The organism is Amycolatopsis sp. WAC 01375 (assembly GCF_003947325.1).
Taxonomy (GTDB): Bacteria; Actinomycetota; Actinomycetes; order Mycobacteriales; family Pseudonocardiaceae; genus Amycolatopsis.
Genome location: NZ_QHHW01000027.1, coordinates 112,536 through 168,229, shown reverse-complemented (window position 1 = coordinate 168,229; position 55,694 = coordinate 112,536). Strand labels below are relative to the sequence as shown.

55 protein-coding genes and 1 tRNA gene (2 of these 56 cut by a window edge) are annotated in these 55,694 nt (G+C 69.6%); 24 read left to right on the top strand and 32 right to left on the bottom strand.

The window, feature by feature from the left end; all coding sequences use genetic code 11:
- The 3 genes in view from dapF to DL991_RS17445 are tightly spaced (at most 10 nt apart) and all read right to left on the bottom strand, a layout consistent with a single transcriptional unit that may run on beyond the window.
- On the bottom strand, positions 1-696 hold the 5' portion of the coding sequence (gene dapF / locus DL991_RS17455; protein ID WP_125785371.1) for a diaminopimelate epimerase. Its footprint begins 129 nt before the window's first position; the window shows 696 of its 825 coding nt (coding positions 1-696); the start codon lies at positions 694-696; the stop codon falls past the left edge of the window.
- 10 nt (positions 697-706) lie between these two features.
- Complete coding sequence (gene miaA / locus DL991_RS17450; RefSeq protein ID WP_199753988.1) at positions 707-1,609, bottom strand: tRNA (adenosine(37)-N6)-dimethylallyltransferase MiaA; 903 nt, start codon at positions 1,607-1,609, stop codon at positions 707-709.
- Positions 1,606-2,295, bottom strand: coding sequence for a class III extradiol dioxygenase subunit B-like domain-containing protein (locus DL991_RS17445; protein WP_125785370.1), 690 nt, complete (start codon positions 2,293-2,295; stop codon positions 1,606-1,608). Before DL991_RS17445 ends, miaA begins: the two co-directional genes overlap by 4 nt.
- A gap of 235 nt (positions 2,296-2,530) precedes the next feature.
- Between DL991_RS17445 and DL991_RS17440 the strand changes: the two genes are divergently transcribed.
- Positions 2,531-3,844 (top strand): DUF349 domain-containing protein, encoded by a 1,314-nt coding sequence (locus DL991_RS17440; protein ID WP_125785369.1) that lies wholly within the window; start codon positions 2,531-2,533, stop codon positions 3,842-3,844.
- 217 nt (positions 3,845-4,061) lie between these two features.
- On the top strand, positions 4,062-4,517 hold the full coding sequence (locus tag DL991_RS17435) for a hypothetical protein (RefSeq protein ID WP_125785368.1): 456 nt from the start codon (positions 4,062-4,064) through the stop codon (positions 4,515-4,517).
- Here the strand turns inward: DL991_RS17435 and DL991_RS17430 are convergent.
- Together DL991_RS17430 and miaB are read right to left on the bottom strand one after the other, a co-directional pair.
- Positions 4,514-4,975, bottom strand: a complete 462-nt coding sequence (locus DL991_RS17430; RefSeq protein WP_125785367.1) for a hypothetical protein — start codon at positions 4,973-4,975, stop codon at positions 4,514-4,516. The genes DL991_RS17435 and DL991_RS17430 overlap by 4 nt on opposite strands.
- Positions 4,972-6,486 carry a tRNA (N6-isopentenyl adenosine(37)-C2)-methylthiotransferase MiaB gene (gene miaB, locus DL991_RS17425; protein WP_199753992.1) on the bottom strand — a complete coding sequence of 505 codons (1,515 nt, stop codon included), beginning with the start codon at positions 6,484-6,486 and terminating at the stop codon, positions 4,972-4,974. Before miaB ends, DL991_RS17430 begins: the two co-directional genes overlap by 4 nt.
- Before the next feature lie 16 nt (positions 6,487-6,502).
- On the opposite strand from miaB, the gene DL991_RS17420 reads away from it, so the two are divergent.
- On the top strand, positions 6,503-7,414 hold the full coding sequence (locus DL991_RS17420; RefSeq protein ID WP_125785365.1) for a TAXI family TRAP transporter solute-binding subunit: 912 nt from the start codon (positions 6,503-6,505) through the stop codon (positions 7,412-7,414).
- On the opposite strand, the gene DL991_RS17415 is transcribed toward DL991_RS17420, so the two are convergent.
- Positions 7,404-8,813, bottom strand: a complete 1,410-nt coding sequence (locus DL991_RS17415) for a HAMP domain-containing sensor histidine kinase (RefSeq protein WP_125785364.1) — start codon at positions 8,811-8,813, stop codon at positions 7,404-7,406. The genes DL991_RS17420 and DL991_RS17415 overlap by 11 nt on opposite strands.
- 4 nt (positions 8,814-8,817) lie before the next feature.
- Positions 8,818-9,507, bottom strand: a complete 690-nt coding sequence (locus DL991_RS17410) for a response regulator transcription factor (protein WP_125785363.1) — start codon at positions 9,505-9,507, stop codon at positions 8,818-8,820.
- A 395-nt stretch (positions 9,508-9,902) separates the two neighbouring features.
- Here DL991_RS17410 and DL991_RS17405 point away from each other — a divergent pair, with 395 nt between their 5' ends.
- The 5 genes from DL991_RS17405 to DL991_RS17385 all read left to right on the top strand — a co-directional run bounded on the left by DL991_RS17405 (position 9,903) and on the right by DL991_RS17385 (position 13,794).
- Complete coding sequence (locus tag DL991_RS17405; protein WP_199746565.1) at positions 9,903-10,631, top strand: amino acid ABC transporter ATP-binding protein; 729 nt, start codon at positions 9,903-9,905, stop codon at positions 10,629-10,631.
- Between the two features lie 56 nt (positions 10,632-10,687).
- Complete coding sequence (locus tag DL991_RS17400; RefSeq protein WP_199746546.1) at positions 10,688-11,545, top strand: glutamate ABC transporter substrate-binding protein; 858 nt, start codon at positions 10,688-10,690, stop codon at positions 11,543-11,545.
- 84 nt (positions 11,546-11,629) lie between these two features.
- Positions 11,630-12,325 carry an amino acid ABC transporter permease gene (locus DL991_RS17395; protein ID WP_233598882.1) on the top strand — a complete coding sequence of 232 codons (696 nt, stop codon included), beginning with the start codon at positions 11,630-11,632 and terminating at the stop codon, positions 12,323-12,325.
- Positions 12,322-13,227 (top strand): amino acid ABC transporter permease, encoded by a 906-nt coding sequence (locus DL991_RS17390; RefSeq protein ID WP_125785361.1) that lies wholly within the window; start codon positions 12,322-12,324, stop codon positions 13,225-13,227. Before DL991_RS17395 ends, DL991_RS17390 begins: the two co-directional genes overlap by 4 nt.
- Before the next feature lie 123 nt (positions 13,228-13,350).
- Entirely contained in the window at positions 13,351-13,794 is a 444-nt protein-coding gene (locus tag DL991_RS17385; RefSeq protein WP_125785360.1) for a class I SAM-dependent methyltransferase, read from the top strand.
- Between the two features lie 147 nt (positions 13,795-13,941).
- On the opposite strand, the gene DL991_RS17380 is transcribed toward DL991_RS17385, so the two are convergent.
- From DL991_RS17380 to DL991_RS17360, 5 genes are all read right to left on the bottom strand, one after another.
- Positions 13,942-14,013: transfer RNA gene (locus tag DL991_RS17380), tRNA-Glu, on the bottom strand.
- Positions 14,014-14,326: 313 nt separating this feature from the next.
- Positions 14,327-15,079 (bottom strand): succinate dehydrogenase/fumarate reductase iron-sulfur subunit, encoded by a 753-nt coding sequence (locus tag DL991_RS17375; protein ID WP_125785359.1) that lies wholly within the window; start codon positions 15,077-15,079, stop codon positions 14,327-14,329.
- Complete coding sequence (locus tag DL991_RS17370) at positions 15,076-16,992, bottom strand: fumarate reductase/succinate dehydrogenase flavoprotein subunit (protein ID WP_125785358.1); 1,917 nt, start codon at positions 16,990-16,992, stop codon at positions 15,076-15,078. Before DL991_RS17370 ends, DL991_RS17375 begins: the two co-directional genes overlap by 4 nt.
- A gap of 51 nt (positions 16,993-17,043) precedes the next feature.
- Positions 17,044-17,874: a hypothetical protein gene (locus DL991_RS17365; protein ID WP_125785357.1), complete on the bottom strand. Its 831-nt coding sequence runs from the start codon at positions 17,872-17,874 to the stop codon at positions 17,044-17,046.
- Positions 17,871-18,158 (bottom strand): hypothetical protein, encoded by a 288-nt coding sequence (locus tag DL991_RS17360; protein ID WP_016332714.1) that lies wholly within the window; start codon positions 18,156-18,158, stop codon positions 17,871-17,873. Before DL991_RS17360 ends, DL991_RS17365 begins: the two co-directional genes overlap by 4 nt.
- Positions 18,159-18,421: 263 nt before the next feature.
- On the opposite strand from DL991_RS17360, the gene edd reads away from it, so the two are divergent.
- Both edd and eda read left to right on the top strand, forming a co-directional pair.
- The gene (gene edd / locus DL991_RS17355; protein ID WP_125785356.1) at positions 18,422-20,311 is read left to right on the top strand and encodes a phosphogluconate dehydratase; all 1,890 of its coding nucleotides are present in this window, start codon (positions 18,422-18,424) and stop codon (positions 20,309-20,311) included.
- On the top strand, positions 20,308-20,928 hold the full coding sequence (eda, locus tag DL991_RS17350; protein WP_125785355.1) for a bifunctional 4-hydroxy-2-oxoglutarate aldolase/2-dehydro-3-deoxy-phosphogluconate aldolase: 621 nt from the start codon (positions 20,308-20,310) through the stop codon (positions 20,926-20,928). The genes edd and eda overlap by 4 nt, the downstream gene beginning before the upstream one ends.
- Positions 20,929-20,973: 45 nt before the next feature.
- Here the strand turns inward: eda and DL991_RS17345 are convergent, their stop codons facing one another.
- From DL991_RS17345 to DL991_RS17315, 7 genes are all read right to left on the bottom strand, one after another.
- Positions 20,974-21,411: a GNAT family N-acetyltransferase gene (locus DL991_RS17345; RefSeq protein WP_125785354.1), complete on the bottom strand. Its 438-nt coding sequence runs from the start codon at positions 21,409-21,411 to the stop codon at positions 20,974-20,976.
- A gap of 155 nt (positions 21,412-21,566) precedes the next feature.
- Entirely contained in the window at positions 21,567-22,019 is a 453-nt protein-coding gene (locus tag DL991_RS17340) for an iron chaperone (RefSeq protein WP_125785353.1), read from the bottom strand.
- A 50-nt stretch (positions 22,020-22,069) separates the two neighbouring features.
- Positions 22,070-22,693: a glyoxalase gene (locus tag DL991_RS17335; protein ID WP_125785352.1), complete on the bottom strand. Its 624-nt coding sequence runs from the start codon at positions 22,691-22,693 to the stop codon at positions 22,070-22,072.
- A gap of 355 nt (positions 22,694-23,048) precedes the next feature.
- Entirely contained in the window at positions 23,049-23,576 is a 528-nt protein-coding gene (locus DL991_RS17330) for a regulatory protein RecX (protein WP_199753991.1), read from the bottom strand.
- A gap of 119 nt (positions 23,577-23,695) precedes the next feature.
- Entirely contained in the window at positions 23,696-24,736 is a 1,041-nt protein-coding gene (gene recA / locus DL991_RS17325) for a recombinase RecA (RefSeq protein ID WP_101606377.1), read from the bottom strand.
- Positions 24,737-24,942: 206 nt separating this feature from the next.
- The gene (locus DL991_RS17320; protein WP_125785350.1) at positions 24,943-25,137 is read right to left on the bottom strand and encodes a DUF3046 domain-containing protein; all 195 of its coding nucleotides are present in this window, start codon (positions 25,135-25,137) and stop codon (positions 24,943-24,945) included.
- Positions 25,138-25,302: 165 nt separating this feature from the next.
- A complete protein-coding gene (locus DL991_RS17315; RefSeq protein ID WP_125785349.1) occupies positions 25,303-27,207 on the bottom strand; it encodes an Hsp70 family protein in 1,905 nt (634 codons plus the stop codon).
- 172 nt (positions 27,208-27,379) lie between these two features.
- On the opposite strand from DL991_RS17315, the gene DL991_RS17310 reads away from it, so the two are divergent.
- On the top strand, positions 27,380-32,002 hold the full coding sequence (locus tag DL991_RS17310; protein ID WP_199753990.1) for an ATP-dependent helicase: 4,623 nt from the start codon (positions 27,380-27,382) through the stop codon (positions 32,000-32,002).
- Positions 32,003-32,039: 37 nt separating this feature from the next.
- Positions 32,040-32,543 carry a peptide deformylase gene (gene def / locus DL991_RS17305; protein ID WP_125785347.1) on the top strand — a complete coding sequence of 168 codons (504 nt, stop codon included), beginning with the start codon at positions 32,040-32,042 and terminating at the stop codon, positions 32,541-32,543.
- Between the two features lie 37 nt (positions 32,544-32,580).
- Here the strand turns inward: def and DL991_RS17300 are convergent, their stop codons facing one another.
- From DL991_RS17300 to DL991_RS17285, 4 genes are all read right to left on the bottom strand, one after another.
- The gene (locus DL991_RS17300; RefSeq protein WP_125785346.1) at positions 32,581-33,666 is read right to left on the bottom strand and encodes a GNAT family N-acetyltransferase; all 1,086 of its coding nucleotides are present in this window, start codon (positions 33,664-33,666) and stop codon (positions 32,581-32,583) included.
- Between the two features lie 95 nt (positions 33,667-33,761).
- Positions 33,762-34,445: a VOC family protein gene (locus DL991_RS17295; protein ID WP_125785345.1), complete on the bottom strand. Its 684-nt coding sequence runs from the start codon at positions 34,443-34,445 to the stop codon at positions 33,762-33,764.
- Between the two features lie 262 nt (positions 34,446-34,707).
- Positions 34,708-35,472, bottom strand: a complete 765-nt coding sequence (locus tag DL991_RS17290) for a maleylpyruvate isomerase family mycothiol-dependent enzyme (RefSeq protein ID WP_125785344.1) — start codon at positions 35,470-35,472, stop codon at positions 34,708-34,710.
- A 24-nt stretch (positions 35,473-35,496) separates the two neighbouring features.
- The gene (locus DL991_RS17285) at positions 35,497-35,979 is read right to left on the bottom strand and encodes an SAV_6107 family HEPN domain-containing protein (protein WP_007029300.1); all 483 of its coding nucleotides are present in this window, start codon (positions 35,977-35,979) and stop codon (positions 35,497-35,499) included.
- Positions 35,980-36,200: 221 nt separating this feature from the next.
- Here DL991_RS17285 and DL991_RS17280 point away from each other — a divergent pair, with 221 nt between their 5' ends.
- Positions 36,201-36,731, top strand: a complete 531-nt coding sequence (locus DL991_RS17280) for a YbaK/EbsC family protein (RefSeq protein ID WP_125785343.1) — start codon at positions 36,201-36,203, stop codon at positions 36,729-36,731.
- On the top strand, positions 36,728-37,291 hold the full coding sequence (locus DL991_RS17275; protein WP_125785342.1) for an N-acetyltransferase: 564 nt from the start codon (positions 36,728-36,730) through the stop codon (positions 37,289-37,291). Before DL991_RS17280 ends, DL991_RS17275 begins: the two co-directional genes overlap by 4 nt.
- Here the strand turns inward: DL991_RS17275 and DL991_RS17270 are convergent.
- The 3 genes from DL991_RS17270 to DL991_RS17260 form a co-directional block, all read right to left on the bottom strand.
- On the bottom strand, positions 37,288-38,169 hold the full coding sequence (locus DL991_RS17270) for a DMT family transporter (protein WP_125785341.1): 882 nt from the start codon (positions 38,167-38,169) through the stop codon (positions 37,288-37,290). The two genes, DL991_RS17275 and DL991_RS17270, sit on opposite strands and share 4 nt — an antisense overlap.
- 452 nt (positions 38,170-38,621) lie before the next feature.
- Entirely contained in the window at positions 38,622-40,307 is a 1,686-nt protein-coding gene (locus DL991_RS17265; protein WP_199753987.1) for a DUF885 domain-containing protein, read from the bottom strand.
- 42 nt (positions 40,308-40,349) lie between these two features.
- Positions 40,350-41,234 carry a methylenetetrahydrofolate reductase gene (locus tag DL991_RS17260; RefSeq protein WP_125785339.1) on the bottom strand — a complete coding sequence of 295 codons (885 nt, stop codon included), beginning with the start codon at positions 41,232-41,234 and terminating at the stop codon, positions 40,350-40,352.
- Positions 41,235-41,369: 135 nt separating this feature from the next.
- Between DL991_RS17260 and merB the strand changes: the two genes are divergently transcribed.
- On the top strand, positions 41,370-42,047 hold the full coding sequence (gene merB, locus DL991_RS17255) for an organomercurial lyase (protein WP_125785338.1): 678 nt from the start codon (positions 41,370-41,372) through the stop codon (positions 42,045-42,047).
- Here merB and DL991_RS17250 read toward each other — a convergent pair.
- Together DL991_RS17250 and DL991_RS17245 are read right to left on the bottom strand one after the other, a co-directional pair.
- Positions 42,044-42,349, bottom strand: coding sequence for an AzlD domain-containing protein (locus DL991_RS17250; RefSeq protein WP_125785337.1), 306 nt, complete (start codon positions 42,347-42,349; stop codon positions 42,044-42,046). The genes merB and DL991_RS17250 overlap by 4 nt on opposite strands.
- Positions 42,346-43,023 carry an AzlC family ABC transporter permease gene (locus tag DL991_RS17245; RefSeq protein WP_233598881.1) on the bottom strand — a complete coding sequence of 226 codons (678 nt, stop codon included), beginning with the start codon at positions 43,021-43,023 and terminating at the stop codon, positions 42,346-42,348. The genes DL991_RS17250 and DL991_RS17245 overlap by 4 nt, the downstream gene beginning before the upstream one ends.
- 47 nt (positions 43,024-43,070) lie before the next feature.
- Between DL991_RS17245 and DL991_RS17240 the strand changes: the two genes are divergently transcribed.
- From DL991_RS17240 to DL991_RS17220, 5 genes are all read left to right on the top strand, one after another.
- Positions 43,071-43,619, top strand: coding sequence for a CGNR zinc finger domain-containing protein (locus DL991_RS17240; RefSeq protein WP_125785336.1), 549 nt, complete (start codon positions 43,071-43,073; stop codon positions 43,617-43,619).
- 134 nt (positions 43,620-43,753) lie between these two features.
- Entirely contained in the window at positions 43,754-44,845 is a 1,092-nt protein-coding gene (locus DL991_RS17235; protein WP_125785335.1) for a polyprenyl synthetase family protein, read from the top strand.
- The gene (gene crtI / locus DL991_RS17230; protein WP_125785334.1) at positions 44,845-46,320 is read left to right on the top strand and encodes a phytoene desaturase family protein; all 1,476 of its coding nucleotides are present in this window, start codon (positions 44,845-44,847) and stop codon (positions 46,318-46,320) included. Before DL991_RS17235 ends, crtI begins: the two co-directional genes overlap by 1 nt.
- Positions 46,317-47,246 carry a phytoene/squalene synthase family protein gene (locus DL991_RS17225; protein WP_125785333.1) on the top strand — a complete coding sequence of 310 codons (930 nt, stop codon included), beginning with the start codon at positions 46,317-46,319 and terminating at the stop codon, positions 47,244-47,246. Before crtI ends, DL991_RS17225 begins: the two co-directional genes overlap by 4 nt.
- Positions 47,243-48,028 (top strand): LLM class F420-dependent oxidoreductase, encoded by a 786-nt coding sequence (locus DL991_RS17220; protein ID WP_125785332.1) that lies wholly within the window; start codon positions 47,243-47,245, stop codon positions 48,026-48,028. The genes DL991_RS17225 and DL991_RS17220 overlap by 4 nt, the downstream gene beginning before the upstream one ends.
- Before the next feature lie 62 nt (positions 48,029-48,090).
- Here DL991_RS17220 and DL991_RS17215 read toward each other — a convergent pair whose 3' ends face one another.
- Entirely contained in the window at positions 48,091-48,651 is a 561-nt protein-coding gene (locus DL991_RS17215) for a CGNR zinc finger domain-containing protein (protein ID WP_125785331.1), read from the bottom strand.
- A gap of 22 nt (positions 48,652-48,673) precedes the next feature.
- On the opposite strand from DL991_RS17215, the gene DL991_RS17210 reads away from it, so the two are divergent.
- Positions 48,674-49,840 carry an MFS transporter gene (locus tag DL991_RS17210; protein ID WP_125785330.1) on the top strand — a complete coding sequence of 389 codons (1,167 nt, stop codon included), beginning with the start codon at positions 48,674-48,676 and terminating at the stop codon, positions 49,838-49,840.
- Here DL991_RS17210 and DL991_RS17205 read toward each other — a convergent pair.
- The gene (locus DL991_RS17205) at positions 49,809-50,177 is read right to left on the bottom strand and encodes an Rv2175c family DNA-binding protein (protein WP_125785329.1); all 369 of its coding nucleotides are present in this window, start codon (positions 50,175-50,177) and stop codon (positions 49,809-49,811) included. The two genes, DL991_RS17210 and DL991_RS17205, sit on opposite strands and share 32 nt — an antisense overlap.
- A 184-nt stretch (positions 50,178-50,361) precedes the next feature.
- Here DL991_RS17205 and pknB point away from each other — a divergent pair, with 184 nt between their 5' ends.
- Positions 50,362-52,425 carry a Stk1 family PASTA domain-containing Ser/Thr kinase gene (gene pknB, locus DL991_RS17200; RefSeq protein ID WP_125785328.1) on the top strand — a complete coding sequence of 688 codons (2,064 nt, stop codon included), beginning with the start codon at positions 50,362-50,364 and terminating at the stop codon, positions 52,423-52,425.
- 130 nt (positions 52,426-52,555) lie between these two features.
- On the top strand, positions 52,556-53,347 hold the full coding sequence (locus tag DL991_RS17195) for a hypothetical protein (RefSeq protein WP_125785327.1): 792 nt from the start codon (positions 52,556-52,558) through the stop codon (positions 53,345-53,347).
- Between the two features lie 138 nt (positions 53,348-53,485).
- Here DL991_RS17195 and DL991_RS17190 read toward each other — a convergent pair whose 3' ends face one another.
- Positions 53,486-54,319 carry an NAD(P)H-binding protein gene (locus DL991_RS17190; RefSeq protein WP_125785326.1) on the bottom strand — a complete coding sequence of 278 codons (834 nt, stop codon included), beginning with the start codon at positions 54,317-54,319 and terminating at the stop codon, positions 53,486-53,488.
- A gap of 95 nt (positions 54,320-54,414) precedes the next feature.
- Here DL991_RS17190 and DL991_RS17185 point away from each other — a divergent pair, with 95 nt between their 5' ends.
- Entirely contained in the window at positions 54,415-55,164 is a 750-nt protein-coding gene (locus tag DL991_RS17185) for a TetR/AcrR family transcriptional regulator (RefSeq protein WP_125785325.1), read from the top strand.
- Between the two features lie 71 nt (positions 55,165-55,235).
- On the opposite strand, the gene DL991_RS17180 is transcribed toward DL991_RS17185, so the two are convergent.
- Positions 55,236-55,694, bottom strand: partial view of a cell division protein FtsQ/DivIB gene (locus DL991_RS17180; protein WP_125785324.1) — the 3' portion only. 351 nt of this gene lie beyond the right edge of the window; 459 of the gene's 810 nt are visible here — the last part of the coding sequence; the start codon falls outside the window, past its right edge; the stop codon is at positions 55,236-55,238.

Here is a 55,694-nt window from a genome sequence, read left to right as displayed (position 1 = left end):
TTCGCCGGTGTCGGTGCCCGCGAGGTGCAGGGCGGCGGCGACCGCGGCGACCGTGCCGGTGCCGCAGGACCGTGTCTCGCCGACGCCGCGTTCGTGGACGCGCATCTTCAGCGCGTCCTCGCCCAGCAGGTTGATGAACTCGAGGTTCACGCCTTCCGGGAACACGTCGGAGTCGAAGTCGGGCTGGTCGCGCAGGTCGAGCAGGTCGACGTCGTCCTCGACGACCGACACCAGATGCGGGTTGCCGACGTTCACCGCGACACCGGAGAACGGCTTCCCGGCGACCACGGTGACCGAGGTGCCGGTGATGGTCGCCGGCCCCATCTGCACGGTCACCGAACCGTCCGCGTGCATCCGGACCGGCCTGTCGCCGGCGCGGGTGCCGATGACGAAGTCGCGCTCGGTCACCAGCCCGGAGTCGACCAGGTGGCGCACGAAGACCCGGACGCCGTTGCCGCACATCTCCGCGATGGAACCGTCGGCGTTGTGGTAGTCCATGAACCATTCGCCGCCGGACTCGACATCCAGTGCGGACGAACGCACGATCCGGAGCACACCGTCGGCCCCGAGACCGCGCTGACGGTCGCACAGCGCAGCCACTCGCGCTTCGGTCAGCTCGAGGCGGCCGTCGGGGTCGGGAAGCAGCACGAAATCGTTCTGTGTGCCGTGTCCCTTAAGGAATTCGATGCCGCCCATGGCCCCAAGGCTACTGGGCCGTCACCTCGAGGACGCGTTCGGCCAGCCGCTCCGAACCGCCGTCGAACCACTGGATGCGCTTGTCCCGCCGGAACCAGGACCGTTGCCTGCGCACGAACCTCCGGGTGGCCTGCGCGGTGGCCTCGGCGGCGGCCTGGAAGTCGCCGTCGCCGTCGATCGCGGCGATCACCTGCTGGTAGCCCAACGCCCTCGAAGCGGTGAGCCCGTCACGGAGTCCTTGGCCCAGCAACGTCCGGACCTCGTCGACGAGCCCGGTTTCGAACATGATCTCCACGCGGCGGTCGACGCGGGCGTCGAGTTCGGCGGGTTCGCGGTCGATGCCGATCAGGACCGTGTCGTAGCGGGCGGGCCCGGGTTTCGGCAGGTTCGCCGAGAACGGTTCCCCGGTGATCTCGATGACCTCCAGCGCGCGCACGATCCGGCGGGTGTTGGTCGGCAGGATGGCCGTGGCGGCGACGGGATCGAGTCCGCTGAGCCGGGCGTGCATCGCGGCGACGCCGATTCCGTCGGCTTCGGCGGTCAGCCGGGCACGCACGTCCGGATCGGTGCCCGGGAACTTGAGGTCGTCGAGCACGGCTTGGACGTAGAGACCGGACCCGCCGGTGAGGATCGGCACGCGTCCGGCGTCGAGCAGTTCTTCGGCGCGGGCGCGCGCGTCGCGCTGGTACGCGGCGACGGACGCCGTCTCGGTGACGTCGAGGACGTCCAGCAGATGGTGCGGCACACCTCGACGCTCCTCGATGGTCGCCTTGGCGGTCCCGATGTCCATCCCGCGATACAGCTGCAGCGCGTCCGCGTTGACCACCTCACCCCCGAGGGTGAGGGCCAGTTCGACCGCCAGCGCGGTCTTCCCGGTCGCCGTTGGCCCGACGACCGCGACCGGCCGGATCACGCGTGCTCCCAGACCGCGACGTGGTAGGCGACGCCGAACGGCGCGGCCGAATAGAGGACCTCGGCGGTCCAATCGTCGTCCGCCGCGAGACCGGCGAGGACCTGCCACGGCGCGCGGCCGCCCGCCCCGAGTTCCGCGGCGAAGTCCGGATCGAGCCCGGCCAGCGACTCGGCATCGGCCTTGGCCAGCGCGTCGCGGATGCCTGCGTCGAAGCCTTCCGCCCGCTCGTCCTCGCCACCGGGGGAACGCGGGCCGTGCCTGCTCGAACCGTCGCCGAGGACGAGCACCGCGGCGTGCTCCCGCAGCTCACGGCCCAGCTGTTCGCACTGGCCGGACGGGGCGGCGGGATCGACGAGATGGACCCGGACGGACGACGCGCCGCCCTGCTCGCGCAGCCAGCCGGCCACGAGCGCGGGCAACGGCAACTCGGTTTCGGGCGCTGTCACCCGGCTGAGTGACACTCCGACGTCGACGCCGAATCCGCGGAAGGAGCCACTCGCGTGTTCCGGCACTTCGGACGCGCCCGAGGCCGCACCGATGACGACCCAGTCCGGCGAAGCGCTGGTCAGCCGCCTCGCGGCCTCAAGACAGGCTTCGCGCAGCTCGGCGCATTCGTCCGCCGCTCCGGCGGCCAGTTCGGGAATGAGCAGTGGGGGTTGCGGGAGCACGGCGACACGGCGGATCACGGCCGCCGACGTTACCTTCCCCGCCTTCGGGGACCGGCAACCGACCGACACGGAGGGTCCACCGGAAGTAGGATCACTGCCCTCTGGTGGTTCATCCGGTTCCACGGTGGCCGCTGAACTGCTTGAATGCCGCAAGGGGTTGATGCCCCCGAAGCAAGACGGCAACGCATTACCCGGCCCCGTCGCTAGACGGGGCGCCCGCGCCAGCGGGCGTACAGGCGATAAGGAGCCTGCGATGGCCCAGGAGAACACGTCCACCGGTACCCCGGCACCGCACCCGGTACCGCACGCGCTCGGTGGCGGGCACCCCGCACCCCCCGTGCCGCCCGCCGAGCCCAGCCCGTCCGCTTGGGGCAGGGTCGACGACGAAGGAACGGTGTACGTCAACACGCCCGACGGCGAACGCGCGGTCGGGGTCTGGCAGGCCGGGAGCCCGGACGAGGGTCTGCTCCACTACGCGCGCCGCTTCGACGACCTGCGCACCGAGGTCGAGCTGCTGGAGACGCGACTGGAGTCCGGCGCGGGCGATCCGAAGCACGCGCTGGCCACGGCCACGCAGCTGCGCGACGGTCTCGCCGAAGCCGCCGTCGTCGGCGACATCGCCGCGCTGGGCGGCCGCATCGAGCAGGTCATCGCGCACGCCGAAAAAGCACTGGCCGCGGCCAAGCAGGAGCGTGAAGAGGCCCGCGCGGCCGCCGTCCTGCGCAAGCAGGCCCTCGCCGACGAAGCCGAGAAACTCGCCGCGGAGTCGACCCAGTGGAAGGCCGCCGGCGACCGGCTGCGCGCCATCCTGGACGAGTGGAAGACCGTCAAGGGCGTCGACCGCAAGACCGACGACGAGCTGTGGAAGCGGTTCTCCAAGGCCCGTGAGGCGTTCAACCGCCGCCGTGGCTCGCACTTCGCCGAGCTCGACAAGCAGCGCGCGGGCGCCAAGAACCGCAAGGAAGAGCTGATCGCGGAGGCCGAGGCGCTCTCGGAATCCTCGGACTGGGGCGAGACCGCGGGCCGCTACAAGGACCTGATGACCGAGTGGAAGGCCGCCGGCCGCGCGCCCAAGGACAGCGACGAGGCGCTCTGGCAGCGTTTCCGCGCGGCGCAGGACAAGTTCTTCGCACGGCGGTCCTCGGTGTTCTCCGAGCGGGACGCCGAGTTCGCGACCAACGCGCAGCAGAAGGAACAGCTGCTCGTCGAGGCCGAGAAGATCGACCCCGCGGCGAACCTCGAAGCGGCGAAGCAGCACATGCGGCGCATCCAGGACCAGTGGGACGAGATCGGCAAGGTCCCGCGCGAGCGGATCCGCGAGCTGGACGGCCGCCTGAAGGCCGTGCAAGACGCGATCAAGTCGGCCGAGGACAGCAAGTGGCGGCGGACCGACCCCGAGGCGCAGGCCAGGGCGGCGCAGTTCCGCGAACGGGTCGAGCAGTTCGAGTCGCAGGCGGCGAAGGCCCGTGCGGCCGGCGACGAGCGTCGCGCGAAGAAGGCGGACGAGCAGGCCTCGCAATGGCGTGAGTGGCTCGAAGCGGCGGAAGCGGCTATCGCGGACCGGTAGGCAGGTCCCGCTAGGGAGCCTTCGCCGACCCCCACCGCACACGCGTGCAATGAAGGGGCCTTTCATAGCAAAATTTGCTATGAAAGGCCCCTTCATTGCACTGGATGTCCCGAGCGCGTCGCAGGGGCCTTCGCGCGTCACTCCACTGTGGAGGGACATATCGCTCGTTAGTGCGTATTCGGGCGCTCTCCGCGCCCAGCCGTGGTCGACTTCGATCATGAACCAGACACTGATTCCCCCAGTACGCCGGGCGTTCGCCGCCCTGGCGATCAGTTGTGCTCTGGTGGCCGGGCTCGCCCCGGCCGCATCGGCGATCGGCTCTCCCGCACCGGTCCCCGCCTCTTCCGAAGCAGGCAAGAAGAAGGTCAAGCTCGACGCCTCGCTCAGCAAGAAGCAGGTCAAGGTCAACGAAAAGGTCACCCTCAAGGGAAAGCTGCAGGTCGACGGTGCCCGTACGGACGGGACCGACAGCCTCGAGGCGATCATCGTGCAGCAGCTTCAAGGAAGTGTCTGGGTGAACATCGGCGACACGACCTGCCGTCCCAACTCGACGTTCTCCCTGAAGCTGAGCTTCTCTTTCAGCGCGGTGATCACCCTGCGGGCCTATCACCCCGAAACGACGCTTTACGCGAGCGCGTACACGTCCAGCAACCTCACCTTGCGCGTCGGCTAGCTCCGCGAGAAGGCGGCACGCATCCAGTAGACGGCCAGCGCGACGGTGGCGAACCAGGCGAGGATCATCCCGAAGCCCGGGCCGCCACCGGCCGCGCCGGTCGCGTGCGAGGACTGCTGGGACCAGATCGCGAGCATCCCGTCGACGGAGGCGAACCAGCCGCCCGCGGCGCAGACCCAGGCCAGCCACCAGCGCCGGGTCACCAGCGTGACGGCGGAGGCGAACACGCCGATCCCGGTGGAGGTCGCGGCGAACAGCTGCGGGATCCCGCCGCCCTTGCCGAGCAGCACCTCCCAGCCGGCGTGCTCGCCGACCCAGGGCAGCAGCTGGGCGACCAGCAGCACGAACGCGAGCACGGCGATGGAGAATCCGCGCCTGCCCAGCTCGATCGTCTTGGCGGCCCGCTCGCCGACCTCGTCGATTTCGGCCGCGAGTTCGTCGATCTTCGGTTCGGTCACAGCGCACACCCGCTCACCGGTTCCGGCGTGACGACCGGGGCGCCGAAACCCGGCAGGCCCAGCGTCACGCCGTTGGTCTTCGGCCGGAGCCCGGCCTCGGAGTTGTCGCCCGCCTTGGTGCGGCGGTGCGACAGCAGATCGCCGTCGGCGACGAGGTGGTGCGGAGCGCCATAGGTCACCACGGTCTCGACGACGTCGCCGGGACGCACGGAGCGGTCCACCAGCGGTCCCGTCGGCGCGAAGTGGACGAGCCTGCCGTCACGGGCACGGCCGCTCATCCGGTGCGTTTCGGAGTCCTTGCGTCCCTCACCGGAGGCGACCAGCAACTCGACGCGGCGGCCGACGATCTTCTTGTTCTCTTCCCAGGAGATGTCGTTCTGCAGCTTCACGAGCCGTTCGTAGCGCTCCTGCACGACCTCCTTCGGCAGCTGCCCGTCCATCTCGGCGGCGGGCGTGCCCGGCCGGATCGAGTACTGGAAGGTGAACGCGCTGGAGAACCGCGCCTGCGCGACGACGTCGAGCGTGGCCTGGAAGTCTTCCTCGGTCTCGCCGGGGAAACCGACGATGATGTCGGTGGTGATCGCGGCGTCGGGCATCGACTCGCGCACGCGGTCGAGGATCTTGAGGTAGCGCGCCGAACGGTAGGACCGCTTCATTTCGCGCAGCACCTTGTCCGAACCGGACTGGAGCGGCATGTGCAGCTGGTGGCACACGTTCGGCGTCTCGGCCATCGCGTCGATGACGTCCTCGGTGAACGCCGCCGGATGCGGCGAAGTGAAGCGGACGCGCTCCAGGCCCTCCACCGAACCGCAGGCGCGCAACAGCTTCCCGAACGCGAGCCGGTCGCCGAATTCGACGCCGTAGGAGTTCACGTTCTGGCCGAGCAAGGTCACTTCGAGCACGCCTTCGGCGACGAGCGCCTCGACCTCGGCCAGGATCTCGCCGGGACGGCGGTCGCGTTCCTTGCCGCGCAGCGCCGGGACGATGCAGAAGGTGCAGGTGTTGTTGCAGCCGACCGAAATCGACACCCAGCCCGCGTACGCCGAGTCGCGCTTCGCCGGGAGCGTCGAAGGGAAGGTCTCGAGCGATTCGAGGATCTCGACCTCGGCCTCGGCGTTGTGCCGCGCGCGCTCCAGCAGCGTCGGCAGCGCACCGATGTTGTGCGTGCCGAACACGACGTCGACCCAGGGCGCGCGTTTGACGATCTCGCCGCGGTCCTTCTGCGCGAGGCAGCCGCCGACGGCGATCTGCATGCCCGGCTTCGCGGTCTTCTGCGGCCGGATATGCCCCAGGGTGCCGTACAGCTTGTTGTCCGCGTTCTCCCGCACCGCGCAGGTGTTGAACACGATCAGGTCGGGTGTGGCTTCGCCGTCACCCGGAACGTAGCCGGCGTCCTCGAGCTGCCCGGCAAGACGTTCGGAGTCATGCACGTTCATCTGGCAGCCGAAGGTGCGGATCTGGTAAGTGCGCGCGCTCATCTCGCCTTCGAGGGTACGCGGGCGGGGTTCCATGGCACGATCGACCCTCATGAGGAGACCAGGGGTGCTGGCGGCGGTGATCGCCGTGGTCTGCGCCCTGGTCGCCGGGTGCGGACCGGATCTGTCCGGAACGCGGGTGCGGATCGCCGCGGGGCTCAACGGCGGCGTGTACGACAAGCTCGCCGAGGCGCTGGCCGACGCGTGGGCCGCTCAGCTGGACACCGAACGGCCCGAGATCCTGGAGACCGAGGGGTCCCCGGACAACATCGGCCGGATCCGCGCGGGGAAGGCCGACGTCGCGTTCGTGGCCGCCGACGTCGCCACCGAGAACACGGCCGGGCTGGCCGCGCTGGCCCGCGTGCACGACGACTACCTGCACGTCATCGTCCGCGCCGACTCGTCGGTCAAGTCGTTCGCCCAGCTGCGCGGGCGCAAGGTCGCGATCGGTTCGCCGGACTCCGGTGTCGAGTTCCTGTCGAAGCAGTTGCTGAAGGCCTCGGGCCTGACCGGCGCGATCGACCAGCGCAACCTCGGCATCAACGAGGCGCTGCCCGCCCTGGAGACCGGTCAGATCGACGCCGTCATCTGGTCCGGCGGGGTGCCGACACCGTCGATCACGGAGCGGGTGCGGACGGTCGGCCTGCGGCTGCTCGACATCACCGACCTCGCGGACGCCCTGCGGGCCACCAGTCCCGTGTACCGCACGGCGACCATCCCGGTGACGGCTTACAACCTGTCGGAGCCGGTGACCACGCTGGTGCTGCCGAACTTCCTCGTGGTGCCCGCTTCGATGTCCGACGACGTCGCCGAGGCGCTGGTGCGTGGGCTGTTCGACGCACGGGATCAGCTGGTCAAGGCGGCCGGTGCGGCGCTGTCGATCGACGTCCATCCCGCCATCGAGACCTCTCCCCTGCCGCTGCACCCCGGCGCGCTGCGTTATTTCAGAGCACTCAAGGATTAGCGACCGGCAGGGTCACGGTCACTTCGAGACCGCCGCCGTCGGGTGAGCCCAGCCGCAGCGAGCCGTCCGAGCGGGCCATGATCTCGGTGACGATCGCCAGGCCGAGACCGGAGCCGGGCACGTTCTGATGCGCGGTGCTGCGCCAGAACCGGTCCGCCGCGCGTTCCAGTTCGTCGTCGCGCAGGCCGGGCCCGTGGTCGCGGACGGCGATGTCGACCTTCCCGTCCGTGACGGTGACGGTGACGCGGACCTCCGTACCCGGCTCGGTGAACTTGAGCGCGTTGTCCAGCAGCGCGTCCAGCACCACTTCGAGCCCCCGCGCGGGGGTGAGCACCCGCAAGCCGCCGCCCAGCCCGGAGGCTGCCAGCGACACGTCCCGCGTCGCGCCGACCACGGCCCAGTCGGCGACCCGGGCCCCCACGACCTCGTCGAGGCCGACCGGCACCAGTTCGCCGCCCGAAGCCTCGGCACGGGCCAGCGAAAGGAGTTCGTCGAGGATCTGGTTGAGCCGCCGCGCGTCCACGACGGCGGCTTCGAGGTCCGCCGCGGCCAGGTCGTCGTCGACGTGGCCGTCGAGGTTGCCGAGCCTGATCTTCAACGCCGTCAACGGGTTCCGCAGCTGGTGGGAGGCGTCGGCGACGAACGCGCGCTGCGCCGTGAGCGCCTCGTCGACGCTGGCGGCCATCCGGTCGAAGGACCGTTCGAGCTGGCGCAGTTCCGGCGGCCCTCCCGACTCCCCCACCCGCTCGACCTCGCGGCCGCTGACCACCGCGGCGACCAGCGCGCCGGTGGCATCGTCGAGCCGCCGCACCGGGCGCAGGATCCAGCGCACCACCGGTACCGCGACCAGCAGCGCGAGCCCGAACGCCAGCACCGCGCCCGCCGCGATGAGCAGCCACCACCACACCAGTTCGGTCCGCGCCTTCTCGGTCGAGGACAGGGTGATCACCGCACCCCGCACCTCGCCGTCGATCAGGATCGGCTCGGCCAGCACCAGCGGTTCGGTGTTCCACGGCATCAGCAGCGCCCCTGGCTCGGAACGCCGCCCCGCCAGCGCCTGCTGCAGATGCGAGGCGATCACGGGATCCCTGAGGTCGATCCGGGCGGCCTGCCCGGGGGCGCCGAGCGCGCTGGCCACGGACTCGCCGTCCTGATCGGCGATAACCACCGGCACCTCGTAGACCTCGGTGTAGCGGCGGAGTTCGTCCTCGATCAGGTCCGGCCGGTTCTCCACCAGCGGACGCTGGGCCAGCGACGCGAACCGGGAGGTGTCGGTGAGCCGGTCGAGGAAGAGGTCGAGCTGCACACTGGCCGCCACGCTGAGCGCGAGCGGGATGCCGAGGCCGAACACGAGTGCCGCGACCAGCGTCAGCACGATCGCCTGGAGCCGGACGCGCACCGGCTCAGGCCTCTTCGGCCGGGCCGTAGGCGCCGCCGAGGCGGTACCCGACGCCGCGCACGGTCTCGATCAGCGCGGGCCTGCCCAGTTTGGTCCGCAGCGTGGCGACGTGGACGTCGAGCGAGCGGCTCTCCGCCGGGCCTCGATGGCCCCAGACCTCGGTCAGCACGTGCTCGCGCGAGCACACCGCGCCACGAGCGGAGACGACCAGCGCTAGTACCTGGAACTCCTTGCGGGACAAGGAAACCGGCTGCCCGTCGACCTGCACCTCATGGCGCCCGATATCCACCGAGACATCACCCGCCCGGATGACGCCGGGCGGTTCGGCCGCGGCAGGCCGTTCACCGCGGCGACGGCGCACGGCCTCGACACGGGCGACCAGTTCGTCGACGTCGTAGGGCTTCACCAGATAGTCGTCCGCGCCGGACCGCAGACCCTGGATCCGGTCGTCGACCTCACCCCGCGCCGAAACCACGATCACCGCCACGTCGCTGACCGCGCGGATCCGGCGGCACAGGACGATCCCGTCGACGTCGGGGAGCCCGAGGTCGAGCAGCACGACGTCGACCTCGTGCACCAGATCGAGCACCCCGGCGCCGGAGGCCAGGCGTTTGATCGTCAGGCCGCGCCGGGTCAGCGCGGGCGTCAAGGCACCCGCGACCCGGTCGTCGTCCTCCACCAGCAGTACCCGCACCCGTGTTTCCCTTTCACGCCGTCACCGCCACCGCGACGACTGAAGAACGACTCTATGGGGTGAGTCACGTTCCGCGCTGCCCGTGTCACTGCGCCGTCCGGCCCAGTGAGCACACCGACGCGGGCGGTAATGGTCACGATGCGTCACAGATCTGTTGTGACCCCGGTTACGAGCCATCCCTGCCTTGTCTAGGCTGATCAGGGCCGGACGGCGGCGGACCGGGGCCGTCCGGTGGCTTGGGAACGATACGGACTTGAAACCCTAAGTATTGGTCAAGCCGCCTTTACAAGCGGTCCGACGGGAGTAGGTTTCCGCCATCGCGTGGTGCCTGACCCCGCAGTCCCCTGCAAACGAACGCTCCTGGAGGCCAGATGACCGCGGAGGTGGCGGCGCCGATGATCAAGGCGGCCGCCGTTAACAAGTACTTCGGCGACCTGCACGTGCTCAAGGAGATCAACCTCGAGGTGCCGCGTGGGCAGGTCGTGGTCGTGCTCGGGCCGTCCGGGTCTGGCAAGTCGACACTGTGCCGGGCGATCAACCGGCTGGAACCCATCAACTCCGGCGAGATCGCGGTGGACGGCGTTCCGCTGCCCGCCGAAGGAAAGGCGCTGGCCGCACTGCGCGCCGACGTCGGCATGGTGTTCCAGTCGTTCAACCTGTTCGCGCACAAGACGATCGTCGAGAACGTCATGCTCGCGCCGATGAAGGTCCGCAAGGTCAACTCGGCGGAGGCCCGCAAGACCGCGATGGAACTGCTCGAACGCGTCGGCATCGCGAACCAGGCCGACAAGTACCCGGCGCAGCTTTCCGGCGGGCAGCAGCAGCGGGTGGCGATCGCCCGCGCGCTGGCCATGCGCCCCAAGGTGATGCTGTTCGACGAGCCGACCTCGGCGCTGGACCCGGAGATGGTCCAGGAGGTCCTCGACGTGATGACCACGCTCGCGAAGGACGGGATGACGATGCTCGTCGTCACCCACGAGATGGGCTTCGCGCGGCGTGCCGCGAACAGGGTGGTGTTCATGTCCGACGGCGAGATCGTCGAAGACTCCACCCCGGACGAGTTCTTCACCAAGCCCAAGACCGACCGGGCGAAGGACTTCCTCGGCAAGATCCTTACCCACTAAGGACTTCCCCGCCGGCCGGTATCGGCTGGACAAGATTCGGAAGGAAACTGAGAACAATGCGGTTGAACCGAGTTCTGCGAATGAGCGCGGCCGTCGTGGCGGCCGGTCTCGCCCTCTCCGCCTGTGGCGGCGGTGGGTCGGACGCCGGCAGCGGCTCCAGCGGCGCCAAGAACGTGGTGGCGAAGGCCAAGAGCGACAAGAAGCTGACCATCGGCATCAAGTTCGACCAGCCCGGCCTCGGCCAGAAGCAGGGCGACGGCACCTACGCCGGATTCGACGTCGACGTGGCGAAGTACATCGCCAAGGAGCTCGGCGTCGAAGAGTCGGGGATCACCTGGAAGGAAGCGCAGTCCGCGCAGCGCGAGGACCTGATCAAGAAGGGTGAGGTCGACTTCATCGTCGCCACCTACTCGATCACCGACAAGCGCAAGAACGAGGTCTCCTTCGCGGGCCCGTACTTCATCGCCCACCAGGACTTGCTGGTCCGGGCGGACAACACCGACATCACCGGCCCGGAGTCGCTGACCGGCAACAAGAAGCTCTGCTCGGTCAAGGGTTCGACCCCGGCGCAGAACGTCAAGGAGAAGTACGCCAAGGAAGTTCAGCTCGAAGAGCGCGGAAAGTACACCGACTGCGTGACCTCGCTGCTCAACAAGACCGTCGACGCGATGACCACCGACGACGTCATCCTCGGCGGCTACGCCGCGCAGCAGCCCGGCAAGCTGAAGCTGGTCGGCAAGGGCTTCACCGACGAGAAGTACGGCGTCGGCCTGAAGAAGGACGACGCCGAGAGCATCACCGCGATCAACAACGCGATCAAGAAGATGCAGCAGGACGGCGCGTGGAAGGCCGCTCTGGAGAAGAACGTCGGCCCGTCGGGCTACAAGATCCCCGAGCCCCCGGCCATCTCCTGACACCCGGCTCGCTGAGCCGCTGAACCAAAGGAATCGAACGGTGCGCCGTGTACCGCGGCGCACCGTTCCCATACCGAGGCTGGGTTGAGCACCTTGTTCGATTTCCTCGACAATCCCAATTACGACTTGCTCGGCGCCTTCTGGATGACGATCAAGCTCACCTTCTTCTCCGCGATCGGTTCCCTGATCTGGGGCACCATCCTGGTGGGGATGCGGGTGAGCCCCGTTCCGATCATGCGGGCGTTCGGCACCGCCTACGTCAACATCTTCCGGAACACCCCGCTGACGGTGATCATCGTCTTCACATCGCTGGGACTGTCCTCCACCCTGGGACTCAACCTGGCCTCGTCGGAGTCGACGACGTCGTTGGAGGACAACGCCTTCCGGCTCGCGATCCTCGGCTTCGTCGCCTACACCGCCACGTTCGTCTGTGAATCGCTGCGGTCCGGCATCAACACCGTTCCGGTCGGCCAGGCGGAAGCGGCCCGTGCGCTGGGGCTCGGCTTCGTCCAGGTGCTGACACTGATCGTGCTGCCACAGGCATTCCGGTCGGTGATCGCGCCGCTGGCGAACGTCATGATCGCACTGCTGAAGAACACCACGGTCGCGGCGATCATCGGTGTCGCCGAGGCGTCGCTGCTGATGTCGGACATGATCGAGAACGAGTCCGACTCGCTGCTCCTGGTCTTCCTGGTCTTCGCCGTCGGTTTCGTCGTCCTGGTCCTCCCCCTCGGCCTGCTGCTGGGCTGGGTCGCCAAGAAGGTCGAGGTCAAGCGATGAGCACGCAGACCGTTCTCTATGACATCCCCGGACCGAAGGCGCGGGCACGGAACTGGCTCTACAGCGTCCTTTTCGTCCTCGTCCTGGCGTTGGTCCTCTATTACATCTACGTAGGCTTCGACGAGAAGAACCAGTGGGCCGGCGCGCTGTGGGAGCCCTTCGTCAAGGGCTCGACCTGGACCGAATTCATCCTGCCCGGTCTGCTCAACACCCTGAAGGCCGCGGCGCTGTCGATTGTGATCGCGCTGCCGATCGGTGCGCTGCTGGGCATCGGCCGGCTGTCGGAGCACAAGTGGATCCGGGTCCCGGTCGGCGCGGTCGTCGAGTTCTTCCGGGCGATCCCGGTGCTGCTGCTGATGGTCTTCGCCGCGGCGTTCTATGCTTTCTACACCGACATCGACGCCGAGATCCGCCCTCTCTTCGCCGCGGTGACCGGTCTGGTGCTCTACAACGGCTCAGTCATGGCCGAGGTGTTCCGTGCGGGCATTCTTTCGCTGCCCAAGGGCCAAGGTGAGGCCGCATCCGCGCTGGGCATGCGCAAGACCCAGATCATGATGACCGTCCTGCTGCCGCAGGCGGTCACCCTGATGCTGCCCGCGCTGGTGAGTCAGCTGGTGGTCATCCTCAAGGACACCGCGCTGGCCGGTCAGCTGACCATCGGCTTCAACGAGCTGATCCGGAGTACCGGGCCGCTCACCGGTCTCTACGGCAACACGATCCCGACGCTGATCATCGTCGCGATCATCTTCATCGTGCTGAACCTGGTCTTGAGCTGGTTCGCGTCGTGGCTGGAGAACAAGCTGGCGCGGCGGAAGAAGGCTCCCAAGGGAGCCAAGCCGGTGCACGACGCACCCGCGTCCGTCGTGGACGCCACCGACTTCAACACCGGTCGGTCGTTGTAGCTCCAGAGAAGTACACGAAGGCCCCCTTCCTTGCGCCCAGGTACAGGAAGGGGGCCTTCGTGTACTCCGGGATAGGCCTCTTGGTCCTGTCGGGACAGCGGTCGCTCGGCTAGCGTCGGCCGTATGGCGGACCAGGCCGCGACGCTGCTCGAAGCGCTGCCGGACCTGGCGGGCAGGTCGGTCCTGGTCGTCGGGTGCGGTGATGGCCGCTATCCCCGCTTGCTCCGGAGCAAGGGCGCTCGCCGCGTCGTCGGCGTCGACGCGGATCAGACGCTGATCGCGGCCGCGCAACGCGAAGAGGAACGCGACCCCGTCGGGATCTCGTACGAGGTCCACCAGTTCGCCCGGTTGCCGGTGATGGGCGTCTTCGACATCGTCCTGGCTTTCCTGGACTCTTCCGACCCTCTCGGCCGCGTCGCCGCGAGCCTGGTGGCGGGCGGACTGCTCGTGGCCGTCGCCACGAACGGCGTCGGCCTGGAGGAAGCGTTGCGGGACAACGGTTTCCAGGACATCGTCCTGCGCCGCCACGAAAGCGGCGACGTGCACAGCGCCCGCAAGATGGGCTGAGTCGCGCACCCTGGTGTCGAGCCAGGCTGGCCGGGGCTATGAATCCCGGCCGGTCGCCGGACCGTGCGCGTCTGGCGGTATGGGACACACGGACCCCACACCGCCGCACCGGTACGACGGAACAGGTTTCCCCGCCGTGCCGGGGCGTAGCGCGTGTGGGAGTCGAACCCACGTCACCGGGGTGAAAACCCGGTATCCATTCCGCTGGACCAACGCGCCTTGGCCTGGAACACAGTCCGGCACGCACGCGCACCGGACTGCTTCGTTCCAGAAATCAGGGTTCACCGAAAGAAAAGCCGCCCGGTTCGGTTTCCCGAAGGGCGGCTCCGCAGCTGCGACGTCCTGCTAGGACGACGGCGGGGAGCCGTGTTTCTCTTCCATACCAAGGGCCATGGCGTAACAACGTCGCGTCATGCGTCCTCCTTGGTGGTGTGCGGTAAGTGTGCGACAAGCGGGTGAGTGGGGGCAAACGAATTAAGGCTCGTGAGTGGTAAGGAGGGTTAGCACCCTCCTTACCACTCACGAAAGGTGTCTACTTGTCCCGCCGGAACAGCTTGTTCCCCAGCCATACGATGGGGTCGTACTTCCGGTCCGCGACGCGTTCCTTCATCGGGATCAGCGCGTTGTCGGTGATGTGGATGCCCTCCGGGCACACGTCCGAGCAGCACTTGGTGATGTTGCAGTAGCCGAGCCCGTGTTCCTCCTGCGCCTCGTCACGCCGGTCGGCGACGTCGAGAGGGTGCATCTCGAGTTCGGCGATCCGCATCAGGTACCGAGGCCCGGCGAAGGACTCCTTGTTCTCCTCGTGGTCACGCACCACGTGGCAGGTGTTCTGGCACAGGAAGCACTCGATGCACTTGCGGAACTCCTGCGAGCGCTCGACGTCCACCTGCTGCATCCGGTACTCCCCCGGCTTCAGCTCCGGCGGCGGAGTGAACGAGGGGATCTCGCGGGCTTTGGTGTAGTTGAACGACACGTCGGTCACCAGGTCGCGGATCACCGGGAACGTCCGCATCGGCGTCACGGTGATGACCTCGTCCTCGGTGAAGGTCGACATCCGGGTCATGCACAGCAGCCGCGGCTTGCCGTTGATCTCCGCCGAGCACGAACCGCATTTGCCGGCCTTGCAGTTCCACCGCACCGCCAGATCCGAGGCCTGGGTGGCCTGCAACCGGTGGATGATGTCGAGGACGACCTCGCCCTCGTTGACTTCGACGCTGTAGTCCTTCAGCTCACCGGAGTCGGCGTCGCCGCGCCACACCCGGAAACTCGCCTTGTAGCTCATGCCGGGCTCCCGGGGTGCGAGGCCAGTTCTTCGTCGGTGTAGTACTTCCCCAGCTCGGAGAGTTCGAACAGTTCCAGCAGATCCTGACGCAGCGAAATCTGTTCCTTGACCTCGATGCCGACTTCCGGCACCACCGGGTTGTCGCCCGGCGTGGCCGAACAGACCAGGAGTTTGTTGCGCCACTGGGCGTCCATGCCCGGGTGGTCGTCGCGGGTGTGCCCGCCCCGGCTCTCGGTCCGCAGCAGCGCGGCACGGGCGACGCATTCGCTGACCATCAGCATGTTGCGCAGGTCGACGGCGAGATGCCAGCCGGGGTTGAACTGCCGGTGCCCTTCGACGGTGACCCGCTTGATCCGCTCGCGCAGTTCCCCGAGCTTCTCCAGCGCCCGCTCGATCTCCTCCGACTTCCGGATGATGCCGACGAGGTCGTTCATCGACTGCTGCAGTTCGGTGTGCAGGCTGTACGGGTTTTCCTCGACGCCGTCACCCGGCGGGTCGAACGGCGCGAGCGCCATCGCCGCGGCGGCGTCCACATCGGACTGGCTGACCTTGGGGCGATCCTTCAGCTCCGACACGTAGGACGCGGCACCGAGTCCCGCGCGGCGGCCGAAGACGAGCAGATCCGAGAGCGAGTTGCCGCCGAGCCGGTTCGAACCGTGCATCCCGCCCGAGCACTCGCCCGCGGCGAACAGCCCCGGCACGCTCGACGACGCGGTGTCCGGATCGACCTCGATCCCGCCCATCACGTAGTGACAGGTAGGGCCGACCTCCATCGGTTCCTTCGTGATGTCGACGTCGGCGAGTTCCTTGAACTGGTGGTACATCGACGGCAGCCGTTTGCGGATCTCCTCCGCGGGCAGCCTGCTGGCGATGTCGAGGAAGACCCCGCCGTGCGGCGACCCCCGGCCCTCCTTGACCTCGGTGTTGATCGCGCGCGCGACCTCGTCCCGCGGCAGCAGGTCCGGGGTGCGGCGGTTCTTCTCCTGGTCGGTGTACCAGCGGTCGGCTTCTTCCTCGCTGTCCGCGTACTGCCCCTTGAACACGTCGGGGACGTAGGAGAACATGAACCGCTTGTCCTCGGTGTTCTTGAGAACCCCGCCGTCACCGCGGACGCCTTCGGTGACCAGGATCCCCTTCACACTCGGCGGCCAGACCATGCCCGTCGGGTGGAACTGGACGAACTCCATGTTGATGAGCGTCGCCCCGGCCCGCAGTGCCAGCGCGTGCCCGTCACCGGTGTACTCCCACGAGTTCGAGGTGACCTTGAACGACTTCCCGATACCGCCGGTGGCCAGCACCACCGCCGGCGACTCGAACAGGATGAACCGGCCGCTCTCGCGCCAGTACCCGAAGGCACCCGAGATCCGGCCGTCGTCGGTCAGCAGCTCGGTGATCGTGCATTCGGCGAAGACCTTGATCCTCGCTTCGTAGTCGCCGGTCTCCTTGAAGTCCTCTTGTTGCAGCGAAACGATTTTCTGCTGCATCGTGCGGATCAGTTCGAGTCCGGTGCGGTCGCCGACGTGCGCCAGCCGCGGGTACGTGTGCCCGCCGAAGTTGCGCTGACTGATCCGGCCGTCGGCGGTGCGGTCGAACAACGCGCCGTAGGTCTCCAGTTCCCAGACCCGGTCCGGCGCCTCCTTCGCGTGGAGCTCGGCCATCCGCCAGTTGTTGAGGAACTTCCCGCCGCGCATGGTGTCGCGGAAGTGCACCTGCCAGTTGTCGTTCGAGTTCGCGTTGCCCATCGACGCCGCGCAGCCGCCTTCGGCCATCACCGTATGCGCCTTGCCGAACAGCGATTTGCACACCACCGCGACGCTGAAGCCGCGTTCACGGGCTTCGATGACCGCGCGGAGACCTGCGCCGCCGGCCCCGATCACCACCACGTCGTAGTTGAGCCGTTCGACCTCGGTCATAGAAAGAGCCACCTCAAAGCTTGTCGCCGGGGACGGGAGATTCCCGCGCCGCTAGTTGATGAACCGCAGATCCGAAATCGCACCGCTGGCCACGAGCATCACGTAGAGATCGGTCAGCACCAGCGTGCCGAGCGTCGTCCACGCCAGCGCCATGTGCCGGGTGTTGAGCTTCGTGATCTGCGTCCAGATCCAGTAGCGGACCGGATGTTTCGAGAAGTGCTTGAGCCTGCCGCCGGTCACGTGACGACACGAGTGACAGGACAACGTGTAGGCCCACAACAGGATCACGTTGCCGAGCAGCACGATGTTGCCGAGCCCGAAACCGAAACCGCCGGTCTTGCCGTGGAACGCGGTGATCGCGTCGTAGGTGTTGACCAGCGAGACGACCACGGCCACGTAGAAGAAGTAGCGGTGGACGTTCTGCAGGATCAACGGCAAGCGGGTCTCACCGGTGTACTTCGCGTGCGGTTCGGCGACCGCGCACGCGGGCGGCGAGAACCAGACCGCGCGGTAGTACGCCTTGCGGTAGTAGTAGCAGGTCAGCCGGAAGCCGAGCAGGAACGGCAGGACGAGGAAGCCGAGCGGGATGAAGCCCGGCAGTTCGCCGAACCATGCCCCGAAATGCCGGGAGCCTTCGACGCAGGATTCCGAGACGCAGGGCGAGTAGAACGGCGTCAGGTAGTGGTACTCGGGCACCCAGTACGCGGTGCGCACGAACGACCTGATCGTCGCGTAGATGATGAAGGCGGAGAGGCCGAGGACGGTCAGCAGCGGGGAAAGCCACCACCGGTCGGTGCGCAGCGTTTTCTCGGTGATCCGGGCCCGCGACGGTGCGCGGACCCCCGTACCCCGTCCGGCCTCGTTGCCGGCGGGGGCGCTCACCGCTGGTCGCGCTTGTAGCCGCCGACGCCTTCGTCATCGGCGCCTTGCCACAGCGCCGGGTCGTAAGGCGTGTCGGGAACCTGGACACGATCGGCGGCCTTCGCCTGCGCGGGCACCGCGTTCGGGGTCGTGTCGAGATCGGTCGCGTCGATGTCGAGCCGCTCGACGTCGTTCGCCAGGCGTCGTACCGCCGAGGCGTCGCCGTATCGGGATCGCAGCGCGCCGACGCACTGCCTCAACTGACCGATGGCTCGCCGAAGCTCGGCGATCTCTGTGGTGGACATCGGTACCTCCCGATGGTCGGTTCGGTTGGCCGCTTGAGCCTTCGAAGGCAAGCGATCCTCGCCGTCTCGACTCTGCCGCGCGTTGTGCAATGTGACAAGTAGCACAGTGGAACCTAGTGACGTGATGGAGGTCACGCGAGTCGATCTTCTGTATCGATTTTGATTCGAGCTTTCCCCCGAGGTACTGTGGCCACTGTCACGACCCAGCGGCGTCAGCGTTGCCGTCCCGCGGACCACCACGACCAGTGATCCGGAGCCGGACAATGAGCACCGCCCCGAACGTCCATCCCATCATCGCCGAAGTCACCGAACGCATCGCGGCCCGCAGCGCCGAAACCCGCGCCGCGTACCTCGAGCGTGTCGCCGCCTCCCACGAAGAAGGGCCGATGCGGCGCGGCCTCGACTGCAGCAACCTCGCCCACGGATTCGCCGCGATGGAAGGCGTCGACAAAGCGGCCTTGCGCGCCGTGCGGGCCCCGGGCGTCGCGATCGTCTCCTCCTACAACGACATGCTTTCGGCGCACCAGCCGATGCAGGAGTACCCGGCGATGGTGAAGGGCTCGGTCCGTCAGGCGGGCGGGGTGGCGCAGTTCGCCGGTGGCGTGCCCGCCATGTGCGACGGCGTCACCCAGGGCCGTCCCGGGATGGAGCTGTCGCTGTTCAGCCGCGAGGTGATCGCGATGTCGACCGCGATCGCGCTCTCCCACGACATGTTCGACGCGGCGCTGCTGCTCGGCGTCTGCGACAAGATCGTGCCGGGCCTGCTGATCGGGGCGCTGTCCTTCGGGCACCTCCCGGCGATCCTGGTGCCCGCCGGGCCGATGAACTCCGGCCTGCCGAACAAGGAGAAGGCGCGCGTGCGCCAGCTCTACGCCGAGGGCAAGGCCACCCGCGAAGACCTTCTGGACGCCGAAGCGGCTTCGTACCACTCGGCGGGAACGTGCACCTTCTACGGCACGGCCAACTCGAACCAGATGGTCGTCGAGGTGATGGGCCTGCACCTGCCGGGCGCCAGCTTCGTCCAGCCGAACTCTCCGCTACGGAAGGCGCTCACCGAAGAGGCCGGACGCCGCGTGGTGAAGCTTTCGCGGGGCGAGGAGTACACGCCTATCTCCGGTGTGATCGACGAGAAGGCCGTCGTCAACGGCGTCATCGCGCTGCTCGCCACGGGCGGTTCGACCAACCACACGATGCATCTCGTCGCGATCGCCGCGGCCGCGGGCATCCAGCTGACCTGGGACGACTTCTCCGACCTGTCGGCGGTGATCCCGCTCCTGGCGCGCGTGTATCCGAACGGCAGCGCCGACATCAACCACTTCCACGCCGCCGGGGGCATCCAGTTCCTGGTCGGCACGCTGCTCGACGCAGGGCTGCTGCACGAGGACGTCCGGACCGTCGCCGGACCGGGTCTGCACCGGTACCGGCAGGAGCCGATCCTCTCCGAGGGCGAACTGGTCTGGCGTGACGTCCCGGCGCGCAGCCTCGACGAGGACGTCCTGCGTCCCGTATGGCGGCCGTTCGCTTCCGACGGCGGGCTTCGCATGGTCGCGGGCAACCTCGGCCGCGCGGTGATCAAGGTGTCGGCGGTGGCGCCCGAGCACCGGATCGTCCAGGCCCCGGCTCGGGTGTTCACCGACCAGAAGTCCTTCAAGGACGCTTTCGAGGCCGGCGAGCTGAACCGCGACGTGGTCGTGGTCATCCGGCAGCAGGGCCCGCAGGCCAACGGGATGCCGGAACTGCACGGCCTCACCCCGGCGCTGGGGGTGCTGATGGACCGCGGGCACCAGGTGGCGTTGCTCACCGACGGCCGGATGTCGGGCGCGTCCGGGAAGATCCCGGCGGCGATCCAGGTGACCCCGGAAGCCGCCGCGGGCGGCCCGATCGCGCGGATCGCCGACGGCGACGTCATCCGTCTCGACGCCAAGGCCGGGACGCTCGACGTCTTCGTGGGTGACGAAGAACTCGCCCGCCGTGAACTGGTGGACTCCCCGCCTTCGGAGGCATCCTGGACCGGCACCGGCCGGGAGCTGTTCGCGGCGCTGCGCCGCGCGGTCGGCCCCGCCGATCAAGGCGCGAGCGTGTTCGGACCGCTCACGCCGGAACACTTCGGCGCTCCGGCGCACACGTTGACCCCTGTGGAGGTAACCCAGTGACCACCGGCGCCGACCTGCTCGGCCTGTCCCCCGTGATGCCCGTCGTCGTGCTCGACGACGCCGCCGACGCCGTGCCCACCGCCCGGGCCTTGCTCGCGGGCGGGATCGGCGTGATCGAGCTGACCCTGCGCACCCCGGCGGCGCTCGCCTCCATCGAGCGGATCGCCGCGGAGGTCCCGGAGATCGTCATCGGCGCCGGGACGGTCACCGCCCCCGAACACGCCAAGCAGGCGGCCGCCGCCGGCGCGAAGTTCCTGGTGACCCCGGGCTGCACCGACTCGGTCCTCGACGCGGCGTTCGACACCGGGCTCCCGTTCCTGCCGGGCGCGAGCACGGTTTCGGAGGCGATGCGGCTGGCCGAACGCGGGCTGACCGCGCTGAAGTTCTTCCCCGCCGAGGCCAGCGGCGGCGTGGCGTACCTGAAGTCGATCGGCGGGCCGCTGCCAGGGCTGCGGTTCTGCCCCACCGGCGGGATCACCGTGAAGACCGCGCCGGACTATCTCGCACTGTCCAATGTGGGCTGCATCGGCGGTTCGTGGCTGACCCCGAAGGACGCCTTGGCGGCCAAGGACTTCGGGAAGATCGAGGCTTTCGCGGCGGAGGCGTCGAAGCTCTGATCCGTGTCGTGAAGGCCACCTTCGCGAAGGTGGCCTTCACTGCTTTCAGAGCGGGAGCTGGTACTGGATGAACCCGCGGTTGACCGCGACCTGGTCGTACAGGCGACGCGCGGTGACGTTGGATTCCTTGGTGTGCCAGTAAACCCTGTCGCAATCGCGGTCGCGCGCCCAGTCCGCGACGGCCTCGATCAGCGCCCGCGCGACCCCCTTGCCCCGGGCTTCCGGCGCGGTGAACAGGTCTTGCAGGTAACAGACGCCGGTGAGCGCGGAAGTGCTGGGATGCACCAGGAAGTGCGTGATCCCGACGAGCTCGCCACCCACGCGGGCCCCGAGCGCGTGCATCCGCTCCCCCGTTCGGAATTCGCGCCAGGCGCGGTCGTAGACCTCTTGGGGCGCAACACGTTCGTAGAAGGCGATGTACGCGCGGAACAGGTTTTCCCAGGCTTCGCGGTCTTCGGGTTTCAGTGGAGCGATGGTGATCATGTGGTCCTCCCAGTGATCACCCGAGCGTAGGGTTTCGCCGCCATCTCGCGTGTGGCCAATCACGCGGTAAAACGAGCTGCCACTCGCGGTATGGGGTTGGCTTGGCGGGAAGGACGTTGCGAAAGTGGCTTTCGCAACAACTTCCCGCGGGCTATCTACCGGGTATCGCAGGCGATGGCTTGCTTCACCAGGGCGGCGATGCGCTTCTTCACCGCGGGGGTGGCGCCGGTCAGCGCGAAGGCCGTCGCCCACATCTCGCCGTCGTCCAGTTGCGCGGCCTCGTTGAAGCCGAGGGTCGCGTAGCGCGTCTTGAACTTGGCCGCTGCTTGGAAGAAGCAGACGATCTTGCCGTCCAGTGCGTAGGCGGGCTGGCCGTACCAGAGCTTCGGCGTGAGTGTCGGGGCGTTCGCCTTCACCACGGTGTAGACCAGTTCGGCGAGCACCCGGTCCTCATCGGGCATCTCGGCGATCTTCGCCAGCACGTCCTGCTCCGCCGCCGCCGCTTTGTCAGCGGCCGAACCGCGGCGCGCGGCCTTCTTCATGTCCTGGGCGTGTTCCTTCATCGCGGCCTTCTCTTCGGCCGTGAATCCTTCGTACCTGGTGGTCATGGTGGTTTCTCCTTGGTAGGCGGCGAGCGGGGGCATCCGGTAGTGGCACATCAGGACTGGTCGGCGAGAGCGGTGGTCTCCCAGGTGAACCCGTCCGGATCGGTGAGCGGGGCGGCACCGCAGATCGCGATGCGGTGCGAGCCGGCGCCTTCGGGCGACACGCCCGCGTCCTTGGCCAGCGCCTTGCGCCGGTACAGGGCCAGCTTCACGGGGCTCGAACCGGCCTCGAACTCGACGTACACGCGGCCGAAGCTCTTCCCCACGGTGAGGCCGTGCTCGACGTAGAACTTCTTGCTCGCGGCCACGTCGGCGACGCCCAGCAGCAACACGATGTCGTCGAACTCACGGGCGGCCGGCCCGGTGTTCTTCTTCGCCGAGGTGGCGATCTTCCAGATCGCGCCGTCCGGCGCCTGGACGACACCGCCGTAACCCCACAGCGATTTCGTGGCGGGCTTGATCACGGTCGCCCCGGCGGCGACGGCGGCGGCGATGAGCGCGTCGGCGTTGGCGGGCTGGGACACCGTGAGGGAAAGGGTGTAGCCGCGGAAGCCGGTGGACGGCTCCTCCGAAGCCCGCAGGCGCAGCTCGGAGCCGAGCCCGAAGGCGGTGGCGTAGAAGCGTTCGGCGGCCTCGGTGTCGGCCACTTCGAGGGTGATGGCGTCGATGAAGTTCATGCCGGTAACGCTATTTCCGAGCAGGCATCCAGCGCTTCTCGATTCCTGATCGGTCGCGACGACGCTGGTCAGAGCCTTGCTTCGGCTGATCGCGGGACCGCGGTCCGTGAAGGCACCTTCCCCAGTACATGAAGGACCCCTTCACTGCGCCAGGCGCAAGGAAGGGGTCCTTCATGTACCTCAAGCGGGACAAGAAAACTCCGGTACCAAGCCGGTCAAGTCTCGTGAGTGGCGATTCGGGTTCTAACCCGAATCGCCACTCACGACCACCGGAACGCGAAACACCGACCGGCGGGCAAGCGGGCCCGCACGGCCGGTGAGCGGCTCAGGTGAAAGTGACTCAGGTGAAAGTGACTCAGTCGAGGGCGGCGTCGTCCAGTAGCGCCGACTCGGCGCCGAACTCGCGGAGTTCGTCGCGGATCACGGTGTAGGCCAGCCCCTGGGGATAGCCCTTGCGGGCGAGGAAGCCCAGCAGGCGGCGGATCGCCGCCTGCTCGTCGACGTTGCCCAGGGAGCGCATGCGCTTCCGTACCAGCTCTCGGGCGCGCTGCTCCTCTGCCTCTCGGTCCACCTCGTCGGCGGCCTGGACGGCGATATCCCCATCGATTCCTTTGCGTTTGAGTTCGGCTACGAGGGCGTTCCGTGCCAGGCCCATGTTGGCCTGACGGGAACGAACCCACATCTCGGCGAACTCGGCGTCGTTGATGAGCCCTGCCTGGTCCAGCTTACCGAGCAGGGTTTCCGTCGTCTCCTCGTCGAAGCCCTTGCGCTTGAGGGCCTGACGCAGTTCCTCCGCGGAGCGCGGGCGCGCGGCCAGGAGATCGAAGCAGATCTCCTTGGCCTTCTTCCTCCGCTCGTCCGGCGGTAGCTCCGCCGGATCCACTTTGGGCGGACGCATTCAGCTACCACTCCTCAGAAGTCCCACAACGAATCGGCATCCGAGCCCCGGAAGGCACGGAGGAGGGATCAGGGCGAGCGCACCTCGCCCAATCCCCTCGTTCCCTAGAAGTCGACCGGCGCGGGGGCGGCTTCGGCGTCGACAACGGCGCCGATGCCGAGCTTCTCCTTGATGCGCTTCTCGACCTCGTTGGCGATGTCCGGGTTCTCGAGCAGGAACTTGCGCGCGTTCTCCTTGCCCTGGCCCAGCTGGTCGCCCTCGTAGGTGTACCAGGCGCCGGACTTGCGCAGGATGCCCTGGTCGACACCCATGTCGATCAGTGAGCCCTCGCGGGAGATGCCCTTCCCGTACAGGATGTCGAACTCGGCCTGCTTGAAGGGCGGCGCGACCTTGTTCTTCACGACCTTGACGCGGGTGCGGTTGCCGACGGGCTCGCCGCCGTCCTTGAGCGTCTCGATCCGGCGGACGTCCAGACGGACCGACGCGTAGAACTTCAGCGCCTTACCACCGGTCGTGGTCTCCGGGGAGCCGAACATGACGCCGATCTTCTCGCGCAGCTGGTTGATGAAGATCGCGGTGGTGCCGGAGTTGCTCATCGCACCGGTCATCTTCCGCAGCGCCTGGCTCATCAGCCGGGCCTGGAGACCGACGTGGCTGTCCCCCATCTCGCCCTCGATCTCGGCGCGCGGCACGAGCGCGGCGACCGAGTCGATGACCAGGATGTCGAGCGCGCCGGAGCGGATCAGCATGTCCGCGATCTCGAGCGCCTGCTCACCGGTGTCCGGCTGGGAGACCAGCAGCGCGTCGGTGTCGACGCCGAGCTTCTGGGCGTAATCCGGGTCCAGCGCGTGCTCCGCGTCGATGAACGCGGCGATGCCGCCGTTCCGCTGCGCGTTGGCGACCGCGTGCAGCGCGACGGTGGTCTTACCGGAGGACTCCGGACCGTAGATCTCGATGACCCGGCCACGGGGCAGGCCACCGATCCCGAGCGCGACGTCGAGCGCGATGGCACCGGTGGGGATGACCTCGATCGGCACACGGCCCTCTTCACCGAGGCGCATGACCGAGCCCTTGCCGTACTGCTTGTCGATCTGGGCGAGGGCCAGTTCGAGCGCCTTGTCCTTGTCGGGTGCTGCTGGTGCCATGGAGTCCACCTCGTTGGTTGAGCCGGTAAGGCTTGTTTCAGTTCTGAGCTGTCGGGTCCGACGCTACGGGCGACCACCGACAATTCCAGGCCTCGCGCCCAAGCTGTGGATCGCTGACCCCGTTGTGGACAACACCATAGACGAACACGTGTTCGAGGCCGTTGCCGACACGCCGTCGCGCTAGAGTTCTTGTCCCTTTGCCGAGGTCAGCGCCGCTCCGGCGGGATCTCGAAGGCGTCGCAGACCGCCCGCCAGACGTCTTTGGCCGAGGTTCCCGCGTCGAGGGCCTGTTCGACGGTCTGCCCCCCGAGTTCACCGAAGACGTGATCCCTGGAGAGGGTTTCCGCACGTCCGGGACCGAATTCGTCGGCCATCAGCCGCCGGAAGACCGTGATACGCATCGGGTGAAGTCTAGCCCGCCTCGGGCACGAAACGCGTGAAGGCCCCCTCCCCTCGGCTGAGTTCCGCGAAGGCCTGGGCAAGGGTGCGCCCGATGTGGCATTGGAGGCGCTGAGCGTCCCCAATGCCACATCGGGCGCACCGAACGGAGCCAGAAGGGCGGGGGATCACTCGCCCGGCTGGACGCTCTTTTCGAAGTAGTCGGCCAGTTCGCCCGGCGTCGGGTTCTGTCCTTCGGCCGGGACCTGGTAGATGAAGCCGACCAGCGGCCGGTCGGTCACGGTGAACACCAGTACGGCGGCGTTCCGCCCGGCGGCCGAGGAGTACTGGCCTTCCAGGGCGTTGCCGACCCATTTGGCCTCGGTGCGGTCCCCACCGGCCGATTTGAGCAGTCCGTCGGTGTAGGCCTTGAGCTTGTCCGCGGAGTCGCTCTGCAGATAGGTCACCTGGGTCCCGGCGCGGCCGGGGGCGGAACAGGTCGACGTCACGCCGAGGTCTTCGGCCGGTTTCGCCGGCCCGTTGCCCATGCCGGGTTTGCAGTCGCCGGTGTCGGCGATCTTCCCGGCGAGCTGACGCAGGCAGCCGGTGAGGCCTTTGTCGTCGGCCGCGCCGGGCACCTTGCACTCGTCGGCGGTGTAGGTGGTCGCCGACGAGGACGTCAGGAAGTAGGTGAGCCCGGCGGCGATCAGCACGACGACGGCCGCGATGGCGCCGATGACGAGCGGCTTCTTCTTGCTCGCGGGCGCCTTGTCCCCGGCGGCCTGCCCGGCCAGCGAGTACGTCGGGAAGTTCGCCGGCGCGGGCTGCTGCACCTGCTGCGGGCCGCTGTTCGGGTAGCCCGACTGCGGGAAACCGCCGGATTGACCGGGGCCCCCTCCCGCGTAGCCGGGGATCGACGCGACCTGCTGCGGCGGCGGCGCGTACGGACCCGAAACGCCTGGGTGCGCGCCGGTTCCCGCCGCGACCTGTCCTTCGACGCCCTGCGTACGCGAGCTGATGCCGTCGGAAGCGACGTGCTGGGCGCCGAGCGCGACCGCGGTCTCCGGCTGGTCGAGGCTGCCGGGGACGACGCCGAGCTTCTCCGCGATCAGGCTGCCGACCAGCGGGAGACGGCTCGAACCGCCGACGAGGTAGATGCCGGCGAGCCGGTCCGGGGTCATCCCGGCGGAGCGGACCACGCGCGCCATCAGCTCGACACTGCGCAGCATCGATGGCCGCACCAGCGCTTCGAGTTCGCCTCGCGTGACGAGGACGTCCTCGAACGGCTCCGGCATCGGGACCTCGGTCTGCGGATGCCGCGAGAGGGCCTCCTTCGCCGCCTTCACGTCCTCCTGCAGCGCGCGTCGCGTACGCCGGTCCGGAGTGGACTCGGGCCGCAGGACCCGCTGCCAGCGCTGAGGATCCTTGTGCGAGACCTCACGTCCGACGTGCACCAGCAGCGCCTGGTCGACGTCGAGGCCGCCGAGGTCGGGAAGGCCGTCTTCGGCGACGACGGTGAAGCCGCCGTTCGGGGTCGCGCCGACGATCGCGACGTCGAAGGTGCCGGCGCCGAGGTCGTACACGGCGAGCGCCTGCCCCGGCGCGAGCGTCTTGCCGGGGAACGACGCGAAGTGCGCGGCCGCGGCGACGGGCTCGGGGACGAGCACCAGGTTGCCGCCCATCCCGGCGAGCCGGGCGGCGGACAGGAGCACGTTGCGGCGGGTCTGGCCCCACTGCGCGGGGTGGGTGAGCCGGACCTCGTCGGGCAGCTCGCCGCCGAGCTGGCGGGTGGTCTCGTCGAGGACGCGGCGCAGGATCGCGGCCAGCACTTCGGTGACCGGGATGACGTCGGTGCCGAGCAGGAGCGTCTGCTCGTCGATGCGGCGTTTGGGGTTGGGCTCGAAGCGCGTCGGGTCCAGCCGGGCCCGGCGTTCGGCGTCCCGGCCGACCATGATCGTGCCGTCCTCGGTGGCGAACACCGCGGACGGCATGTTGGCCGAACCGTCGACCTCGACCACCCGCGGCGGCCTCCCGTGCGCCGAAAGGACGGCCACGGTGTTGGACGTCCCGAGGTCCACCGACAGGATCCGCACAGCACTTACCCCTTCACAGACGAACGGCGACCGCCCCAGCACTGATCCGGTCGCGCTGGCCGTGATGCTCCCATGAGCGAGGTCACCGTACGTGCGGAACCCGCCGAACTCGTCCCCGACCGGGTGCCGTGTCACAGGCCTCGGAGCGAAACTGTCGGTGGTCCGGCGCACTATGGAGGGCGTGGCAGACGTACTCGACCTCTTCTCCCCCGCGACCAGGGACTGGTTCACCGGGGCCTTCGCCGCGCCCACCCGGGCGCAGGAGGGGGCGTGGCGTGCCGCGCACGCGAAGGAACATGCGCTGGTCGTGGCGCCCACAGGCTCCGGCAAGACGCTCTCGGCGTTCCTCTGGGCGCTGGACAGGCTGTCGGTCGAGCCGCCGCCGTCGGAGCCGCGGAAACGCTGCCGCGTCCTCTACGTCTCGCCGCTGAAGGCGCTGGCGGTCGACGTCCAGCGCAACCTGCGGGCACCGCTGGCCGGCATCTCGCAGGCGTCGCGGCGGCTCGGGCTGCCGGTGCCGGACATCGGCGTCGGGATGCGGACGGGCGACACCACCGCCGCCGAGCGGCGCTCGTTCGGCAAGACCCCGCCGGACGTGCTGGTCACCACACCGGAGTCGTTGTTCCTCATCCTCACTTCCTCCGCGCGTGACTCGCTGCGCGGCGTGGAGACGGTGATCATCGACGAGGTGCACGCGGTCGCGGGCGGCAAACGCGGCGCGCATCTGGCCTTGTCGCTGGAGCGGCTCGACGCTCTTCTCGAGAAGCCCGCCCAGCGGATCGGGTTGTCGGCGACGGTCCGGCCGATCGACGAGGTCGCCTCGTTCCTGGCGGGCGGCAGGCCGGTCACCATCGTCCAGCCGAAGCTCGCGAAGACGATCGAGGTCCGCGTCGAGGTCCCTGTCGAGGACATGTCCAATCTCGACGGTCCACAAGGGCCGAAGCAGAACGAAGACCTCGATGCGGGACTCGCCCGGCTCCCCGGCTCGCTCGAGGACATCGACGGCGCACCGCGGCGGCCGTCGATCTGGCCCGCGGTGGAGGAGCGGGTCCTCGAACTGATCCAGGCACACCGGTCGACGATCGTGTTCGCCAACTCGCGGCGGCTCACCGAGCGGATGACCGCGCGGCTCAACGAACTCGTGGTGGAACAGTCCGAACTGGAGCCGGATCAGCGGTATCCGGCCGAGGCGATCGGCCAGTCCGGGCTCACCACCGGCGCGGCGCCGGTGATCGCGCGGGCGCACCACGGCTCGATGTCACGCGAGCAGCGCACCCACGTCGAAGAGGAGCTCAAGACCGGCCGTCTCGCCTGCGTCGTGGCGACGTCGTCCTTGGAGCTCGGCATCGACATGGGCGCGGTCGATCTCGTCGTGCAGATCGAGGCACCGCCGACGGTCGCTTCGGGGCTTCAGCGGGTGGGCCGGGCCGGGCACCAGGTCGGCGCGGTGTCGAGCGGCGTGATGTTCCCGAAGTTCCGGGGCGACCTCGTCTCCTGCGCGGTGGTCGCGGAACGGATGGCGTCCGGGTCGATCGAGGCGGTGCGGTATCCGCGGAACCCGCTGGACGTCCTCGCGCAGCAGATCGTGGCGATGGTGGCGCTCGAATCGTGGACCGTCGACGAACTCGCCGCCCTCGCCCGCCGCGCGGCGCCGTTCGCGTCCCTGCCGGACGACGCGTTGCTGGCCGTGCTCGACATGCTCGCCGGCCGGTACCCCAGCGAGGAGTTCGGGGAGCTGCGCGCCCGGATCACCTGGGACAGGGTCAGCGGCGAACTGCACGGCCGTCCGGGTTCGCAACGGCTGGCGGTGACCTCCGGCGGCACGATCCCCGATCGCGGCCTGTTCACCGTGATGACGCCGGGCGGCGACGACAAACCCGGGTCGCGGGTGGGTGAGCTCGACGAGGAGATGGTCTACGAATCCCGCGTCGGGGACACGATCCTGCTCGGCACCTCTTCCTGGCGGGTCACCGACATCACCCACGACCGCGTGATCGTGGTGCCCGCGCCGGGTGAGCCGGCGCGGATGCCGTTCTGGAAGGGCGACGCCCCGGGCCGCCCGCTGGAACTGGGGCGGGCGCTGGGCGCGTTCGTCCGCGAACTGTCCACTTCGGAACCTTCGGTGGCCAGGGAACGCGCGGCCGTCGCCGGGCTGGACGAGTACGCGTGCGACAACCTGCTGGCCTATCTGGAAGAACAGAAGTCCGCCACGCGCCATGTGCCGAACGACAAGACCGTGCTGCTGGAACGCTTCCGCGACGAACTTGGTGACTGGCGGGTCATCCTGCACTCACCGTTCGGCGCTCAGGTCAACGCGCCGTGGGCGCTCGCGATCGCGGCCCGGCTGCGCGAGAACCGCGGGGTCGACGCCCAGGTGGCGCATTCCGACGACGGCATCGTGCTGCGGCTGCCGGAAGCCTTGGACTCCGAAGGCTCGGAAATCACCATCGGCGTCGAAGACGTGCTGCTCGATCCGGAGGAGGTCGAGCAGCTGATCGTCGCCGAGGTCGGCGGCTCGGCGTTGTTCGCCGCCCGGTTCCGGGAATGCGCGGCGCGGTCGCTGCTGCTCCCCCGCCGGGATCCGCGCCGCCGCACGCCGCTGTGGCAGCAGCGGCAGCGCGCGTCGCAACTGCTTTCGGTCGCGGCCAAGTACGAGCGGTTCCCCGTCGTGCTGGAGGCGATGCGGGAAGTCCTGCAGGACGTGTACGACGTCGGCGGGCTGCGCGAACTGATGACCGACGTCCGGTCGCGGAAGGTCAAGCTGGTCGAGGTCGAGACCCCGTCGGCGTCCCCGTTCGCGCGCAGCCTGCTCTTCGGCTACGTCGGAATGTTCCTGTACGAGACCGACGCCCCGCTCGCGGAACGGCGCGCGGCGGCGCTGGCGCTGGATTCGACACTCCTGGCCGAGCTGCTCGGCACCGAGGCGATCCGGGAGCTGCTGGACGCCGAGGTCGTCGCCGAAGTCGAGCGTTCACTGCAACGCCTCGAGCCCGACAGGCATGCCCGCAATGCCGAGGAAGCCGCGGATCTGTTGCGGTTCCTCGGGGATCTCTCGATCGAGGAGGCCGCCGCGCGCGGTATCCAGCGGGAGTGGCTGGAGGAACTGGAGGCCGCGCGGCGAGTGCTCCGGGTCCGTATCGGTGGTGGCGAACGTTTCATCGCCATCGAAGACGCGGGCCGGGTGCGGGACGCGCTGGGTACCGCGCTGCCGGTCGGCGTGCCGGAGGCGTTCACCGAACCGGTCGACGATCCCGTCGGCGACCTGCTGTCGCGCTATTCGCGCAGCCGTGGCCCGTTCAGCGCCCGTCAGGCCGCCGAGCGGTTCGGGCTCGGGACGGCCGTCGTCACCGGAGTCTTGGACAGGCTGACCGCGCAAGGCAGGCTGGTCCGGGGCGAACTGAGCCCGGTCGGGCATCCGGAGACCCACGGCGTCGGAATGGAATTCTGCGACGCGTCGGTGCTGCGCAGGCTCAGGCGGGCGTCGCTGGCCCGGCTGCGGGCCGAGGTCGAGCCGGTCGAACCGGCGGCACTGGGCCGGTTCCTGCCGTCGTGGCACGGCATCGGCGCGCGCGTGCGGTCGGCGCCGACGGCGGACGACGTGCTGTCCGTGGTCGAGCAGCTGGCCGGCGCCCCGCTCCCGGCGAGCGCCGTCGAATCGCTGATCCTGCCGAGCAGGCTGCCCGGCTACACCCCCTCGCTGCTGGACGAACTCACCACGGCGGGCGAGGTCACCTGGTGTGGCTGCGGTTCCCTGTCCGGTGGGGACGGCTGGCTGGCGCTCGCCCCCACCGACGTCGCCGATCTGCTGCTGCCCGACCTCGACGACGATCTGCCCTCCGGGCCGCTGCACCAGGCCATTCTGTCCACTTTGGAGGGTGGGGCGCAGTTCTTCCGCCAGCTCGTGGACCGGGCGTCGCCGTTGGTCGAAACCCCGCCCAACGACGGTGAAGTCGTCGCCGCGCTGTGGGATCTCGTCTGGGCCGGGCTGGTCACCGGGGACACGCTGGGCCCGTTGCGGGCGCAGGTCTCCGGTTCCGGCGCGGCGCACAAGCCACGGCGGCAAGCTCCTCGTGGCCGGTACGCGCGGCTTCGTGCCGGGCGGCCGGCGATGCCTTCGCGCACCGGTCCGCCGACGGTCGCGGGGCGCTGGGCGCTGACTCCGGACCGCGCGCCGGATCCGACGAGGCGTGCGCTCGCGCGGACGGAGGCGTTCCTGGAACGGCACGGCGTCCTCACCAGGGGCGCGCTCGACACCGAGCGCGTGACGGGCGGGTTTTCCGGGATCTACAAGGTTTTGCGCGGTATGGAGGATTCGGGCCAGGTCGTCCGTGGTTACGTGGTCGAAGGGCTCGGCGCGGCGCAGTTCGCGGCGAAGGGCGCGGTCGACAGGCTGCGCGCGCAGTCCGGGAACCAGCGCACCACCACGGAAGGCGCCGTCGTACTCGCCGCCGCCGACCCGGCCCAGCCCTACGGCGCCGCGTTGCCGTGGCCTGCCGCGACGGGCGACCCGAAGCACCGTCCGGCTAGGAAGGCGGGCGCGCTGGCGGTGCTCGTGGACGGCGTCCCGGCGATGTACGTCGAACGCGGCGGCCGGTCGCTGCTGAGTTTCACCGAGGATCAGGAGACGTTGCGGTCGGCCGCGCGGGCGTTGTCCACGGCGGTGCGGGAGGGCTGGCTGGGTCAGCTCGCGGTGCAGAAGGCCGACGGCGAAGTGGCACTCACCTCGGAGCTTTCCAGCGTCCTCCAGGAGGCGGGATTCCGGGCGACTCCCAAGGGACTGCGCCTGCGGGCCTAGAATCACGGCTCAGACCTGCGGAGAAGGACGTTCGAACATGGTGATGCGCGACCTGCGCTACTTCGGGGATCCCGTGCTCAAGACCGTATGCGACCCGGTCACGACATTCGACAAGAAGATCGAGTCGCTGGTGACCGATCTGATGGACGGGGTGAAACCGGCCGGACGCGCCGGGCTCGCGGCGCCGCAGATCGGGGTCGGCCTGCGGGTGTTCAGTTACGACGTCGGCGGGCTGAGCGGATACGTGATCAACCCGGAGATCGTCGAGCTGTCCGAAGAGACGCATGAGATCGGCGAGGGCTGCCTGTCCGTGCCGGAACTGTGGTTCCCGGTCGTCCGCGCGAAGCACGCGGTGGTGCGAGGCGTCGACCTGCGCAACGAGCCCGTCGAGGTCGAAGGCTTCGAAGTGCTCGCCCAGTGCTTGCAGCACGAGACCGACCACCTCGACGGCAAGCTCTACCTGGATCGGCTCACTCCCGAACGCAAGAAGCGCGCGCTGGGCGAGGCCCGCGGCAAAGACTGGTTCTGGAACCGCAATTAGTCACCTGGTTGCGATCGTTTCTCTCGCAACCAGGTGACTAATTGCGGGGGTTGGGGAGCGTGAGGCGCAGGGTGCCGGAGTCGCCGGGGGCACGTTCGGGGCGGAGCCCCGCGCGGGCGGCGGTGCGGTAGAGGGAATCGTCGCCGGGCAGGCAGACGGCGGCGAGTTCGCGCTCCCCCTTGGCTGCGGCGAGGACGGCGAGCCTGGTCAGCAAGGCGGTGCCGATGCCTTGGCGCTGCCAGGAATCCTCGACCAGGAGCGAGACTTCGGCCGCGCCGGCATCGGCCGACGGGATCAGCTGGCCGAGACCGATCACGTCCCGGCCGCAGACCGCGAGCAGGCTGATCCCCCGCGGCGGCATCAGGAGCCGGTGCAGCCAGCGGCGCGGCACGGCGCGCATCCCTGTGTGGTAGCGGTGGAAAAGCGTCGTCATCGAGCATCTCTGGTGCAGCGCGGACACCGCTTCGGCGTCACCGGGGACACCCTTCCGAAGGACGATCGCGGCGCCGTCGGCCCGGTCGAGCACGACCGGACCGGTCACGTTGTCGCGGACGGCGGTCATCAGCCCGGTCAGCGCGACCGCGCGGCTCAGTTCCAGTTCGACGAACGGCGACCACCGGCGGCGCGCGACGAACGCGGTGCCGTCGCCCGCCGGGAACACCGCCCGATGCCCGCCCTCCGTGCGGGCAGGGTTCGCCTCGATCGACGGGACCTTCGTGACGACGTCGGCCGCGAGCACGCCGCGAAGGACCTCTGCGAGGCCGCTGGGCTCCTCGACGGCTCTCTTGGCCGCGGCGAACGTGGCGGTGGCCGGATCGACCAGTTCGGCCAGATCCGCGTCGATGACGGCGGAGCATTCGCATCCTTCGTCGCGGATCGCGTCGACGAGCAGTTGCCGCGGCAGACCGGTGGCCGGCCGCAGGACGATCTCGTCGAGCACGCCGCCGGGGACCGGGAGCACCGACAACCCGAGGATGTTGCACTCGAGGTCGGCCAGCCGGATCGCGATCCTGGCCAGGGTGCCCGGCCGGTCGTCCACGCGGATCCGGACCCGCCAGGCCGACGCGGTCGTTGTCTCTTCACCGGGGTGAAGCCGGGCGGGCCGGACTCGATAGGTCTCCATGACCTCCACGGTCCCGGCCGGTTGTTGCCTGCCAACGGCGCGGGTGTTTCGCTCAGGTCAGCGTTCGACGCCACCACGCAACCCCGGCGAAACAACTACCGGGGTGCGAGCACGCTGAACTCGTTGCCCTCCGGATCCACCATGGCCACGGCATCTTGCCTCGCCGAACCCTGTCCTGTCGCGCCGAGCTCCCTGAGACGCCGGACTTCGGCCGCCCGGCTCTTGCCTCGCCGTGGCGCGATCTCGAACCGCAGCCTGTTCTTGTGCTGTTTCTCCTCTTTCGTGGCGAGGAACTCGACCCACGGGCCGCGGCCGCCCGGTGGCCGCAGACCCACGATCGTCTTCTCACGGACGCCGATCTCCCAGCCAAGGGCGGCCGCCCAGAACCGCGCGAGCCGCTCCGGGTCGAGAGCGTCGGTGACGACCGAAGCGATCGCGCCGGAACCCTCGTACTGCTCGCGCGGTTCGAGGACGCAGAACTCGTTGCCCTCGGGGTCCGCGAGCACCACCCACGGCACCCGCTTCTCCGCCGGCGGGCCCTGGCCGATGTCGATGTGCCGTGCGCCGAGGGACAGCGCACGGTCCACCAGCTCGGCCTGGTGCCCTGGCGAACGGCTCGTCAGATCCAGGTGCAGCCGGTTCTTGCCCCGTTTGGGGACCGCCTCGGAGCGGAACGCCGGTTGAAACGGGGCGTCCCAGCTGAACAGCCCTTCCCAGAAACCCGCCAGATCTCTGGGAAGGGCCGAGTCGAAGACCAGGTTCACCAGCTGCGATGCCACACCCGTGAACCTAGACGGCACCACCGACACTTCTGTGTCTTGTGGGTGAACCCGCGTCTGTGTCCCGTAGGTGAACCCGCGTCCGCGATCGACGTCGGCAGGGCGCTCGCCGGTCATGCACGTCCCGATGAGCGGGCAGGGCGCCCTGCCACCGCGATCGCGGGGCCTTCGGCCGGGGCGGGTTCACGCGTTCGGTCGTTCTTCAGGCACATTTTCGGCTCCGCCGACTGGCGCTGACCGGTTTGGCTTCCCCACCGACCGGTCATCGAGTCGCGAGCCGCAAAAGGGCCCAAAGTTGTCCCGCCATGTCCTGGTCTCCGCTGACCGTCACCGCCGTCGGACCCGCCCGGCCCCAGAGCCAGCGGTAGATCTTGTCCGGATGCCCGGTGATCAGATCGTCCGCGCGCCGGGCCTCCTCGGCGGAGCATCGCCAGGCGACCGTTTCCGTGGGCCCGGCTCTGGCGATCCAGTGGTGGCCCGCGGTGCGCACGCCGACCGATCCGGTCCTGGTGCCGGACAAGCCCAGCAACGGCAGCCGCTGGCCGAACCACAGCACCAGCGCCTCGTCGATCCCGTCGAGTGCCACGTCTTCGGGGATCGCCGACACTTCCCGGCCGGCGGCGCTCTCCGCGTCGATCCGGTGGATCGTCGTCTCGTGCGCCATCCGCCGCCGCCAGAACCCGTAGCTGCGGTCCGCCGGCCACCAGGTCGGCGCCGCTGCCTCCGGATCGTGCGCGGACAATTCGGCGACGAGCTCGTCCCGGCCCTCGCGGAAGTACTCCTCCAGCGACTGCGTCGGCCCCGGCTTGCGCTGCCAGTGTTCGGGACGCCGTCCGTCGATGATCCAGCGGCGGGTGACCCGGTACACGCTGCCCACGTGCCTGAGGACCTCACCGAGCGTCCAGCCGGGGCAGGTCGGAACCGGAGCGTCGGCGGACGCGGTGTGCGCCACCTGGGCCATCAGCTCGGTTTCGGCGCCGAGCACCTCCAGGAACCTGCCCTGGTCGATCATGGCCTGCCCGGCCATCGGGCACCCCCTCTCCATGGTGACTCAGGCGACATGCGCCGAATCACCCATCGGCAGCCCGTGCACCACCCGTCGGACGAGTTCCAGGAACACCGTGGCGGCCCGCGTCAGCTCGTCCGCCAGTTCGACGGTGACCTTGCCGGTGATCCCCGCCTGCGCGGCGGCCCGCGTCGCGGAGTTGGCCGCGAAGAACGCCGCCCACTCCTTCAATTCGGGCGCGACGGAGTCGAGCAGCACCCAGCCGCTCGCCGGCCGGGCCCGGCCCCGGTGCGGACGGCCGCGGGCCTCCAGTACCGCCGCCGCGCCCCGCAGCGCGGCGAGATACGCCCCGATGAACCGCTCCGCGGGATCGTTTTCCCGCTCCGCCTCGGCGAGACCCCGCCTCGCCTGCGCGTACAAGGAGACCGCCGCGGGTGGTGCCGGCGGGCGCAACGACATCGGCAGGGCGGGCTGCGCGGTGCCCCCCGGCCTCTCGGCTTCGTCAGGGGACACGACCGAAACGGACATGACGACCCTCCTCCTGTACGTGAGCGCCGGCCGGTGCCCGGCGCCGAGGCGCTTCCCCCGCCCCCGCGCCGGGCACCTACCGGTGCGCGCTCACCGAATGTCGAACGTCTGTTCGAACAAGACCAATGTAACCCCGAAGTGCCCATTTCTTCAACCCCGTGCCAGGGCGATCGCCGCATGTGGTGCGGGACACCGGATCGGTCACGTGATCTCATAGGCTCATGAGCACCATCGACCAGTCCGGGCATCCCTCGGTGGCCAAGGTCGCGGCCGCGCTCGCCGAGGCGGGTCAGCAGGACGCCGCGGACGGGATCCGGATCCTCCCCGCCGAAGTCCGCACGGCCGCGCAAGCCGCCGAAGCGCTCGGTGTCGAGGTCGGCGCGATCGCGAACAGCCTCGTGTTCCGCAGCCGCACCGGCGGGACCGAAACGGCCCTGCTCGCCCTGACCTCGGGCGCGCACCGCGCCGACACCGGCATCCTCGCCTCGCTGACCGGCGCCGACGAGATCGGCAAGGCGGACGCGGATTTCGTCCGCGCGCACACCGGGCAGCCGATCGGCGGCGTCGCCCCGGTCGGTCACCCGAAAGCGTTGACCACCCTCGTCGACACCGCGTTGCGCGCCCACGACGTCGTCTGGGCCGCCGCCGGACACCCGAAGTCGGTGTACCCCACGACGTTCGCCCGCCTCGTCGCGCTGACCGGGGGCACTCCCGCGGACGTCGCGGGCGCCGGGCAGGATGGGCGCCCGTGACCGCGATGTCCTCGGAATGCACCCGCTACGTCCAGCTGTCCGCGGACGAGTTCCGCGCCCGGCTCCCCGAGGCGCTGACCATCTACGTCAACGCCATGCGCTACCCCGAAGGCACGGCCGAGCAACGCGCGCCGATGTGGCTCACGCACGCGTTACGCGAAGGCTGGCGCTGCATGGCCGCGCTCGACGCGGACGGCGTCCTGCTCGGGCTCGCCTACGGCTACAAGGGCCGCGGCGGGCAGTGGTGGCACGAACAGGTCCGCCACGGCCTGACCCGCCGTGAGGGCCAGGCCGCCGCCGAGCACTGGATGTCCGACTACTTCGAGCTCACCGAGATCCACGTGAGCCCCGAAAACCAGGGGAAGCGGATCGGCGAGGACCTCCTGCGGCGGCTGCTCGACGGCGTGCCCAACGCCCACGTCCTCCTTTCCACGCCGGAAGGCACCAGCCGGGCCTGGAACCTGTACCGGCGCGTCGGCTTCGTCGATGTGCTGCGGGACTACCACTTCGCCGGGGATCCGCGGGCGTTCGCGATCCTCGGGCGGACGCTGCCGCTCTAAGGTTTCGTGTAGGCGACGGCGAGCGCGGCGATGAGCACCGCCGCGCCGCACCAGCCCACGGCGCCGAGCCGTTCACCGAGCAGGGCCATCGACAGCAGCGCGGCGGTCAACGGTTCCAGCAGGGCGGACAGCGCGGCCAGTACGGGATGCGCGCCTTCGAGGCCCCGGAAGTACGCGGCGTACGCCAGCGCCGTGGGCACGACACCGAAGTAGACGACGAGCGCGACCACGTCGGCCTGGACCGGCACGGCCATCCCGAACCACAACGCGGCGGGCGTGAGCGCGGCGCCGCCGATCAGGCAGCCGAACGCCGTGGTGGGCAAGGGATCCAGCCCCTCGACGCGGGTCGCGGTCACGAGTGTCAGCGCGGCGAACCCGGCCGCGGCGAGCAAGGCGAACAGCACTCCGGCGGCGTTGACCTCTTCTCCGGGCGTCCACTGCAACAGCGCCAGCCCGATGAGGGATCCGACCAGCGACACCGCTGTCCACCGCGTGGGGAGTTTCCTGGTCCTGACGACCGTCGCGACGGCGAGCAGAACGGGCGCGCTGCCGATGGTGGTCATCGTCGCGACGCTCACGGAACTCAACGAGACCGCGACGAAATAGCTGGTCTGGAAAAGGGCGAACAAGCCGCCGACCGTCAGGAGGCGACGGCGGACCTGTGTCGTGCGGGGAAGGCCGCGGAGGCCCCCGGTGAGCCAGAGGTAGCCGGTGGCGATCACGCCGCCGATGAGCAGCCGGTACGCGGCGACGCTCAGTGGATGGAGCCCCGCGCGGGAGGCGAGCAGGGATCCGGCGAGGCCGCCGGTCCCCCAGAGGACACCGGCGAGGACGAGCGCGGCCGACGATCGGGCGCGCGTGGGTACGGCTACGGACATGGGGAACGCTCCTGCGTCTTTGTCGGGTCAGCGGACGGCGACGACGCGGGGTGCTTCAGTGCAACACGGATCGGCCGGGCGGCTGGAACGCCGCGCGGCCGGAGACACCCCGCTCAGGAGGCGGGGGGTGGGGTGACGAGAAAGATCCGGTGCACGCGAGGGAACGTATCAAGGCTTCGGTGGTGGGGGCACGTGAATTGCGGCACGCGGCGGGCCACGGTGGTCGTGAGTGGCGATTCGGGCGCGGTGAAGGTCGAGTTTCCTCGGGTGAGCCGAGGGAAGGGGTCCTTCACGCGCCATCGCTGAGGCTCTTGGTGTCGGCCAGATTCCTTCGGACAGGGTGGGAGCACGCATCCGGAGGGTCTCTCCGGATGCAATGAAGGAGCCTTTCATTGCGAAATTTGCAATGAAAGGCTCCTTCATTGCGCGCGCGAGGGCCGAAGGAGCGTGGCTCAGTCCAGTGCGGCCAGCATCTCCCGCAGCGTGTCCAGCCCCATCCCGCCGAGCGCCAGCGCCCGCGTGTGGAACTGCTTGATGTCGAAGGCGTCCCCCTGCCGGGCACGGGCCTCGTCACGCGCGGCGAGCCACAGGCGTTCGCCGAGTTTGTACGACGGCGCCTGCCCTGGCCAGCCCAGGTAGCGGTCGATCTCGTCGTGCACGTGGGCCGGATCGGTGACGGTGCGGGTGAGCATGAACTCCAGGCCCAGCTCGGGCGTCCACCGCTCGCCCTCGTGGAAGCCGGTGCCCGCCGGGATCTCCAGTTCCAGGTGCATGCCGATGTCGACGAGCACGCGCGCGGCGCGGAACAGCTGTTCGGAGAGCATGCCGAGCAGGTCGCCGTCGTCGGCGAGGAAGCCGAGGTCCTGCATCAGCCGCTCGGAGTACAGCGCCCAGCCTTCGGCGTGCCCGGAGGTGAACGCCAGCAGCCGCTGGTACTTGTTCAGCGAGTCGGACTGGTCGACCGCGGTCGCGATCTGCAGGTGGTGGCCCGGCGCGCCCTCGTGGTAGACGGTGCTGACCTCACGCCAGGTGACGAACTGGTCCCGGCCCTGCGGCAGCGACCACCACATGCGGCCGGGACGCGCGAAGTCCTCGCTCGGGGCGGTGTAGTACGCGCCGACGGTGCCGCCGGGCGGGGCGATCTTGCACTCCAGTTCCATCACCCGGTCGGTGATGTCGAAGTGCTTGCCGCGCAACGACTTCAGCGCGTTGTCGGACAAGTTTTGCATCCAGGCCTGGAATTCGGCCCGGCCGCGGACGACGTACTTGGGGTCGGCGTCGAGGACGGCGGCCGCCTCGGCGAGGGTGGCGCCCGGTTTGATCCGGCCGGCGACCTCGCGCATTTCCGCTTCGATGCGGGTGAATTCGGCCCAGCCCCAGGCGTAGGCCTCGTCCAGGTCGAGGGTGGCTCCGGTGAACAGCCGGGACCACAGTTTGTAGACCTCGGCGCCGACGGCGTCCTTGACCGGCGCCAGCGGGGCGAGTTCGGCGCGGAGGAAACCGGCGAACTCCGCGTACGCCTCCTGAGCGGCGTGAGCGGCGTGGCCGAGCTCGGCACGCAGCTTCTCGTCGACGTCCTTCGCTCCCGAGATCAGCGTCTCGAAGAAACCGGCGTCGTCCTTCAACCCCGCCCAGGTTTCGGCCTGTTCGGCGACCTTGCCGACCTGCCGCAACGCCGACACCCGGCCGGCGTTCGCGGCCGCGAGCAGCGAAGCGCGGAGACCGTCGAGCGCTTCGGGTACCTTCGCCATCCGGGCGGCGATCGTCGCCCAGTGCTCCGCGGTGTCGGTGGGCATGAGGTCGAAGACCATGCGCAGTTCCTGCACGGGGCTTTCGATCACGTTCAGCGCCGCGACGTCGAGACCGGCATCGTGGATCTCCAGCTGCAACCCGATCCGCTCGGTGAACACCGCCTTGGCCGCGCGCTCGCCGTCGTCGGCGGGTTCGGCCGCTTCGATCTCGGCCAGCGCGCGCGTGGCGATCGCCGCCCTGGCCGCGTGTCCGGCAGGCGAGTAGTCGGTCAGTTGGTCGTCGTATCCGGAGATGCCGAACGTCGTCGCGGCGACCGGGTCGGCCGCGGCGTACTCGTCGACGTACCGGTCACAGATCTGGTGCACACTTTGCGCGGTCGAAGCCATGACCGGCACGCTACCGGGACAGCGGGCGACTTCGGTACGGAGTTACGCCCGGGCCGGGACCAGCCCGAGCCTGCTGACCACCTCACGCGTGGCCTTGGACCGGTTGAACGTGTAGAAGTGCAGGTCAGGGACGCCTTCGGCGATGAGCCGCTCACACAGTTCGGTCACCGCGTCGATCCCTTCCGCGCGGAAGGCCTTCGGGTCGTCGGCCAGCGGTTCGAGCCGGTCCAGCAGCCGCCGCGGCGCCGGCGCGCCGGACAGCTTGATCGACGTGTGCAGCGTCCGCGGCGTGGTCAGCGGCATGATGCCGGGGATGACCAGCGCCTCGCAGCCGGTGGCCGCCACCCGGTCACGCAGGCGGAGGAAGTCTTCCGGCTCGAAGAACAGCTGCGCGATCGCGAAATCGGCGCCCGCGCGCAGCTTGCGCACGAGGTACTCGGTGTCGGCCTCGAGGTTCGCCGACCTCGGGTGGCCGTACGGGAACGCCGAGACGCCGACGCAGAAGTCGCCGAGCGAACGCACCAGTTCGACGAGTTCCTCGGCGTAGTTGAGCCCGTCCGGATGCGGGACCCAGTCGCCGTAGACGTCGCCCGGCGGGTCGCCACGCAGCGCGAGGATGTTCCGCACGCCGACGGCGGCGTACCAGCCGATGACGTTGCGCAGTTCCGCGACCGAGTGGTTCACGGCGGTGAGGTGCGCCATCGGCACCAGCGTGGTTTCGGTGGCGACGCGGGCGATACTGCGGATCGTGCCGTCCCGGCTGGAGCCGCCCGCGCCGTAGGTGATCGACATGTACGCCGGGTCCAGCGGTTCGAGTTCCCGGATCGACTTCCACAGCACCGCCTCGTCGGCCGCGTCGCGAGGCGGGAAGAACTCGATGGAGAACACGGGTCCATCACCCTGCAACCGCTCGACCACCGACGTCATACCGCCATGTTAAGGGGGAGGTCCGCTGGCTGGGAGCCCCCTCTCAGGCTGTGGGCATGCGACCTCGGCCACTCGCGTGCGGTTGCCGTGTGGCGCCGGCCTGGGGAGACTCGGTGACGAGCACAGGGAGCCGCCATGAGCGCCGAAACCGACACCAGCTGGGACGAGGACGTCCGCGTCGCGGTCTACCGCGCGTTCGCCGAGCACGGGAGGCCGCCGACGGCGCCGGAACTGGCCGACGCCGCCCACGGATCGCTCGCGGTGGCGAAACAGGCGCTGCACCGGCTCGCGGAGCGGCGGCACCTCGTGCTCGACGACTGCGAGCACGTCGTGATGGCGCATCCGTTCGCGGCGATCCCGCTGGGTTTCTCGGTGATGGGTGAGCGGACGCTGTGGTGGGGCGGCTGCGCGTGGGACGCGTTCGCGATCCCGCATCTGGTCAAGGCCGAACCCGAGGTGCTGGTGTCCACGCGCTGCCGGGGCTGCGGCGAACCGCGGGCCCTGCTCGTGAACGACCAGGTGCCACCGAAGGGCGATCTGGTCGCGCATTTCCTCGTCCCGGCGGCCCGGATGTGGGACGACGTGGTGCACACCTGCGGGAACCAGCGCCTGTTCTGCGGCGAGTCCTGTGTGGACGCTTGGCTGGCGGAAACGGGGCAGGACAAGGGCTACGTCATGGACCTCGCGACGTTGTGGCGGCTCGCGGCAGGCTGGTACGACGGCAGGCTCGACCACGGCTACACCCGCCGGGATCCGGCCGCCGCGGCCGCGTACTTCGAACAGGCCGGGCTGAGCGGACCGTTCTGGGCCTAGGCCAGGAACCGGAGCGCCGCGGTGACGACGACCCCGCAGAGGATCGCGGCGAGCACCGGGACGCGCAGCAGGTAGGTCACCGCGATCGCGGCCAGTCCCGCGCACAGCGTCCAGTCGACCGCGGACCAGGCCGGACCGGTCACGTCGGTCAGCACCAGACCGGCCAGCAGCGCGGGCGCCAGCAACGCGATCACGCCTGCCGAACGCGGCGGCAGCGTCCGGTCGCCGAGCAGGACCGGGCCCGCCGCCTTGAACCCGATGCTGACCAGCGCGACGGCGACGATGGCGATCCAGAGCGTCATCGCCGCGTCCCCAGGCCCAGCAGCGCGGCGGCCGACGCGCCGATCAGCGCGAGCCCGACCGGGACGAACAGCACCAAGATCCCGGCAAGGCAAGCGGCGAGCGCCGCGGTCCGGACCGCCTCGCGGGAACGGCGCAGTTCGTCGATGAGCAGGACCAGGAAGAAACCGGGGAACACGATGTCGAGCCCGAACCGCGCGACGACGTCCGGCGGCGGCGCGGCGAGGACGCCGAGCACCGTCCCCAACACCCATGCGGGCAACTGGACAAGGGTGCAGCCGATGAGTTTTTCGCGATCGAAACGCCCTTCGCCGAGGTGCGCGGCCACCCACGAACCGTCGACGACGGCCTGGCCCTCCCACGCGCGGCGCAGTCGTCCTCCGCGCAGATCCGCGGCGACGGCGGCGCCCATCGGCAGGAACCGGGCGTTGATCAGGGCCGCGGCACCGACCGCGACGGCGATGTTGCCGCCGCCCGCGAGCGCGGTGGCCATCGCGAACTGGGCCGAGCCGGAGAACACGAGGATCGACGCGGCGATCGGGGCCGCGATCCCCCAGCCCAGAGTCTGGCTGTACGCGCCGAAGGTGACGCCGAGGACGAAGGTCGCGACACCCAGCCCGAGCCCGACACGGGCGCCGGCCAGGTAGTTCCGCCGGCGCGTCGACATCTCCGCCATGACCCGAGCCTAACAAGCTAAACTAACTTTGACCATTAGGAGGATTCGTGGGCGGCCACTGGGACGGGTACGACAGCATCGGCGGGAGCGTGCCGTTGGACCTGGTCAACACCGTTTCCTGGCGCCGCGATCCGGCGCGGCGGGAAGACCGTCTTTCGACCCCGGAACGGCTGTCCGAGTGGGTCGTCCTGGTCGGTGCGAACACCGAACGGCTGGAGATCTCCGAGGCCGTCCTGGAGACGGTGAAGGCCTTCCGCGAGACGCTGTACCGCGTGCTCGTGTCGGATCCGCCGGACGTCACGGCGCTGCGAAAGCCCCTGATCGAGGCATACCGGCACGCCTCGCTCCCCCGGTCCTTGCCGCTGCGCTGGGTGGTGCCGCTGGAGAGCGACGGCGCGCTGCCGCACTTCCTCGCGCTGGCGGCCGAGGACCTGCTCCGGACCGGGGATCTGGAGCGGATCCGGGAGTGCGAGGGGCCCGGCTGCGGCTGGGTCTTCACCGACCACACGCGCAACCGGTCGCGGCGCTGGTGCAGTTCGTCGGACTGCGGCAACCGGGCGCGGGCGAAACGGCACTACGACAAGACCCGCAATTAGTCACCTACTTGCGGTAGTCGGTAGCACGAGGACCGCAAGTAGGTGACGAATCGCAACGACGGGCCACGTCTCGTTCGCCACATTCCACGGCACCCGACTGGGTCATGAAGACGTCCTTCCCGGAGGATGTGCGCATGGACACGTCCGCCTACGACGCCGATCTGCCCGCCAACGTCGAGCGGGCCCTGGCCGGATTCCTCGAGCGCGCCGGTGCCGAAATCCGCCGCACCGAACCGGTCGTCGGGGTCGGGATCGACGCGCTGGCCGGATTCGTGCTGGGCGGCGGCAAACGGCTGCGCCCGACGTTCGCCTGGTGGGGCTGGCGCGGCGCCGGCGGCGATCCGGCGGGGCCGGACGTCGAAGGGGTGCTGCAGGCGGTGGCGAGCCTGGAGCTGATCCAGGCGTGTGCGCTGATCCACGACGACCTCATCGACTCCTCCGATTCGCGCCGCGGTTCACCGACCGTGCACATCGCGGGCGCGAAGCTCCACGCCGACAGCGGCTGGCTGGGTTCGCCGAGCACCTTCGGGCTCGCGACCGCCGTCCTGGTCGGTGACCTCGCGCTGGCCTGGGCCGACGACATGTTCGGCGAGGCACCGCTTCCGCCCGCCGTCCTCGCGGCGGCACGGCCGGCGTGGCGCGCGATGCGCACCGAAGTACTCGCCGGGCAGTACCTCGACGTCCGCACGCAGGCCACCGGCGACGCCACCCCCGAGGCGGCACTGCACATCTGCAAGCTCAAGACAGCCGCGTACACCGTCCAGCGCCCGCTGCACCTCGGTGCCGCGCTCGGCGGCGCCGACGACGCCCTGATCGCGACGCTGCGCGAGTTCGGCGACGACGTCGGCGTGGCGTTCCAGCTGCGGGACGACCTGCTCGGCGTGTTCGGCGACCCGTCGGTCACCGGCAAACCCGCGGGCGACGACCTGCGTGAGGGCAAGCGGACGCTGCTGGTCGCGCTGGGTCTCCAGCGCGCGGCCGAGCAGGGCAAGGACGCGGCGGCGAAGATCATCTCCGACGCCATCGGCGACGCCCACCTGTCCGAAGACGCCGTCGAGACCGTGCGCGAAGCACTGCGGGACGTCGGCGCGGTCGACGCGGTGGAACGCCGCATCGACGAGCTCACCGACTCCGCGATGGCGGCGCTCGACCGCGCCCACCTGGCCGAGCCCGCTCCCGCCGCGCTGACCGGGCTGGTCGTCAAGGCGACCCAGCGGACGTACTGATGCGCACTGTCACCGGTCCGAGTGACCACGTGGTGGTGATCGGTGGCGGGCTCGCCGGGCTGTCGGCGACGCTGCACCTGCTCGGCGCCGGCCGCCGGGTGACCCTGCTGGAGCAGGACAAAAGCCCCGGGGGCCGGGCGGGGCAGGCGGATTTCGGCGGCAACACCGTCGACACCGGCGCCAGTGTGCTGACCATGCCCGAACTGCTCGACGAGGCCTTTTCCGCGATCGGCGAATCCCTTTCGGACAACCTGACGCTGACGCGCCTCGACCCGGCCTACCGCGCGAAGTTCGCCGACGGCAGCACGATCGCCGTGCACACCGAGGCGGCGGCGATGGAGGCCGAGATCCGCGCGGCCGCCGGTCCCGCCGAAGCCGAGGGCTACCGCCGGTTGCGGCGCTGGCTGACCGAGCTGTACGCGGTGCAGAAGGACCATTTCATCGGCGCGAACTTCGACTCGCCGCTCGATCTCGTACGCCCGGAGCTGGCGAAGCTGGCCGCACTGGGCGGTTTCGGACGGCTGGGCCCGAAGATCGGCGGATTCCTGCGCGACGACCGCGTGCGCCGCCTGTTCTCCTTCCAGGCCCTCTACGCGGGACTCGATCCGGCGCGCGCGATCGGCGCGTACGGCGTCATCTCCTACATGGACACCGTCGGCGGGGTCTACTACCCGGCGGGCGGGATGGGTGAGATCGCGCGAGCGATGGCGAACGCGGCCGGACGCGCCGGCGCGGAAGTGCGGTTCGGCACCGAAGCCGCTTGGCTGGAAAGGGTTTCCTCGCGGGTGCGCGCGGTACGGACCCGCTCGGGCGAGCGGATCCCTTGCGACACCGTGGTTCTCGCGACCGAGCTCGGTACCGCGTACCGGCTGCTCGGCGCCCGTCCCCGTCGGCCGCTGCCGCTGCGGTACTCGCCGTCGGCCGTCGTGCTCCACGGGCACGCGCCGAAAACGTGGCCGGACTTGGGCCACCACACCATCTTCTTCGGCCACGCCTGGGAAAAGACGTTCTCGGAGATCATCCGCGAAGGCAAGCTGATGAGCGACCCGTCGCTGCTGGTGACCCGGCCGACGGCGACCGAACCGGGACTGGCCCCCGGCGGCGATCAGGTGATCTCGGTGCTCGCCCCGGCGCCGAACCTGCGCCGCGGCAAGATCGACTGGCGCCGGGTCGGCCCCGCCTATCGTGAGGAACTCCTGCGTACGCTGGAAAAGCGCGGCCTGACCGGATTCGCGGACGGCTTCACCGTCGACGAGACGATCACCCCGGCGGGCTGGGCGGAACGCGGGCTCACCGCGGGCACCCCGTTCTCGCTCGCGCACACCTTCGCCCAGACCGGCCCGTTCCGGCCGGGGAACCTCATACGAGCGGCGGAAAACGTCGTACTGGCGGGCTGCGGGACCACACCCGGCGTCGGCATCCCACCGGTGGTGATCTCCGGCAGGCTGGCGGCGGGAAGGGTCACCGGCCGATGAACGAACTCGACGCCGCGGGCATCACCGGCCCGGCGTTGCGGGCCGCGTACACCGAATGCCGGCGCATCAACGCGCACCACGGCCGCACCTTCTTCCTCGCGACCCGGCTGCTGCCGCCACGGACGCGGCCGTTCGCGCACGCGCTGTACGGCTTCGCGCGGATGGCGGACGAACTGGTCGACAATCCCGCGCCCGGCACCGATCCCGCGGCCGCGCTGGACGAGGTCGCCGTCATGGTCGCGCGGATCTTCGACGGTGAAACACCGGCCGATCCGGTCCTGACCGCGCTCGCCGACACCGTGCGCCGCCACGACCTGGACCGCGAGTTGTTCGACGCGTTCCTGCGGTCCATGGCGATGGACCTCAAGATCACCGAGTACGCGACCTACGCCGACCTCCAGGGGTACGTCCACGGTTCGGCCGAGGTGATCGGCCTGCAGATGCTGCCCGTCTTCGGCACCGTCGTCCCGGTCGCGGAAGCCGAACCCGGCGCCGCCGCGCTGGGCGAGGCGTTCCAGCTGACCAACTTCCTGCGCGACATCGGCGAGGACCTCGACCGCGGGAGGCTGTACCTGCCCACCAGGGAACTCGCCGCGTTCGGCGTCGACCGCGAACTGCTCGAATGGTCCCGTGCGCGCGGGCTGCCCGACCGGCGGGTGCGGCGAGCGCTCGCGGTCGCGGTGGCGCGCAACCGGGCGGTGTACCGCCGCGCCGAAGCGGGCATCCCGTTGCTGCGCGAGGAATCCCGCGACTGCGTGCGGACCGCCCTCGTCCTCTACGAAGGCATTCTGGACGAGATCGAGGCCCTCGGTCACGACGTGCTGAACACCCGCGCGGTCGTCCCTCGCCGCCGTCGGCTGAAAGTCGCGCTGCCGAGGATACTGGCGAGCGCGTGGAGCAACTCCAGGCTTAGGGTGCGAACATGACCACTGCTTCGAACAGGAAGATCCGGATCGGCGTCCAGCTGCAGCCGCAGCACGCCGAGTACAAGGCGATCCGCCGGGCGGCTTCGGAGGCCGAAGACCTCGGTGTGGACATCGTGTTCAACTGGGACCATTTCTACCCGCTCTACGGTGAGCCCGAGGGTCTGCACTACGAGTGCTGGACCATGCTGGGCGCCTGGGCGGAGTCCACCTCGCGGGTCGAGATCGGCGCGCTGGTGACGTGCAACAGCTACCGCAACCCCGAACTGCTGGCCGACATGGCCCGCACCGTCGACAACATCTCCGACGGACGGCTGATCCTCGGCATCGGCTCCGGCTGGTTCGAGAAGGACTACGACGAGTACGGCTACGAGTTCGGCACCGCGGGCGGGCGGCTCGACAACCTCGCCGAGGCGCTCCCTCGGATCGAGAGCAGGCTGGGCAAGCTGAACCCGCAGCCGGTCCGGGACATCCCGGTGCTGATCGGTGGCGGCGGCGAGAAGAAGACGCTGCGCCTGGTCGCGAAGCACGCCGACATCTGGCACGGCTTCGGCGACCCGGAGGTCGTCGAGCGCAAGGTCAAGATCCTCGACCAGCACTGCGCCGACGTCGGCCGGGACCCGAAGGAGATCGAGCGTTCGGTCGCCGTCGAAGGCGAGCCCGAGGAGCTGGGCCCGAAGCTGCTGGAGCTGGGCGTCTCGCTGTTCACCGTCGCGACCGGCGGGCCGGACTACAACCTCGACAAGCTGCGGTCCTGGATCGCTTGGCGGGACAAGCAGGGCTGAGTCCCGCTTCCCGCGCGCAATGAAGGACGCTTTCATAGCAAAATTTGCTATGAAAGCGTCCTTCATTGCATCGCAGGCGACTTGCGACGGTGCGCAGCGACCCGCTCCCGAGTCGCGCACCGCGTCGAGCAGTACCGCCGCGGGCTCCCCCCACCCAAATGCGCGAACGGCTTCCCACAGCCCGAAGCCGCGCACAGCCCACCCGGCGGCGCCTGACGGTCCGAAAGCAACACCGCCAACGCCAGCGCGGACGACGTCACCAGCCACGCGCCCCACGGCCCGTCGTCGTCGGCGTCCACGTGCAGATGCCAGCCGAACCCGTCGGCGTGATCGGTCAGCCGCGGCGGATGCGCGTAGCGAGCCAGCAGCCGGTTGAGTACCTCGGCCGCCTCTCCCGCATCCCGCGCCGCGAATACCTCTCGCAACTCCGCGGCCGCTTCGCGCAGCGAAGCCACATCCGAAGGCGCCATGTCGACCGAGGTCTCGCCGTGCGCCTCCAGAACGGCGCGAACCGACGCGACCGAGGGGTCCGGCGCGAGCAGGACCGCCAGCAGATCCACCGCGCGCTGCGCCGCCGCCCGCGCCGAACGGCCGGGCAGGAAATCCCGCTGCGCTGAAGTCATACCCCACTGTAACGTCTCGCTCATGAGAGGCCGTTACAGTCTCGCCGTCTATTTGACCGGCGCGACGGTCGCCAGGACCGGGGACGAACTGTCCGGACCGGCGTTGCTCCTGCTCGGCATGAGCGTCGACGGCTCGGCCGCCACCGGGTCCGCGCTGCTCGCGGGTCTGACGGTCTCCGCGGCGGCGGGAGGGCCACTGCTCGGGGCGCTGCTCGACCGGAGTCCACAGCCGGGACGGCTGCTGGCGTGGGCGCTGCTCGCCTACGCGGGCGGACTCGGCGCGGTACTCGCGCTGGTCGAACTCCCGGCGGCGATCGCGGTCGCCGTCGCGGTGGGGCTGCTCAACCCCGCTTTGGCGGGCGGCTGGACGGCGCAGCTGCCGAACGTCCGCGGCATGACACCGCTGGCGAGGGCGAGCACCCTGGACGCGATGACGTTCACCGCCGCGAGCCTCGCCGGGCCGGGGCTCGCCGGGCTCGTGGCCGCGTACGCCGGCGCTCCGGCCGCGGTCGCCGTCGCGATCACGCTGGTCGCCGCCGCCTTCCCCGCCGCATGGTCGCTCCCCGCGGCCGAAGCGAAGCCCGCGACACCGATCCGCCGTCAACTCGCCGACGGGTTCACGGTCCTCTTCCGCAACCGCGCGCTGCTGCGGGCCACCTCGACGTCCACGGTGTCCTTCGTCGGCATCGGGGTCGCCGTGGTCTGCTATCCGCTGCTCGGCGCCCAACGGCTGGGCAATCCGGGCTTCGGCGCGCTTCTGCTCACCGTGCTGGCCGCCGCGTCACTGGTCGCGAACGCCGTACTGGCCCGCAGGCCACCGCCACCGGACGGCACCGTGCTCGCCAGCACCGTCCTGCTGGGCGCGAGTTTCCTGCTCGCGGCGACAGGGCACGACGCGGTGACCCTGCTGGCCGCCGCCGCGCTCGCCGGATTCGCCGAAGGACCGCAACTTTCGGCGCTTTTCGCCATCCGGCATCGCGAAACGCCCGCGCGAGTGCGGGCTCAGGTTTTCACGACGGCGGCGAGCGTGAAGATCACCGGACTCGCGGCGGGTGCGGCGGCCGCGGGACCGTTGAGCGCACTCTCCGTGACCATGGCGATGAGTGCCGCGGCGGGGTGTCAGCTTCTCGCGGCCGCGACGTATGCGCTGGTCAGAACTAGAACGCCATCGCCTGCGCGCGCCGCTTGACCTCGGTGCCGTGGCTGGTGCGAAGCGCGTTGACCGGGGTGGCCCCGGGCAGGGTCTCGTCCGCGGCGAAAAGCCAGCGCAGCATCTCCGTCCGGCTGAAACCGGAGTCCGCGAGCACGGTGATGGTGCCCGCCAGGCCCTTGACCACGCCGTCCTTCACCAGGAACGCGCCAGGGACGTACAGCTCGCCCTTGCGCCGGACGGCGATCAGATGGCCGTCGCGCAGCATCTGGCGGACCTTGTTGGCCGAAACGTTCAGCGCGGTCGCGACCTCCGACAGCGGAAGAACGGCCACATCTGCGTCAAGAACGTCGTCGGCGACGGGAATCCCACTCACAGGTGACACTGTGCCACATTCCGTCTCCCGCTCCGCTAGTACGCATGGGTGACGGCCCGGCCATGACGGAGAGTGCGCGCCTCGTCACGTATACCGCCGATTCGACGAAATGACGGAAATCGTGATCCTCGGCGCGCCAGGTCCCGTACACCACAACATGGGTACTTCCGTACGATCCATAGCCGTGACACGCACGGATCCCACTCTGGTGGGCACTCTGCTCGAGGGCCGCTACCGGGTGGACAAGCTGCTCGCACGCGGTGGGATGTCGTCGGTGTACCGCGGCGTCGACACCCGCCTGGACCGCCAGGTCGCCATCAAGATCATGGACCCGCGGTTCGCCGACGACCGGTCCTTCGTCGAACGCTTCGAGCGGGAAGCCCGCTCGGCGGCGCGTCTGCACCACCCGCACGTGGTGGCGGTGCACGACCAGGGTTTCGACACCCCCGGCGGCGAGGAGTCCGGCCGTGCCTTCCTGGTCATGGAACTCGTCGACGGCGGGACCCTGCGTGAACTGCTCGCCGAACGCGGCCCGCTGGACGTCGCGCTCGCGCTGAGCATCACCGAACCGGTGCTCTCCGCGCTGGCCGCGGCGCACGCCGCCGGTCTGGTGCACCGTGACGTCAAACCGGAGAACGTGCTCGTCGGCCGCGGCGGCACGGCGCTTTCGGGCGGCGTGGTCAAGGTGGCCGACTTCGGCCTGGTCCGCGCGATCGCCAGCGCGGGCACCACCAGTTCGAGCGTCATCCTCGGCACCGTCGCCTACGTTTCACCCGAACAGGTCGCCACCGGCGCGACCACCTCGCGCGGCGACGTCTACTCGGCCGGGATCCTGCTGTACGAAATGCTCACCGGACGCCCGCCGTACACCGGCGACACCGCCCTTTCGGTGGCGTACCGGCACGTCAACGACGACGTCCCGCGCCCGAGCGAACTGCGTCCCGGCATCCCGCCGCAGCTGGACGAGCTGATCCTGCGCGCCACGCGCCGCGATCCCGAGCAACGCCCGGCCGACGCCGCGGCCTTCCTCGCCGAGCTGAACCATCTGCGCACCGTCCTCGGCGTCCCGGCGGTCCCGGTGCCCGTGCCGCTGCCCGCGGACGCCGACCGCGAGACCGACGCCGAACGCACCACTCCCGGCATCCCGGCCGTCCCGGCGGCCCCGGTGGCGAACCCGGCCATGGCGACGACGGTGCTGGCCCCGGTCGCCGAGGCGACCATGCCGGTAACCGGCCCGCGCGGAACGCAGGCGCTGCTCCGTGAACCGCCGCCGCCCGCCGCCCAGCCGCCCCGCACGCCGCCCCCTCGGCCACAGCCGGCCGCGGACGACGAGCAGCCGGGTTCGCGCAAACGCCTCTACGTCATGATCGCCGCGGCGGTGCTGGTTCTCGGCGGCCTGATCGGCGCGTTCGCCTTCATCCTCAACGACACAGGGCCGAGCTCGTCGTCGGTGCCGAAGCTGGCCGGGATGAACCAGGCCGCCGCCGGTGACGCGCTCCGGTCGGCGAAACTGACCCCTGCCTACACCGAGGAGTACAGCGACACCGCCGCCCAGCACACGGTGATCCGGTCCGACCCCGCCGCGGGCACGTCGCTCGCGCCGGGCGCCACGGTCAACGTCGTGCTGTCGAAGGGCCGTCCGATCGTGCCGGACATCCAGGCCGGGACGAGTCAGCAGGACGCCGAGACGGCGATCAAGGCCGCGCAGCTGACCCCGGTCCAGGGCGAACAGGAGTACAGCGACGTCGCCAAGAACAAGGTGGTCCGCGTCGACCCGGGCCCCGGCTCGCAGCTGAACATCGGCGGGCAGGTCACGATCATCGTGTCGAAGGGCCCCGAACCGCTGCCGCCGGTCCCCGATGTCACTGGCCAGAGCAAGGACGCCGCCTTCCAGATCCTGCAGCAGGCGGGCTTCCAGCCGTTCCAGGCAGGCGAGGAGTTCTCCGACCAGTTCGCCGCCGGTCAGGTGATCCGCACCGACCCGAAGGGCGGTGAGAAGGCGAGCAACCGCCGGATCGGGGTGTTCGTTTCGAACGCCGTCGAAGTGCCGAACGTGACCTTCAAGCGGATGGAGGAGGCGATCCAGATCCTGAAACAGGCGGGTCTGGAACCCGACCGTGAGGGTCGCGGAAACGGCAACGGTCACGGCGGCGGAAACGGCGGTTTCGACTTCGTCCTGCAGCAGGATCCGTCGCCGGGCACCAAGGTGCCGAAGGGCACGAAAGTGAAGCTCAAGGGCTTCGGGTGACGCGAAAGGTGCGTTGAAACCGTTCAGTACCGGCATGGTCATCGGATACCGTGAAGCGCATGGTGGTCGTTGACGGCGTGAGCGGCAGGTCGGACAGGTTCACCCCGCGTTCTGCCGCGCCCGGTCCACGATGAGCTTCTTCACCGACGGTCCGCGCAGCCGCCCCCTGTTCCCGGTGCCGGAACAGGAACTGTTCGGCTACAACGGCCGCCCCTGGGTGGAGACGCCGCACGAGTACATCGTGCCGGCGATCCTGCCCTGGTCGATGCCGCTTGGCCGCGCAGAGCGGACCATCGTGGCGCTGCGCGGCATCGAGGTGTGGCCGGAGTCGGTGTCGTTCCAGCTGTCGGTGTACTCGCGGGATCTCCTGCTTGACGAACCCGGCGAAGGCCTCATCGACCACCGCCGGGTCCCGGACTACAACGCACTGCTGGTCGGGGTGCTCTTCCCCGACGGCAGGCGGGCAAGTTCGGAGACCATCTCCGTGCCGTCGGCCACCAAACCGGATCAGCCGGTGCTGCGCGCACAGGGGCTGGGCGGTTCGGCCTTCCACGTCGACCACGAGATCTTCCTGTGGCCGCTGCCACCCGACGGGCCGCTGGAGTTCGTCGTCCAGTGGCTCGACCGCGATATCGAGGAGACGCACACCGCGCTCGACGGCACCGCGATCCGCGACGCCGCCAAGGAGGCAGGCGAGATCTGGCCCGGCCTGCCCGCCAGGGAGGCGCACGGTCTGCCGTTCCGCCGGGTCGGGGCGCAGGCGATGATCACCCCCGCCTGGCCCCGCGAGTCGCAGGCCCCGCCTCCGCTGCCCCAGCCGCAACGGCCCGCCCCGCCGCCCGCCGAGGCTCCTGCTCCGGCGGCGGATCAGCCGCGACGCGGTGCGCCGCTGCCGACCCGCCTCCCCCGCCGGGCTCGCTGAGCACCGGTAACTCGTATCTCGCGTGATCCTGGCCGTAACTCGCGTGATTGAAGCCGTAACTCGAGAGTTACGCCTTCAATCACGCGAGTTACGCCTCCAATCACGCGAGTTACGGGTTCGATCACGCGAGTGACGGGTTCAGCGGAACGCTTCGACGTTCGCCACCGCCCACTCCGCGTAGGTGACGCCGGGCCGTCCGGTGAGTTCCTGGACGACGCCCGTCGGCTTGTCGGGGTTTTCGGTGAAGTACGCGAAGCCGTCGAGCAGCCACTCGGCGATCTCCACCGGGACGCCGGCGGCGGCCCACTGCTTGTTCGCCTCTTCCCGGGTGAGCTCGTGGAAGGCGACGTCCTCTCCGAGCGCGGCCGAAATGGCGGCGACCTGCTCGCGCTGGCTGATCGCCTCCGGGCCGCTCAGCGTGTGCTTCTTGCCGACGTGCCCCTCGGTCAGGATGACGTGCGCGGCGACGGCGGCGATGTCCGCGAGGTCGATCGGCGTCATCCGGGATTCGGGGTATGCCTCGCGGACCACGCGCTCGGTCTTGATCGTCTCCGCCCAGCCGAGGGTGTTGTTCATGAACGCGCCCGGCCGCAGGAAGGTCCAGTCGAAGTCCGCCTCCCGGACCGCCTTCTCGATGATCGCGTAGTCCACGCCGCTCGAGTTCTCCTCCGGGTCGTCGGCGTTGCTGCCCGACAGCGCCACCACCCTGCGCACTCCGGCCTCCTTCGCCAGCTTCACGAAGTCGTCCACCTTGGCCGCCAGCGGCGCCAAGTACACGGTCTCGATGCCCTTGAGCGCTTCCGGCAGCGTCTCCGGCTTGCCCAGGTAGCCCTTGGCGATCTCCACCTGCTCCGGCAGTGCCGCCTTCGCCGGGTTGACGGTCAGCGCCCGCACCGGCGCTCCGGCGCTCACCAGCTCGTCGACGAGCAGCCTGCCGACGCTTCCGGTCGCACCGGTCACCAGGATCGTCACGATTCCCCACTCCTTTTCGTACGTCCTACGAGATAAGTTTAACCGTACCGCATACGAGAATGTAGAATCCAGCTTCACGGCCGAGTGGAGTGTGGATGGACTTCGAGCGCAGCCTCGAACTGTTGTGGCGTGACCGCGGCGAAGCCCGGCAGCCGACCAGGGGGCGGAAGCCGAAACTGACCCTCGACCAGGTGATCGCCACCGCCGTCGCGCTCGCCGACGGCGCGGGCGAGGCGACCGTCTCGATGAACCGGATCGCCAAGGAACTCGGCGCGGGCACGATGACGCTCTACACCTACGTCCCCGGCAAGACCGAACTGCTCGACCTCATGGTGGATTCGGTACTCGCCGAACGAGACCTCCCCGGCCCCGGCGCCCCCCGGCCGGACGGCTGGCGCGAGCAGGTGCGGCTCTACGCCGACCGCACCCTGGCCGTGTTCCGCGCGCATCCGTGGCTGCGCTCGACGTCGATGGTGCGGCCGGTGCTCGGCCCCGGGCTGATGGCGGGTCAGGAGTACCTGATCGCGGCGGTGTCGGACATCGGGCTGACGCCGCGCAAGGCGGCCGCGGCCGCGAACAGCATCGAGATCTACGTGCAGGCCAACGCGACGCTTTTCGCCGAGACCGCGCAGGTCGAACAGGAGACCGGGCAGTCGACCGACGCCTGGTGGGGGCAGCGGTCGGTGTTCTGGGAGAAGTACTTCGACGTGGAACGGCATCCGGCGATGACGCGGATCTGGGAAAGCGGCGGTTACGACGCGGACACCTGCGAAGCCGCCGACGAGACCTTCGCTTTCGGCCTGGAGCGCCTGCTGGACGGCATCGAAGCCCTCGTCACCCGCTGACCGTCCCGCAATTCGTCACCTACTTGCGGCAGTTCGCCGTGCCAACTATCGCAAGTAGGTGACGAATTGCGTCAGGAGACCGTCGGCAGATCGGGTGCCGAGACGTCGTAGACCTTGCCCTCACGCGTGAGCAGGGCGGCGAGGACCTTCGCCTTGCGTTCGGTGTCGGCCGAGGTCCCCCACCGCACGGTCTTCCCGTCGGCCAGCGCGAACTCGACGCTGCCGGGGGTCTTCGCCGTCGCGGTGGTGACCTGCTTGAGCAACTGCTGCGGGATCACGCCGAGGACGCCGGTGACCGCGCGGGTCACCGGGTCGTCGGCCGACACCGACGGCAGCTTGAGTTCGGGCAGCCCGGCGGGCCGCTCCTTGACGGTCTTGAACACCACTCCCCCGCCGTCGACGAGGTGGATGCCGTCGCCGCCGGGTCCGCTGTCGAAGAAGGCGATCGCGGCGCGTTCGGTCACGGTGATCTCGATGGTGCTCGGCCACGACCGGGAGACGTCGACGGTGGCGATGCCGGGCATCTGCGC

What these genes read in the sequence shown, in the direction of transcription:
- DL991_RS17215 (WP_125785331.1), bottom strand. Translation starts at nt 48,651, where the DNA reads ATGACTTCAGCGCAGCGGGATTTCCTGCCCGGCCGTTCGGCGCGGGCG.
- DL991_RS17440 (WP_125785369.1), top strand. Translation starts at nt 2,531, where the DNA reads ATGGCCCAGGAGAACACGTCCACCGGTACCCCGGCACCGCACCCGGTA.
- edd (WP_125785356.1), top strand. Translation starts at nt 18,422, where the DNA reads ATGAGCACCGCCCCGAACGTCCATCCCATCATCGCCGAAGTCACCGAA.
- DL991_RS17285 (WP_007029300.1), bottom strand. Translation starts at nt 35,979, where the DNA reads ATGTCCGTTTCGGTCGTGTCCCCTGACGAAGCCGAGAGGCCGGGGGGC.
- recA (WP_101606377.1), bottom strand. Translation starts at nt 24,736, where the DNA reads ATGGCACCAGCAGCACCCGACAAGGACAAGGCGCTCGAACTGGCCCTC.
- DL991_RS17220 (WP_125785332.1), top strand. Translation starts at nt 47,243, where the DNA reads ATGACCACTGCTTCGAACAGGAAGATCCGGATCGGCGTCCAGCTGCAG.
- DL991_RS17270 (WP_125785341.1), bottom strand. Translation starts at nt 38,169, where the DNA reads ATGTCCGTAGCCGTACCCACGCGCGCCCGATCGTCGGCCGCGCTCGTC.
- DL991_RS17405 (WP_199746565.1), top strand. Translation starts at nt 9,903, where the DNA reads ATGATCAAGGCGGCCGCCGTTAACAAGTACTTCGGCGACCTGCACGTG.
- DL991_RS17260 (WP_125785339.1), bottom strand. Translation starts at nt 41,234, where the DNA reads ATGACGTCGGTGGTCGAGCGGTTGCAGGGTGATGGACCCGTGTTCTCC.
- DL991_RS17250 (WP_125785337.1), bottom strand. Translation starts at nt 42,349, where the DNA reads ATGACGCTCTGGATCGCCATCGTCGCCGTCGCGCTGGTCAGCATCGGG.
- DL991_RS17195 (WP_125785327.1), top strand. Translation starts at nt 52,556, where the DNA reads ATGAGCTTCTTCACCGACGGTCCGCGCAGCCGCCCCCTGTTCCCGGTG.
- DL991_RS17375 (WP_125785359.1), bottom strand. Translation starts at nt 15,079, where the DNA reads ATGAGCTACAAGGCGAGTTTCCGGGTGTGGCGCGGCGACGCCGACTCC.
- DL991_RS17345 (WP_125785354.1), bottom strand. Translation starts at nt 21,411, where the DNA reads ATGATCACCATCGCTCCACTGAAACCCGAAGACCGCGAAGCCTGGGAA.
- miaB (WP_199753992.1), bottom strand. Translation starts at nt 6,486, where the DNA reads ATGGAACCCCGCCCGCGTACCCTCGAAGGCGAGATGAGCGCGCGCACT.
- crtI (WP_125785334.1), top strand. Translation starts at nt 44,845, where the DNA reads ATGCGCACTGTCACCGGTCCGAGTGACCACGTGGTGGTGATCGGTGGC.
- DL991_RS17300 (WP_125785346.1), bottom strand. Translation starts at nt 33,666, where the DNA reads ATGGAGACCTATCGAGTCCGGCCCGCCCGGCTTCACCCCGGTGAAGAG.
- DL991_RS17265 (WP_199753987.1), bottom strand. Translation starts at nt 40,307, where the DNA reads ATGGCTTCGACCGCGCAAAGTGTGCACCAGATCTGTGACCGGTACGTC.
- DL991_RS17435 (WP_125785368.1), top strand. Translation starts at nt 4,062, where the DNA reads ATGAACCAGACACTGATTCCCCCAGTACGCCGGGCGTTCGCCGCCCTG.
- DL991_RS17340 (WP_125785353.1), bottom strand. Translation starts at nt 22,019, where the DNA reads ATGACCACCAGGTACGAAGGATTCACGGCCGAAGAGAAGGCCGCGATG.
- DL991_RS17400 (WP_199746546.1), top strand. Translation starts at nt 10,688, where the DNA reads ATGCGGTTGAACCGAGTTCTGCGAATGAGCGCGGCCGTCGTGGCGGCC.
- DL991_RS17225 (WP_125785333.1), top strand. Translation starts at nt 46,317, where the DNA reads ATGAACGAACTCGACGCCGCGGGCATCACCGGCCCGGCGTTGCGGGCC.
- DL991_RS17210 (WP_125785330.1), top strand. Translation starts at nt 48,674, where the DNA reads ATGAGAGGCCGTTACAGTCTCGCCGTCTATTTGACCGGCGCGACGGTC.
- merB (WP_125785338.1), top strand. Translation starts at nt 41,370, where the DNA reads ATGAGCGCCGAAACCGACACCAGCTGGGACGAGGACGTCCGCGTCGCG.
- DL991_RS17320 (WP_125785350.1), bottom strand. Translation starts at nt 25,137, where the DNA reads ATGCGTATCACGGTCTTCCGGCGGCTGATGGCCGACGAATTCGGTCCC.
- DL991_RS17370 (WP_125785358.1), bottom strand. Translation starts at nt 16,992, where the DNA reads ATGACCGAGGTCGAACGGCTCAACTACGACGTGGTGGTGATCGGGGCC.
- DL991_RS17390 (WP_125785361.1), top strand. Translation starts at nt 12,322, where the DNA reads ATGAGCACGCAGACCGTTCTCTATGACATCCCCGGACCGAAGGCGCGG.
- DL991_RS17290 (WP_125785344.1), bottom strand. Translation starts at nt 35,472, where the DNA reads ATGGCCGGGCAGGCCATGATCGACCAGGGCAGGTTCCTGGAGGTGCTC.
- DL991_RS17235 (WP_125785335.1), top strand. Translation starts at nt 43,754, where the DNA reads ATGGACACGTCCGCCTACGACGCCGATCTGCCCGCCAACGTCGAGCGG.
- DL991_RS17420 (WP_125785365.1), top strand. Translation starts at nt 6,503, where the DNA reads ATGAGGAGACCAGGGGTGCTGGCGGCGGTGATCGCCGTGGTCTGCGCC.
- def (WP_125785347.1), top strand. Translation starts at nt 32,040, where the DNA reads ATGGTGATGCGCGACCTGCGCTACTTCGGGGATCCCGTGCTCAAGACC.
- DL991_RS17185 (WP_125785325.1), top strand. Translation starts at nt 54,415, where the DNA reads ATGGACTTCGAGCGCAGCCTCGAACTGTTGTGGCGTGACCGCGGCGAA.
- DL991_RS17280 (WP_125785343.1), top strand. Translation starts at nt 36,201, where the DNA reads ATGAGCACCATCGACCAGTCCGGGCATCCCTCGGTGGCCAAGGTCGCG.
- DL991_RS17335 (WP_125785352.1), bottom strand. Translation starts at nt 22,693, where the DNA reads ATGAACTTCATCGACGCCATCACCCTCGAAGTGGCCGACACCGAGGCC.
- DL991_RS17245 (WP_233598881.1), bottom strand. Translation starts at nt 43,023, where the DNA reads ATGGCGGAGATGTCGACGCGCCGGCGGAACTACCTGGCCGGCGCCCGT.
- DL991_RS17385 (WP_125785360.1), top strand. Translation starts at nt 13,351, where the DNA reads ATGGCGGACCAGGCCGCGACGCTGCTCGAAGCGCTGCCGGACCTGGCG.
- DL991_RS17360 (WP_016332714.1), bottom strand. Translation starts at nt 18,158, where the DNA reads ATGTCCACCACAGAGATCGCCGAGCTTCGGCGAGCCATCGGTCAGTTG.
- DL991_RS17310 (WP_199753990.1), top strand. Translation starts at nt 27,380, where the DNA reads ATGGAGGGCGTGGCAGACGTACTCGACCTCTTCTCCCCCGCGACCAGG.